General features: G+C 60.0%; 57 protein-coding genes and 1 other RNA gene (2 of these 58 only partly in view). 32 read left to right on the top strand and 26 right to left on the bottom strand.

Going from position 1 to position 54588, the window contains the following annotated elements:
• The 6 genes in view from ACYZTM_RS14155 to lptM are tightly spaced (at most 13 nt apart) and all read right to left on the bottom strand, a layout consistent with a single transcriptional unit that may run on beyond the window.
• On the bottom strand, positions 1-52 hold the 5' portion of the coding sequence (locus tag ACYZTM_RS14155) for an HAD family hydrolase (protein WP_461988991.1). Its footprint begins 650 nt before the window's first position; only the first 52 of its 702 coding nucleotides appear in the window; its start codon is at positions 50-52; the stop codon falls past the left edge of the window.
• The gene (xerC, locus tag ACYZTM_RS14150; RefSeq protein WP_131060731.1) at positions 49-948 is read right to left on the bottom strand and encodes a tyrosine recombinase XerC; all 900 of its coding nucleotides are present in this window, start codon (positions 946-948) and stop codon (positions 49-51) included. The genes ACYZTM_RS14155 and xerC overlap by 4 nt, the downstream gene beginning before the upstream one ends.
• 2 nt (positions 949-950) lie before the next feature.
• Positions 951-1676, bottom strand: coding sequence for a DUF484 family protein (locus tag ACYZTM_RS14145; protein ID WP_461988990.1), 726 nt, complete (start codon positions 1674-1676; stop codon positions 951-953).
• A 13-nt stretch (positions 1677-1689) separates the two neighbouring features.
• Positions 1690-2520: a diaminopimelate epimerase gene (gene dapF, locus ACYZTM_RS14140; RefSeq protein ID WP_461988989.1), complete on the bottom strand. Its 831-nt coding sequence runs from the start codon at positions 2518-2520 to the stop codon at positions 1690-1692.
• 4 nt (positions 2521-2524) lie between these two features.
• Positions 2525-3772, bottom strand: a complete 1248-nt coding sequence (gene lysA / locus ACYZTM_RS14135) for a diaminopimelate decarboxylase (protein WP_461956266.1) — start codon at positions 3770-3772, stop codon at positions 2525-2527.
• 9 nt (positions 3773-3781) lie between these two features.
• Positions 3782-3958 carry an LPS translocon maturation chaperone LptM gene (gene lptM, locus ACYZTM_RS14130; protein WP_461988988.1) on the bottom strand — a complete coding sequence of 59 codons (177 nt, stop codon included), beginning with the start codon at positions 3956-3958 and terminating at the stop codon, positions 3782-3784.
• A gap of 416 nt (positions 3959-4374) precedes the next feature.
• Here lptM and cyaY point away from each other — a divergent pair, with 416 nt between their 5' ends.
• The 3 genes from cyaY (at position 4375) to rnk (ending at position 5596) form a co-directional block, all read left to right on the top strand.
• Positions 4375-4707: an iron donor protein CyaY gene (gene cyaY / locus ACYZTM_RS14125; protein WP_131060737.1), complete on the top strand. Its 333-nt coding sequence runs from the start codon at positions 4375-4377 to the stop codon at positions 4705-4707.
• A gap of 4 nt (positions 4708-4711) precedes the next feature.
• Positions 4712-4930, top strand: coding sequence for a DUF1289 domain-containing protein (locus ACYZTM_RS14120; protein ID WP_461988987.1), 219 nt, complete (start codon positions 4712-4714; stop codon positions 4928-4930).
• Between the two features lie 255 nt (positions 4931-5185).
• Positions 5186-5596, top strand: coding sequence for a nucleoside diphosphate kinase regulator (rnk, locus tag ACYZTM_RS14115; protein ID WP_046045088.1), 411 nt, complete (start codon positions 5186-5188; stop codon positions 5594-5596).
• Positions 5597-5601: 5 nt separating this feature from the next.
• On the opposite strand, the gene ACYZTM_RS14110 is transcribed toward rnk, so the two are convergent.
• The 3 genes from ACYZTM_RS14110 to ACYZTM_RS14100 all read right to left on the bottom strand — a co-directional run bounded on the left by ACYZTM_RS14110 (position 5602) and on the right by ACYZTM_RS14100 (position 9405).
• Complete coding sequence (locus ACYZTM_RS14110; protein ID WP_131060740.1) at positions 5602-8445, bottom strand: class I adenylate cyclase; 2844 nt, start codon at positions 8443-8445, stop codon at positions 5602-5604.
• Positions 8446-8639: 194 nt separating this feature from the next.
• Positions 8640-8885 (bottom strand): TIGR02647 family protein, encoded by a 246-nt coding sequence (locus ACYZTM_RS14105; protein WP_094470036.1) that lies wholly within the window; start codon positions 8883-8885, stop codon positions 8640-8642.
• A gap of 235 nt (positions 8886-9120) precedes the next feature.
• Positions 9121-9405: a hypothetical protein gene (locus ACYZTM_RS14100; protein WP_010465083.1), complete on the bottom strand. Its 285-nt coding sequence runs from the start codon at positions 9403-9405 to the stop codon at positions 9121-9123.
• Between the two features lie 125 nt (positions 9406-9530).
• Here ACYZTM_RS14100 and ACYZTM_RS14095 point away from each other — a divergent pair, with 125 nt between their 5' ends.
• Complete coding sequence (locus ACYZTM_RS14095) at positions 9531-10190, top strand: glutathione S-transferase family protein (RefSeq protein ID WP_461988986.1); 660 nt, start codon at positions 9531-9533, stop codon at positions 10188-10190.
• Positions 10191-10310: 120 nt separating this feature from the next.
• Here the strand turns inward: ACYZTM_RS14095 and argH are convergent, their stop codons facing one another.
• Positions 10311-11705 (bottom strand): argininosuccinate lyase, encoded by a 1395-nt coding sequence (gene argH / locus ACYZTM_RS14090; RefSeq protein WP_461988985.1) that lies wholly within the window; start codon positions 11703-11705, stop codon positions 10311-10313.
• Positions 11706-12163: 458 nt separating this feature from the next.
• Between argH and ACYZTM_RS14085 the strand changes: the two genes are divergently transcribed.
• From ACYZTM_RS14085 to rsd, 7 genes are all read left to right on the top strand, one after another.
• Positions 12164-12910, top strand: a complete 747-nt coding sequence (locus ACYZTM_RS14085; RefSeq protein ID WP_131060742.1) for a LytR/AlgR family response regulator transcription factor — start codon at positions 12164-12166, stop codon at positions 12908-12910.
• A 139-nt stretch (positions 12911-13049) separates the two neighbouring features.
• Positions 13050-13991, top strand: coding sequence for a hydroxymethylbilane synthase (hemC, locus tag ACYZTM_RS14080; protein ID WP_461988984.1), 942 nt, complete (start codon positions 13050-13052; stop codon positions 13989-13991).
• Positions 13988-14755, top strand: a complete 768-nt coding sequence (locus tag ACYZTM_RS14075) for a uroporphyrinogen-III synthase (protein ID WP_131060744.1) — start codon at positions 13988-13990, stop codon at positions 14753-14755. Before hemC ends, ACYZTM_RS14075 begins: the two co-directional genes overlap by 4 nt.
• Before the next feature lie 16 nt (positions 14756-14771).
• Complete coding sequence (locus ACYZTM_RS14070) at positions 14772-15914, top strand: uroporphyrinogen-III C-methyltransferase (protein WP_461988983.1); 1143 nt, start codon at positions 14772-14774, stop codon at positions 15912-15914.
• Complete coding sequence (locus ACYZTM_RS14065) at positions 15911-17149, top strand: heme biosynthesis HemY N-terminal domain-containing protein (protein WP_461988982.1); 1239 nt, start codon at positions 15911-15913, stop codon at positions 17147-17149. Before ACYZTM_RS14070 ends, ACYZTM_RS14065 begins: the two co-directional genes overlap by 4 nt.
• Before the next feature lie 338 nt (positions 17150-17487).
• Positions 17488-18039 carry a disulfide bond formation protein B gene (locus tag ACYZTM_RS14060; RefSeq protein WP_461988981.1) on the top strand — a complete coding sequence of 184 codons (552 nt, stop codon included), beginning with the start codon at positions 17488-17490 and terminating at the stop codon, positions 18037-18039.
• Positions 18040-18216: 177 nt separating this feature from the next.
• Entirely contained in the window at positions 18217-18675 is a 459-nt protein-coding gene (gene rsd / locus ACYZTM_RS14055) for a sigma D regulator (RefSeq protein WP_131060769.1), read from the top strand.
• Positions 18676-18755: 80 nt separating this feature from the next.
• Here the strand turns inward: rsd and ACYZTM_RS14050 are convergent, their stop codons facing one another.
• Positions 18756-19421 (bottom strand): FKBP-type peptidyl-prolyl cis-trans isomerase, encoded by a 666-nt coding sequence (locus tag ACYZTM_RS14050; RefSeq protein WP_131060748.1) that lies wholly within the window; start codon positions 19419-19421, stop codon positions 18756-18758.
• Between the two features lie 192 nt (positions 19422-19613).
• Here ACYZTM_RS14050 and ACYZTM_RS14045 point away from each other — a divergent pair, with 192 nt between their 5' ends.
• Positions 19614-20783 (top strand): AlgP family protein, encoded by a 1170-nt coding sequence (locus tag ACYZTM_RS14045; protein WP_461988980.1) that lies wholly within the window; start codon positions 19614-19616, stop codon positions 20781-20783.
• On the opposite strand, the gene ACYZTM_RS14040 is transcribed toward ACYZTM_RS14045, so the two are convergent.
• Entirely contained in the window at positions 20780-21244 is a 465-nt protein-coding gene (locus tag ACYZTM_RS14040; protein ID WP_131060750.1) for a TIGR02444 family protein, read from the bottom strand. The genes ACYZTM_RS14045 and ACYZTM_RS14040 overlap by 4 nt on opposite strands.
• Before the next feature lie 50 nt (positions 21245-21294).
• Here ACYZTM_RS14040 and ACYZTM_RS14035 point away from each other — a divergent pair, with 50 nt between their 5' ends.
• From ACYZTM_RS14035 to ACYZTM_RS14015, 5 genes are all read left to right on the top strand, one after another.
• Positions 21295-23205, top strand: a complete 1911-nt coding sequence (locus tag ACYZTM_RS14035) for an ATP-binding cassette domain-containing protein (RefSeq protein ID WP_461988979.1) — start codon at positions 21295-21297, stop codon at positions 23203-23205.
• Positions 23205-23786: a mechanosensitive ion channel domain-containing protein gene (locus ACYZTM_RS14030; protein WP_461988978.1), complete on the top strand. Its 582-nt coding sequence runs from the start codon at positions 23205-23207 to the stop codon at positions 23784-23786. The genes ACYZTM_RS14035 and ACYZTM_RS14030 overlap by 1 nt, the downstream gene beginning before the upstream one ends.
• Positions 23787-23989: 203 nt before the next feature.
• Positions 23990-24622, top strand: a complete 633-nt coding sequence (gene rhtB, locus ACYZTM_RS14025; protein ID WP_403099641.1) for a homoserine/homoserine lactone efflux protein — start codon at positions 23990-23992, stop codon at positions 24620-24622.
• Between the two features lie 150 nt (positions 24623-24772).
• Positions 24773-26671: a cytochrome c/FTR1 family iron permease gene (locus ACYZTM_RS14020; RefSeq protein ID WP_131060754.1), complete on the top strand. Its 1899-nt coding sequence runs from the start codon at positions 24773-24775 to the stop codon at positions 26669-26671.
• Positions 26672-26777: 106 nt separating this feature from the next.
• Positions 26778-27233: a YaiI/YqxD family protein gene (locus ACYZTM_RS14015; protein ID WP_131060755.1), complete on the top strand. Its 456-nt coding sequence runs from the start codon at positions 26778-26780 to the stop codon at positions 27231-27233.
• A 116-nt stretch (positions 27234-27349) separates the two neighbouring features.
• Here ACYZTM_RS14015 and elbB read toward each other — a convergent pair whose 3' ends face one another.
• Positions 27350-28018, bottom strand: a complete 669-nt coding sequence (elbB, locus tag ACYZTM_RS14010; RefSeq protein ID WP_131060756.1) for an isoprenoid biosynthesis glyoxalase ElbB — start codon at positions 28016-28018, stop codon at positions 27350-27352.
• Positions 28019-28134: 116 nt separating this feature from the next.
• On the opposite strand from elbB, the gene ACYZTM_RS14005 reads away from it, so the two are divergent.
• Entirely contained in the window at positions 28135-29370 is a 1236-nt protein-coding gene (locus ACYZTM_RS14005; RefSeq protein ID WP_461988977.1) for a sterol desaturase family protein, read from the top strand.
• On the opposite strand, the gene ACYZTM_RS14000 is transcribed toward ACYZTM_RS14005, so the two are convergent.
• Positions 29351-29974, bottom strand: coding sequence for a DedA family protein (locus ACYZTM_RS14000; RefSeq protein ID WP_131060758.1), 624 nt, complete (start codon positions 29972-29974; stop codon positions 29351-29353). The two genes, ACYZTM_RS14005 and ACYZTM_RS14000, sit on opposite strands and share 20 nt — an antisense overlap.
• A 208-nt stretch (positions 29975-30182) precedes the next feature.
• Between ACYZTM_RS14000 and hemB the strand changes: the two genes are divergently transcribed.
• Positions 30183-31196 (top strand): porphobilinogen synthase, encoded by a 1014-nt coding sequence (gene hemB, locus ACYZTM_RS13995; protein ID WP_008150323.1) that lies wholly within the window; start codon positions 30183-30185, stop codon positions 31194-31196.
• A gap of 18 nt (positions 31197-31214) precedes the next feature.
• Positions 31215-33437: a polyphosphate kinase 1 gene (gene ppk1, locus ACYZTM_RS13990; RefSeq protein WP_131060759.1), complete on the top strand. Its 2223-nt coding sequence runs from the start codon at positions 31215-31217 to the stop codon at positions 33435-33437.
• Positions 33438-33645: 208 nt separating this feature from the next.
• Here the strand turns inward: ppk1 and ppx are convergent, their stop codons facing one another.
• The 5 genes from ppx to ACYZTM_RS13965 all read right to left on the bottom strand — a co-directional run bounded on the left by ppx (position 33646) and on the right by ACYZTM_RS13965 (position 38230).
• The gene (gene ppx / locus ACYZTM_RS13985; RefSeq protein WP_461989139.1) at positions 33646-35148 is read right to left on the bottom strand and encodes an exopolyphosphatase; all 1503 of its coding nucleotides are present in this window, start codon (positions 35146-35148) and stop codon (positions 33646-33648) included.
• A gap of 235 nt (positions 35149-35383) precedes the next feature.
• Positions 35384-36121, bottom strand: coding sequence for an amino acid ABC transporter ATP-binding protein (locus ACYZTM_RS13980; protein WP_461988976.1), 738 nt, complete (start codon positions 36119-36121; stop codon positions 35384-35386).
• Positions 36108-36758 carry an amino acid ABC transporter permease gene (locus ACYZTM_RS13975; RefSeq protein ID WP_461988975.1) on the bottom strand — a complete coding sequence of 217 codons (651 nt, stop codon included), beginning with the start codon at positions 36756-36758 and terminating at the stop codon, positions 36108-36110. The genes ACYZTM_RS13980 and ACYZTM_RS13975 overlap by 14 nt, the downstream gene beginning before the upstream one ends.
• Positions 36755-37423, bottom strand: a complete 669-nt coding sequence (locus ACYZTM_RS13970) for an amino acid ABC transporter permease (RefSeq protein ID WP_461988974.1) — start codon at positions 37421-37423, stop codon at positions 36755-36757. Before ACYZTM_RS13970 ends, ACYZTM_RS13975 begins: the two co-directional genes overlap by 4 nt.
• A 21-nt stretch (positions 37424-37444) precedes the next feature.
• The gene (locus ACYZTM_RS13965; RefSeq protein WP_131060763.1) at positions 37445-38230 is read right to left on the bottom strand and encodes a transporter substrate-binding domain-containing protein; all 786 of its coding nucleotides are present in this window, start codon (positions 38228-38230) and stop codon (positions 37445-37447) included.
• 256 nt (positions 38231-38486) lie between these two features.
• Between ACYZTM_RS13965 and ACYZTM_RS13960 the strand changes: the two genes are divergently transcribed.
• From ACYZTM_RS13960 to ACYZTM_RS13930, 7 genes are all read left to right on the top strand, one after another.
• Positions 38487-39194, top strand: a complete 708-nt coding sequence (locus ACYZTM_RS13960) for a FadR/GntR family transcriptional regulator (protein ID WP_461988973.1) — start codon at positions 38487-38489, stop codon at positions 39192-39194.
• Positions 39195-39314: 120 nt separating this feature from the next.
• A complete protein-coding gene (gene trxA / locus ACYZTM_RS13955; protein ID WP_131060765.1) occupies positions 39315-39644 on the top strand; it encodes a thioredoxin TrxA in 330 nt (109 codons plus the stop codon).
• Between the two features lie 248 nt (positions 39645-39892).
• Positions 39893-41152, top strand: a complete 1260-nt coding sequence (rho, locus tag ACYZTM_RS13950; protein ID WP_007942421.1) for a transcription termination factor Rho — start codon at positions 39893-39895, stop codon at positions 41150-41152.
• A gap of 816 nt (positions 41153-41968) precedes the next feature.
• Entirely contained in the window at positions 41969-43969 is a 2001-nt protein-coding gene (locus ACYZTM_RS13945) for an acyltransferase family protein (RefSeq protein WP_461988972.1), read from the top strand.
• A gap of 69 nt (positions 43970-44038) precedes the next feature.
• Positions 44039-45505: a 4-hydroxy-3-polyprenylbenzoate decarboxylase gene (gene ubiD / locus ACYZTM_RS13940; RefSeq protein ID WP_007942423.1), complete on the top strand. Its 1467-nt coding sequence runs from the start codon at positions 44039-44041 to the stop codon at positions 45503-45505.
• Positions 45505-46473: a CDP-6-deoxy-delta-3,4-glucoseen reductase gene (locus tag ACYZTM_RS13935; protein ID WP_131063316.1), complete on the top strand. Its 969-nt coding sequence runs from the start codon at positions 45505-45507 to the stop codon at positions 46471-46473. Before ubiD ends, ACYZTM_RS13935 begins: the two co-directional genes overlap by 1 nt.
• A gap of 260 nt (positions 46474-46733) precedes the next feature.
• Positions 46734-47402, top strand: coding sequence for a gamma-glutamylcyclotransferase (locus ACYZTM_RS13930; protein ID WP_109635766.1), 669 nt, complete (start codon positions 46734-46736; stop codon positions 47400-47402).
• Here ACYZTM_RS13930 and glpT read toward each other — a convergent pair.
• Positions 47378-48727, bottom strand: a complete 1350-nt coding sequence (gene glpT / locus ACYZTM_RS13925; protein ID WP_109635765.1) for a glycerol-3-phosphate transporter — start codon at positions 48725-48727, stop codon at positions 47378-47380. The genes ACYZTM_RS13930 and glpT overlap by 25 nt on opposite strands.
• Positions 48728-49054: 327 nt before the next feature.
• Here glpT and ACYZTM_RS13920 point away from each other — a divergent pair, with 327 nt between their 5' ends.
• On the top strand, positions 49055-49669 hold the full coding sequence (locus ACYZTM_RS13920) for an energy transducer TonB (protein WP_461988971.1): 615 nt from the start codon (positions 49055-49057) through the stop codon (positions 49667-49669).
• A gap of 51 nt (positions 49670-49720) precedes the next feature.
• Here the strand turns inward: ACYZTM_RS13920 and ACYZTM_RS13915 are convergent, their stop codons facing one another.
• Complete coding sequence (locus tag ACYZTM_RS13915) at positions 49721-50698, bottom strand: NADPH:quinone oxidoreductase family protein (RefSeq protein WP_461988970.1); 978 nt, start codon at positions 50696-50698, stop codon at positions 49721-49723.
• A gap of 150 nt (positions 50699-50848) precedes the next feature.
• Here ACYZTM_RS13915 and ACYZTM_RS13910 point away from each other — a divergent pair, with 150 nt between their 5' ends.
• A complete protein-coding gene (locus ACYZTM_RS13910; RefSeq protein ID WP_109635761.1) occupies positions 50849-51256 on the top strand; it encodes a flagellar basal body-associated protein FliL in 408 nt (135 codons plus the stop codon).
• 154 nt (positions 51257-51410) lie between these two features.
• Here ACYZTM_RS13910 and ACYZTM_RS13905 read toward each other — a convergent pair whose 3' ends face one another.
• Positions 51411-51863 carry an EVE domain-containing protein gene (locus ACYZTM_RS13905; protein WP_131063320.1) on the bottom strand — a complete coding sequence of 151 codons (453 nt, stop codon included), beginning with the start codon at positions 51861-51863 and terminating at the stop codon, positions 51411-51413.
• 201 nt (positions 51864-52064) lie between these two features.
• Between ACYZTM_RS13905 and ACYZTM_RS13900 the strand changes: the two genes are divergently transcribed.
• Positions 52065-52235 (top strand): hypothetical protein, encoded by a 171-nt coding sequence (locus ACYZTM_RS13900; RefSeq protein ID WP_461988969.1) that lies wholly within the window; start codon positions 52065-52067, stop codon positions 52233-52235.
• 34 nt (positions 52236-52269) lie between these two features.
• Here ACYZTM_RS13900 and ACYZTM_RS13895 read toward each other — a convergent pair whose 3' ends face one another.
• From ACYZTM_RS13895 to ACYZTM_RS13880, 4 genes are all read right to left on the bottom strand, one after another.
• Complete coding sequence (locus tag ACYZTM_RS13895) at positions 52270-52875, bottom strand: 5-formyltetrahydrofolate cyclo-ligase (protein ID WP_461988968.1); 606 nt, start codon at positions 52873-52875, stop codon at positions 52270-52272.
• Between the two features lie 86 nt (positions 52876-52961).
• Positions 52962-53140, bottom strand: a non-coding RNA gene (gene ssrS / locus ACYZTM_RS13890) — 6S RNA.
• Between the two features lie 30 nt (positions 53141-53170).
• Positions 53171-53488: a cell division protein ZapA gene (locus tag ACYZTM_RS13885; protein ID WP_007942435.1), complete on the bottom strand. Its 318-nt coding sequence runs from the start codon at positions 53486-53488 to the stop codon at positions 53171-53173.
• Positions 53485-53694, bottom strand: a complete 210-nt coding sequence (locus ACYZTM_RS13880) for a TIGR02449 family protein (protein ID WP_461988967.1) — start codon at positions 53692-53694, stop codon at positions 53485-53487. Before ACYZTM_RS13880 ends, ACYZTM_RS13885 begins: the two co-directional genes overlap by 4 nt.
• 120 nt (positions 53695-53814) lie before the next feature.
• Between ACYZTM_RS13880 and ACYZTM_RS13875 the strand changes: the two genes are divergently transcribed.
• Both ACYZTM_RS13875 and pepP read left to right on the top strand, forming a co-directional pair.
• Entirely contained in the window at positions 53815-54375 is a 561-nt protein-coding gene (locus ACYZTM_RS13875) for a YecA/YgfB family protein (protein WP_461988966.1), read from the top strand.
• 27 nt (positions 54376-54402) lie between these two features.
• Positions 54403-54588, top strand: the beginning of a protein-coding gene (gene pepP, locus ACYZTM_RS13870) for a Xaa-Pro aminopeptidase (protein ID WP_131063323.1). The gene runs 1149 nt beyond the window's last position; only the first 186 of its 1335 coding nucleotides appear in the window; it begins with the start codon at positions 54403-54405; its stop codon lies beyond the right edge, outside the window.

Below are 54588 nucleotides of genomic sequence, written 5' to 3'. Positions count from 1 at the left end.
CGGTGTCCCACAGGGTGTCGTCGAGGTCGAAGGTGATCAATTGGATGGTCATGAATCATCGCCCTTAATGCGTTTTGCCCGTGGATGGGCGCTGTCGTAAACCGTGGCCAGGTGCTGGAAGTCCAGGTGGGTGTAGATCTGGGTGGTCTTGATGTCTGAGTGGCCGAGCAATTCCTGTACGGCGCGCAAGTCCTGCGAGGACTCGAGCAAGTGGCTGGCAAAGGAGTGCCGCAGCATGTGCGGGTGCAGGTTCTGCCCCAGTTCGCGCTCGCCGGCCGCCTTGACCCGGACCTGAATCGCCCGAGGGCCAAGGCGCCGGCCTTGCTGGCTGACAAACACCGCGTCGTCCGCCGGGTTGGTCATCGCCCGCAAGGGCAGCCACAGTTCGAGGGCTTCGCGGGCTTTTTTGCCCACCGGAAGCAGTCGAGTCTTGCTGCCCTTGCCAAGCACCTGGACCATGCCGTCTGCGAGATCCAGCTGATCCAGATTGAGTCCGGTCAGCTCTGATAGCCGCAAACCGGAGGAATAGAACAGCTCCAGAATCGCCTGATCCCGACGTGCCAGGAAATCATCCTCCACCGCGCCTTCAAGCAACTGCAATGCGCGGTCGGTATCGAGGGTTTTCGGCAGGCGTCTTTCACCCTTGGGCGGCGACAGACCGTTGGCCGGGTCGTGATCGCAGAGGCCTTCGCGGTTCAGGTAATGATAGAGCCCACGCACTGCCGACAGCAGCCGCGCCAGGCTGCGGGACGATTGACCCTGTGAATGCAGGCGCGCGATCAGGCTGCGCAGACGCTGAATATCCAGGGCGGCCCAGCTGCTGATGTTCTGTTTGACGCACCAGCCCAGCACTTTGTCGAGGTCGCGGCGGTAGGCGTACAGCGTATGGGGCGACACCTGGCGCTCACTGCGCAAGTGTTCGCAGTAAGCGTCCAGTTGCCGTTCCATGGTCAGCGTACCGAGCGCAGGGAGCTGTTGACCCGCGGCAGCACGCGGCCCATCACTTCGGCGATATAGCTTAGGAACAGCGTGCCCACCGAGCTCTTGTAATGCTGCGGGTCGCGGCTGGCGATGGCCAGGACGCCGTGGATGCCTTGATAGCTGATGGCGACGACGGCGGTGGAACCAATCTGCTTGCGCTGTTCTTCGCCAAACAGGAAGTCCAGCTCGTGTTCACGCAGGCTGCCGCTGACGCTTTTGTCTTCCGAGAGCAAGCCGCCGATGGCCGTTTGCGCGTCGGCATGGGTCACCCAGCGGCCCACCGGCATGGGATTGTCACCCAGCAGAATCAGGCTGACAAAGGGCACCTGGAAGTCCTGGCGCAGACTGTCTTCGACGCTGATCACCACATCCTCCAGGCTGGTGGCGTCCATCAGCGCGAGAATCAGGCGGCGGGTCTTGTCGAAGAGGCGGTCGTTGTCGCGGGCCACGTCCATCAAGTGCGAGAGGCGATGACGCAACTCGATATTGCGGTCGCGCAGGATGGTCATCTGGCGTTCGACCAGCGAGATGGTGTCGCCGCGCTGGTGCGGAATGCGCAAGGCCGGGAGCAGTTCTTCGTGCTCGACGAAGAAATCCGGATGAGCCTCCAGGTACGCGGCAATCGCCGCCGCCTCAAGGCTTTCGGAAGAGGATTCGTCGGGCTGTTGGGCGGGAACCTGGGGCTTATCTTTCATGGATTCAACTCTCTCAAAGACGCACTTGTCCTTCATAAACGCGCACTGCCGGGCCGGTCATCATGACCGGTTGGCCAGGGCCTGCCCATTCAATGGACAGACGCCCGCCGGGCAAGTCGATCAATAGCGGCGAATCCATCCACCCCTGGCTGATCGCGGCCACTGCGGCAGCGCACGCGCCGGTTCCGCAGGCCTGGGTTTCCCCGGCGCCACGTTCCCAGACGCGCAACTGCGCACGGTTCCGGTCGATGACCTGGAGAAAACCGACATTGACCCGCGCCGGGAAGCGCGGGTGGTGTTCGATTTTCGGCCCCAGTTCATGCACCGGTGCGTTGTTGATGTCGCTGACCCGGAGCACGGCATGGGGATTGCCCATGGACACAGCGGCCAGTTCGACCGGGGTGCCATCGATGTCGAACTTATAGCTCAGGGCCTGTTCTGGCGCCTCGAATGGAATCTCGGCCGGCACCAGGCGTGGTGCGCCCATGTTGACACCGATCTGGCCGTCGCTGCGAATATCCAGTTCGATGATGCCGCTTTTGGTCTCGACGCGGATCTGCCGTTTGGCGGTCAGGCGCTTGTCGAGCACGAAGCGGGCGAAACAGCGCGCACCGTTGCCGCACTGTTCCACTTCGGAACCGTCGGAGTTGAAGATCCGGTAACGGAAATCCACGTCCGGGTTGCTCGGCGCTTCGACGATCAGCAACTGGTCGAAACCGATGCCAGTGTGCCGATCGCCCCATTGCTTGGCATGCTTGGGCAGAATGTGCGCGTGTTGGCTGACCAGGTCGAGGACCATGAAGTCATTGCCCAGGCCGTGCATCTTGGTAAAACGCAGCAGCATGGTTTTACTCCGGCAGCAGGCTTTCGCCAGCAAACAACTCGGCTACCGTCTCACGGCGACGCACTTCAAATGCCTGATCACCGTCCACCAACACTTCAGCGGCACGGCCGCGGGTGTTGTAGTTGGAACTCATGACAAACCCGTAGGCACCGGCCGAATGCACGGCCAGCAGGTCGCCTTCTTCCAGGGCCAATTCACGATCCTTGGCCAGGAAGTCGCCGGTTTCGCAGATCGGGCCGACGATGTCGTAGGCGCGAGCCGCAGTAGCGCGAGGGCGCACGGCGGTGACGTCCATCCAGGCCTGGTACAGCGCCGGACGGATCAAGTCGTTCATGGCCGCGTCGACGATGGCGAAGTCTTTGTGTTCGGTGTGCTTGAGGTACTCGACCTGAGTCAGCAGCACGCCGGCGTTGGCCACAATGAAGCGGCCCGGCTCAAACACCAGCGCCAGGTCACGACCGTCGAGGCGCTCGCGCACGGCTTTGATGTAGTCGGCAGCCAATGGCGGCTCTTCATCGCGATAACGCACGCCCAAACCACCACCGAGATCGATGTGGCGCAGGTAAATGCCGCAATCGCCGAGGCGGTCGACCAGGCCCAGCAGGCGGTCGAGGGCGTCGATGAAGGGTGGCAGGGTGGTCAGTTGCGAACCGATGTGGCAATCGACACCGACCACTTCCAGGTTTGGCAGTTGGGCTGCGCGGATGTACACATCTTCGGCGTCGGCGATGGCGATGCCGAATTTGTTCTCTTTAAGACCGGTGGAAATGTACGGGTGGGTGCCAGCGTCGACATCCGGGTTCACGCGCAGCGAGATCGGCGCACGAACGCCCAACTCGGCGGCGACGACTTGCAGACGCTCCAGCTCATCGGTGGATTCGACGTTGAAGCAATGGACGCCAACTTCCAGGGCGCGACGCATGTCGTCACGGGTCTTGCCGACACCGGAGAACACAATCTTGTCGGCGCTGCCGCCAGCGGCCAGTACGCGTTCCAGCTCGCCACGGGAAACGATGTCAAAACCGGCGCCCAATCGCGCCAGGACATTCAATACACCCAGGTTGGAGTTGGCCTTGACCGCAAAGCAGACCAGGTGCGGCATGCCGGCCAGCGCATCGGCGTAAGCCAGGTACTGGGCTTCGATGTGGGCGCGGGAGTAGACGTAGGTCGGTGTGCCAAAGCGCTCGGCGATGGCGGACAGGGCAACACCTTCCGCGAACAGCTCACCGTCACGGTAGTTAAAAGCGTCCATGGCGTTCCCTTATTGGTAGACGTCGTGCTTGTGTGCTTTGGAAGCAGGCTGCTTTTGCGACGACTTGGCCTGCTCGGCAGGATCCTGGGAATCGTCAGGCAGGTACAGCGGGCCTTTTTGACCACAGGCCGACACAAGGCAGGCAACCGCGACGAGCGCGGCAAGGGAAGAGATCAGGCGCTTCATGGCGAAATCCTTGAAAATGCGTTAATTGCGCCAGAGTATACCGGCCACCCGGCAGCTTGCCTATGCGACGGGGCTCCCGTCCGGCGGGGCTTGGCCTGAGGCCGGCCAGCCAGGTGCAATCCCTGTGGGAGCGGGCCGGTGGTGAGGGGATTTATCCCCGTTCGGCTGCGAAGCAGTTGCAAAACCGGTGAATGCGGTTTTTCTGATACACACCGTAGTTCCAAAATCAGGGCCGCTTCGCGACCCAACGGGGGGGTGCGACGTTTCGCTAAATCCCCTCGCCACAGGCTCGCTCCCACAGGTACAACGCTTAACATATCGATATCGGCCCTTGGTCGTTATCCTTTGCAATCACCGGGGCTCGCCCGTATCTTGCGGCGCTTGAGCATGAGTAGACACTTTTTGAGGTTGCCGTAATGAGTTTGACCGAAGCCCGTTTCCACGATCTGGTCGATGCCACCCAGCAGACGCTGGAGGATGTTTTCGATGAGAGTGACCTGGATATCGATCTGGAGAGCTCCGCCGGTGTGCTCACCGTCAAGTTCGAAAACGGCAGCCAGTTGATCTTCAGCCGCCAGGAACCGCTGCGTCAGCTGTGGCTCGCGGCCGTGTCCGGTGGTTTCCACTTCGATTACGACGCCGAGAGCGAGCGCTGGATGTGCGACAAGAGCGAAGAGCAGCTGGGCGAGATGCTTGAGCGCATCGTCAAGCAGCAGGCTGGCGTCGAACTCGATTTCGAAGGCCTGTGAGATCGTGACGCAGCCGGCACCCGTTCGTCCGCCCAAGCCGCTCTACAGCAATGTCAGCCCGGCGGTGCCTTCGCCGTGCAGCGGTGTGTGCCGGCTGGACGAGCAGAAGGTCTGCCTGGGGTGTTTTCGCCATGTCGAAGACATCCGTGAATGGCGCTCGGCGGATGATGATCGCCGGCGGGTTATCTGCGCCCAGGCAGTCCGGCGCAATTCCTGCACCTGACCCAAAACCTTGTGGGAGCAACTGTCTTAATGTCTTTTATTTTGAAGATGGATCAGAGGGCAGCCGAACTCCCACAAGGTCTCCTCTGACTCAGCTTGCAATGTCCATATCGGGGCTTGGTCGCCCTGACTTGTATATTTATTGAGCTGTGATAGTGTCCAGAAACGCCTCAACCCATCGAGGCTCGTGAAAACCCCGCCTTTTTCTGGCGGGGTTTTGCTTTTTCTGTGCAGAAGAAAGGAGTCTGCCTCTATCATGACCGCACCTTCCATCACCCTTACCCGTCTGGACGTGCAACGTCTGGAGCGTCTGATCGACAGCCTGGATGACACGCTGCCGGGCGTTATCGCGCTGCAAACCGAACTGGATCGTGCCGATACCCTGGTCGGTCACGATGAAGTGCCCGCCGATGTCGTCACCATGAATTCCCGTGTGCATTGCCGCGAAGAAGGCAGTGGCAAGGACTATCACCTGACGTTGGTTTACCCGAAGGATGCCAACGCCGACGAAGGTAAGATTTCGATTCTGGCGCCAGTTGGCAGCGCGCTGCTCGGCCTCAAGGTTGGCCAGCACATCGACTGGCCGGCACCGGGTGGCAAGACGTTGAAACTGACCCTGCTGGAAGTTGAATCGCAGCCGGCCGAGGGCGGCCACTTTCCAGAATAAATCGCTTAGACCTGCTCGAGCGCCTCATTCAACGCGCGCTCCAGGTCGGCCTTGTAGCGCAAGTACAGATTGCTTGAACTCTGACCATCACCGAGCAGGCCCGACAAATCCAGGTCGGTGATGTAGCAGCGATAGCGCTCGGTTTCCCGGCGCTGCTCGACGATCTCCTGGGCGACCACGCTGAACAATTGGTCGCCATATTCCAGCTCTGAAAACTCCCGTTGATTGCAATACAACGTGACCTGCACCTGTCCCGGCGCGGCTTTGCCGATGATCGCCTGTACGTCGTAGAACGGTTTATCGATCGGGGTTTGCGGCGCCGGCCGGGCTTCGACGCGACGCGCCCGGCCGGGGCCGGACGGCAATAGCTGGTAATACAACGTGTCCAGATTGAGTGGCTGGGCGGCGTTCATCGGCAGCAAGGCGTCGCGTCGGTACTGGATCGATTGCAGGAACCGTTGCAGCGGCACCAGCAGGCTTTGCTCGTCGTGATAGGGCAAACGCTGTTGCCACAGGGCATTGAACTCATCCAATACGTACAGATCAGCCTGCTGTTCGTTGATGCGGTAGAACACCTGAATGCACTCGGGCTGGCCCATGGGCAGGAGCAGCGCCAGGTCGTGATCTTCCAGTGCCATCGGGTCCAGGTGCAGCGGGCTGTAACTCGCCAGCTCTTCACCCAGGTAATCGAACAGCGCTGGCAGCGTGGCGAGGGCGACGTGATTGACGTGGCCGGGCACCAGTTCCAGAACGTGATAATGCTGCTGGACCTGAACCAGGTAACGATGATTGAGCTTGCTCAGCAGCAGGTTCTGCGCGGTATCGAGGACCTCTTCGACCCGCCGGGCGATGAATTGCGCGCGGTTGTGGCAGAAGCAACGAACCCTCAATCTCGGTTGTTGTGGTCCGTCAGGCAGGTTGTTGAGGTAATCACGCAGGCAGTCGAGCAGGGCGTGAGGGCCGTCGTAGCGGTTGACCAACACTTCGTTCCAGCTGTTGAGCGTGACCTGGTCCAGGGTCAGCACCAGGTTTTCACGGACACCGGCATAGCTCAGGGAGTCGGTGCGTTCGGTGGTCATCAGGATATTCAGGTCGCGATGGTGCTTGAGCGGATCGACGCCAACGTTCACCAGAATGAGCACTTCACTCGGCACACTGGCACGCAACAACGGCTCTTCGGCGACCGTTGCCAACGGCAGGGCGATGCTTTGTTGCAGGCTGCCGAGCAGGTTGAACAGTTCAAATTCGCTCAAGTCGCTGGTGCCGGGGTGCAAGGCGAGACGGGTGCTGCTGTCGATCACGCCGTTGCGGTGGCACCAGGTCAGCAGTTCCAGCAGTTGGCGGCTGCGTTTGATCGGCGCGAAATGCTCCCACTCGTGAGCGGTCAGGCTGCCGTTATACAAACCCCACTGGGTTTGCCCGGGTTCTTTTTTGTTAGGCGCTTGCACCAGGGTCAGGGTGTCTTCGGCCAGGTCCGGAGCGATGCCGGGGTTGATGAACTCGACTTTGTCCGCTTTGCGCTCAAAGGCTGCATACAGCCGCCGACCCAGCACGTTGAGGTCGCGTTTGTTGATCAGGCTGACGGTTTGCTCGTTGCGGGCGAACTGGGTCAGGAAGCGGTAGCTGTAGTTGAGCTCGTTGACCAAGGCTCGGCGTTCGGTGCTGACCTGACGGACTTTCCATTGGCTGCGGCTATCGAGCAGCGCCAGTTGCCGCTGATCCCAATTCCATTCGTGAGCCAGCCGCTCAAGCAGTGAACGTTGCCAGCTTTGGGTGCGACTGCTGCCGGTGAGCTTGCGGTTGACCTTCAGGTACAACGCGCGGCGCACCAGTTCCAGGCGCTCCGGCTCAGCACGCGCAGTCAGGTATTCCTCAATGCGTCGGTAAACGACCATGTAGGGGTCGAGTTCGTCCAGGTCCAGTTGATTGGCGAATACCGCCTGCTTGAAACGCAGGCTCAGGCAGTGAACCTTCGGGTGTTCGCTGGCGTAAACCTCGGTCAGCAGAAGTTTGAGCACTGACTTGTAGGGCGACTCGATGCCCTTGAACAACTGCCAGAGCCCGGCGCCGATGAATTCGCCTGGAGGGATATAGGCCAGATGCCCCAGGTCCAGCGCCTCGTCGGCGCGGATGAAACGCTTGGACAGCAGCGTGTGGGTGTAACGGTCGTAGGCGGCTTCTTCGTAGACCGGCACCAGCCACCAGATCGGCGTGCGACCGGCCAGCCAGATCGCGGTGCGGTAGAACTCATCCAGCAGCAGGTAATGCTGGGTCGTGCCGCAGTCTTCCGAGCTCAATTGCGTATCGCGCTCGCCGAGCACGAAGCGGGCCGGGTCGATCAGAAAGAAATGCGCCTCGGCGCCCTGGCTGGCGGCCCAGACCTCGAGCAATTGGCACTTTTTACGCAGCTCGGCGAGTTCGGTCTCGCTCAAGTCCGGTCTATGACAGACCCACACGTCCATGTCGCTCTGATCGGCCTGGGCCAGGGTGCCCAGGCTGCCCATCAGGAACAGCCCGTGAATCGGTCGCGGCGGGTTACTGCCATGGCGAGGCTTATAGGAGAACGATCGGGTCAGGCGCTGGGCTTCAGCAAGGGCGTTGGCGTCAGGCTCGAAATTCGACAGCCCGGCGGGCGTGCTGCCCGATACATAGCCTGGCAACAGCGGGTGATTAACGTGGAAAAACAGCGGCAGTAGCGTCAGCACCGTTTGCTGGCGGGTCGACAGCCCTTCCATGGCACGGGCCATGCGGCCTTCGTTGAGCTTCAGAAAACGTGCGCGCAGCTGGCTGAGAACCTTACGGTCGATTCCCTCGTCCAGATCGGGGCGGATTTCATGGGTGCGGGTCATGTCAGCTCAAACCGGCTCGCGAGGCTCGGACGTGGGTGTCTGCGGATGAGGGGCAGTTTAGCGCCTCGGGCCTGGGACTTTTGCGCTGATTTTGTATTTTTGACGTCAGATTTCTATGGTGCGACGACCGCAGGTTACAAAGTGTGCCCGCGGAAATCCCGTAGCAGGGGTTTCCGTGGGCGATGCGGTAAAACTCAGGCTGTTTCCTGGACGCTCAGAATCGTCAGAACGGTTTGTACATTTTGCGCGGCGTCACGACCCAGACTGGTCAGATAACCACCATCAGGCTGGTCGATCAGCTCTTTTTCGTACAGGCGTTGAGCGGCAGCAATGGCTTTCGGTGCAGCGGTCTGATGAATTTTCAAACCTTCCTGGGAACTGTCCAGGTTGAAGAGGGCGAGGATTTCCAGTTCGGCAACCAACTCAGGGGTAAGCGACATAAGGACTCCAGACTTTCTAGGAATTGGACGACAGCGCCCCTAAGGTGAGCCCACTCGTGCGGCATGTCCAGTGCCTGCATCAGGGTTTTTTCGCCTCGGGAAGCATTCCCCGGTGGGTGGTGCGGCAGCGGGGTGCGTAGGAGCGAGGCTTGCCCGCGAAGAACGATGACACGGTTTGTCTGGAAAAACCTCAGTGCACCCTTCGCGGGCAAGCCTCGCTCCTACGGAATCGGGGTTACTTCTTTTCCGGCGGCAGCTCTGGCAGCGCACGCAACGCTGTTTCGTACCATTCGGTATTGAACGCGCGGTCTTCTTCTAGGATCGCGTCGATTTCCACCGCCAACACGTGGGCCATCAGGTTGAGGATTTCTTCACGCTCGTAACCTACCAGGGTCAGCTTGTTGAAAGTGGCCTTGGCCGCTGGCGGGTTGTCGCTTTCGATCTGGTTTTCGATGGCTTCGATCAGGGTGGTTTCGGTGAATTCTTCTTCGTCGCTATCGATGTCGGTTGGCTCGCTCATGGCAGGCTCCTCAAGTTTAAGGCGGCCAGTTTACCTGCATTCAGCGCTGTGATGCTGCTGGCAGAAATCGCCTCGGCGTTCTATAAACAGGCACTGCCAACCCCGCACGGCCTGGAGGCTATGTGATGCTCAAGCTTTATGGATTCTCAGTCAGTAACTACTACAACATGGTCAAGCTGGCGCTGCTGGAGAAGGGCGTGCCGTTCGAAGAAGTACCGTTTTACGCGGGCACGAGTTCGGAAGCGTTGGCCATCAGCCCGCGCGGAAAGGTGCCGGTCTTGCGCACCGAGCAAGGTTTCATCAACGAAACTGCGGTGATCCTCGAGTACATCGAACAAAGCCAGAAAGGCACTCCACTGTTGCCGAGCGACCCGTTTGAGCGGGCGCAGGTGTTGGCGCTGGCCAAGGAAATCGAGCTGTATATCGAGTTGCCGGGTCGCGCCTGTTACCCCGCGGCGTTTTTCGGCATGCAGGTGCCGGAGGCGATCAAAGACAAGACCAAGGCCGAGCTGTTGGCGGGCTTTGCCGCGTTGGGCAGGCATGGCAAGTTCGCCCCTTATGTGGCGGGCGACAATCTGAGCATTGCAGATCTGTATTTCTTGTACAGCGTGCCGTTGGCCTGTGCGGTAGGGAAGAAGCTGTTCGATATCGATTTGTTGGCTGAGATACCGGCGGCCAAGGCGCTGCTGGAACGTCTGGAGCAGAGCCCGAACGTGCAGCGGATTGCGGCGGACAAGGAGGCGGCGATGCCAGCGTTTATGGCGATGATCGCGTCCAAGAAGTAGGTTTTGTAGCGTTCTGAAGTCAGTCTTCGCGGGCAAGCCTCGCTCCTACGGGATTTGTGTCGTCCTGCAATTTCGCGAACGATACAAAACCTGTAGGAGCGAGGCTTGCCCGCGAAGCTTTTAGCGGCTGGCGAGCAGTGCCTGACCGCGAGCCACAGCCTTCTTGACCTGCGCCGGCGCAGTGCCGCCGATATGGTCACGGGCGTTCACCGAGCCTTCCAGGGTCAGTACGGCAAACACGTCCTGATCGATCTGGTCGCTGAACTTGCGCAGCTCCTCCAGGCTCATTTCCGCCAGGTCTTTACCGCTTTCCACGCCGTACTTCACGGCATGGCCGACGATTTCGTGGCAGTCACGGAACGGCAGGCCACGGCGTACCAGGTAGTCAGCCAGGTCGGTCGCGGTGGAGAAACCACGCAGCGCCGCTTCGCGCATCATCGCGTGCTTGGGCTTGATCGCCGGGATCATGTCGGCGAAGGCCCGCAGCGAGTCGCGCAAGGTGTCGGCGGCGTCGAACAGCGGTTCCTTGTCTTCCTGGTTATCCTTGTTGTAGGCCAATGGCTGGCCTTTCATCAAGGTCAGCAGGCCCATCAGCGCGCCGAAGACGCGGCCGGTCTTGCCACGCACCAGCTCTGGCACGTCCGGGTTTTTCTTTTGCGGCATGATCGAGCTGCCGGTGCAGAAACGGTCCGGCAGATCGATGAACTGGAACTGCGCGCTGGTCCACAGCACCAGCTCTTCGGAGAAGCGCGACAAGTGCATCATCGCGATGCTCGCGGCCGAGCAGAATTCAATGGCGAAGTCGCGATCGGAAACGTTGTCCAGCGAGTTTCCGCCGACCGCATCGAAGCCCAGCAGTTGAGCGGTGTATTCGCGGTCGATCGGGTAAGTGGTGCCAGCCAGCGCGGCGCTGCCCAGGGGCATGCGGTTAGTGCGCTTGCGGCAGTCCACCAAGCGCTCGTAGTCGCGGCTGAGCATTTCGAACCAAGCCAGCATGTGGTGCCCGAAGGTCACCGGCTGTGCGGTTTGCAGGTGGGTGAAACCCGGCATGATGCTGCCGGCTTCGCGCTCGGCCTGCTCCAGCAAGCCTTTTTGCAGGCGGGTTATTTCTGCAAGGATCAGGTCGATCTCGTCACGCAGCCACAGGCGGATGTCGGTAGCGACCTGGTCGTTGCGGCTGCGACCGGTGTGCAGCTTTTTACCGGTCACGCCGATGCGGTCGGTCAGGCGCGCCTCGATGTTCATGTGCACGTCTTCGAGGTCGATGCGCCAGTCGAACTGACCGGCCTCGATTTCACCCTGGATGGTCTTCAGGCCATCAGTGATGTTGTCGCGCTCGGCATCGGTCAGCACGCCGACCTTGGCCAGCATCGTGGCGTGGGCGATCGAGCCCATGATGTCGTGGCGATACAGGCGCTGGTCGAAAGTGACGGAGGCGGTGAAGCGGGCGACGAAGGCGTCGACGGGTTCACTGAAGCGGCCGCCCCAGGACTGATTGGTCTTGTCAGTGCTCATGAATTCGCTCGTATCGGCTGGAGAAAAAATGACGGTGGAAGCTGTCGCGGATAATAACAGGGTTGCCAATCCTGTCGCTGACGCTGGTCGACAGGTTTTTTCCCCGGGGCGCGGTCCATACTCAGGACACGCCTTGTGGGAAATTGCGCAACGATATTTTTCAATTGAGCAATATCATCCCGGCAACCGTCTACAGTTGGACAATAGGATCAGCGCACTTCCCGGCGCTGCGGCTGACTATAAGAGGGGGTGTTCATATTGTGTATCGGCAAACCCTACGGCGATACCTCGCTCACGCGGGCCAGAGCCTCCAATCACTCGACAGATGAAAATTTAGCCGCCGGTCTCGCGGCACTTTTTGGCCCTCGCGCTAGTCTTAGCGTGGATCGCGGTGACGGACGTCACTTCACCTGTCTACGCTATCCTTGTGCGAGACTCACGCAGGAATCCAGCGCAATATGAATGTCCTGATCGTTGATGACGAACCCCTAGCCCGCGAGCGCCTGAGCCGAATGGTTGGCGAACTCGAGGGATACAGTGTCCTGGAGCCCAGCGCCACGAACGGCGAAGAAGCGTTGGCACTGATCGACAGCCACAAGCCGGATATCGTGTTGCTCGATATCGGCATGCCAGGCCTTGATGGCCTGCAAGTGGCTGCCCGGTTGTGCGAACGCGAAACCCCGCCTGCCGTGGTGTTTTGCACAGGGCCCGATGAATTTGCCGTAGAGGCCTTACAGGCCAGCGCCGTAGGCTATCTGGTGAAACCTGTGCGTACAGAACAATTGCATGAATCGTTGAAAAAAGCCGAGCGGCCCAATCGTGTCCAGCTTGCGGCTTTGACCCGTCCCGCCGCCGAAACCGGCAGCGGCCCGCGCAGCCATATCAGCGCACGAACCCGTAAAGGAATCGAGCTGATCCCGTTGGGTCAGGTGGTTTACTTTATCGCCGACCATAAATACGTGACCTTGCGCCACGAAGGCGGCGAAGTGCTGCTGGATGAGCCGCTCAAGGCGCTGGAAGATGAGTTTGGCGATCGTTTCGTGCGCATCCACCGCAACGCTCTGGTCGCCCGGGAACGCATCGAACGCCTGCAACGCACGCCGCTGGGGCATTTTCAGCTTTTCCTCAAAGGCCTCAATGGCGACGCCCTGATCGTCAGCCGTCGCCACGTGGCCGGCGTGCGCAAAATGATGCAACAGCTTTAATTTCGCTGTTCACAGGCGAACTTCACCCCCGTTTGCTGGATGTCCGAGGCCAGGGAGGCCGCGCAGTTTCTGATACAAGTCAAAGTGGATTTGGCTGAGCTGTTATTATCCGCCGTATCTATTCAGTACGGATTGATCCATGTCCTCTCGCGAAATCCGCATCGCCACCCGCAAAAGTGCTCTCGCCCTGTGGCAGGCCGAATACGTCAAGACCCGTCTGGAAGAGGCCCATCCGGGTCTGCTCGTGACGCTGGTGCCGATGGTCAGTCGTGGCGATAAGCTGCTCGACTCGCCGCTGTCGAAAATCGGCGGCAAGGGTCTGTTCGTCAAGGAACTGGAAACTGCGCTGCTGGAAAACGAAGCCGACATCGCCGTGCACTCCATGAAAGACGTGCCGATGGACTTCCCCGAAGGCCTTGGTCTGTTCTGCATCTGCGAGCGCGAAGACCCGCGTGATGCGTTTGTTTCCAATACCTACGCCAGCCTGGATCAGTTGCCGCAAGGCAGCATCGTCGGCACTTCCAGCCTGCGCCGTCAGGCTCAGTTGCTGACCCGCCGCCCGGACCTTGAAATCCGCTTCCTGCGCGGCAATGTCAATACGCGCCTGGCCAAGCTCGATGCTGGCGAATACGACGCCATCATCCTCGCGGCGGCCGGCCTGATTCGCCTGGGCTTTGAAGATCGCATCACCTCGGCGATCAGTGTCGACGAAAGCCTGCCGGCCGGTGGCCAAGGCGCGGTCGGCATCGAATGCCGCAGCGCTGACAGTGAAATTCACGCGTTGCTGACGCCATTGCATCACCAGGACACCGCCACCCGCGTCACCGCGGAACGCTCCCTAAATAAACATCTGAATGGCGGCTGCCAAGTGCCGATCGCCTGCTACGCCGTGCTTGAAGGCGAGCAGATCTGGTTGCGAGGCCTGGTGGGCGCTCCGAGCGGCGGCCTGCTGCTCAGCGCCGAGGCCCGTGCGCCACGTGGCGATGCAGAAGCCTTGGGCGTGCAAGTGGCTGAAGACCTGCTGAGCCAAGGCGCTGACGACATTTTGAAGGCAGTCTATGGCGAGGCAGGTCACGAGTGACCGGTTGGCGCCTGCTGCTGACGCGCCCTGCGGATGAGTCGACGGCGCTGACCAGCGTTTTGTCGCAAGTGGGGATTTTCAGCAGCAGCTTGCCGCTTCTGGAGATCGAGCCGATCCCTGCCTCTGACACAATGCGTGAGGTGATTCAGGGGTTGGATCGTTACTGTGCGGTGATCGTGGTCAGTAAACCGGCCGCCAGAATCGGCGTTGACCTGCTCAATCAGTATTGGCCCCAGCCTCCGTCCCCGCGTTGGTTCAGCGTGGGCGCGGCGACTGCGCAGATTCTCGCGGATAACGGGCTGGACGTGAGTTTCCCCGCCGAGGGCGATGACAGCGAAGCCTTGCTTGAGCTTCCCTCGTTGCGCGAGGCTGTTGCCCGGCCAGATCCGCGGGTGCTGATCCTGCGCGGGGAGGGCGGGCGCGAGTTGCTGGCTGAGCGTTTGCGCGAGCTTGGTGCTAGTGTCGAGTATCTGGAGTTATACCGTCGCGGTCTGCCTCAATACCCGTCGACGGTGCTGCCTGACCGGATCGTAGCGGAACGCTTGAACGGGCTGGTGGTCAGCAGTGGACAGGGTTTTGAGCACCTGCGCCAATTGGCGGGCGATGCCTGGCCTGCTCTTGCGCAGTTGCCGTTGTTTGTTCCAAGCCCCAGGGTCGCCGACCTGGCACGTGCCGCCGGGGCCCAAACAGTTGTGGATTGTCGTGGCGCCAGTGCCGCGGCTTTGCTGACGGCGTTGCGGGAGCATCCCGAACCCGTTCTCTAATGCAAAGGATGGATACGTGAGCGAAACAGCCTTGCCTAAAGATGACGTGCTGCCGGTGCTTGAAGCGCCGGTTGAAACTCCACCCGCTGCTGAAGTGCAGCGTCGAGGCAATGGGCTGGCAATCGTCGCGCTGCTGCTGGGCGCCGCCGGAGTTGCCGTCGGTGGTTGGGGTGTCTGGCAGGTGCGTCACCTGCAAGCCACCCATCAGCAGCAGTTGAGCCAGGTCCAGGCGTTGAACGATCAGGCGCAAAGTCTGAAGCTCAACGAACAGCGTCTGAGCGCGCGCCTTGAGCAAATGCCGGCGGCCGAAGAGCTGGACGCTCGCAGCCGTCTGGTGACGCAGTTGCAAGGCGATCAGCAACGCTTGAATCAGCGTCTGGAAACCGTTCTCGGTGCGAGCCGCAAGGACTGGCGTCTGGCCGAAGCCGAGCACTTGTTGCGTCTGGCCAGCCTGCGTCTTTCTGCGTTGCAGGACATCAGCAGTGCTCAGGCCTTGGTGCAGGGCGCCGATGAAATTCTGCGTGAACAGAACGATCCGGGGTCCTACGCCGCTCGCGAGCAAGTGGCCAAAACCCTGGTGGCACTGCGTAGCACTGCACAGCCGGATCGCACCGGGTTGTTCCTGCGTCTGGGCGCGTTGCGCGATCAGGTCATCGACCTCACCGAACTGGCGCCGGAGTACAAGGACCGTGGCGAATCGTTGCTGGGCCTGACGGCCGACGGTGACGGTGCCAGTCGTTGGGCGCAATGGTGGGATCAGATTTCGCGTTACATCCGCATCGATTTCAACGCGGACAAGAATGTACGTCCATTGCTGGCTGGGCAGAGCCTGAGTCAGGTGCGTCTGGCGCTGAGCCTGGCGCTGGGCCAGGCGCAGTGGGCCGCGCTCAATGGTCAGGCTGCGGTTTACACCCAGGCGCTGGCGGAAGCGCGGGATGTGCTGACGGGTAACTTCAACCAGGATAACCCTCAGAGCAAAGTCATGCTTGAGCAGGTGGGCGAGTTGAGCAAGCAGCCGGTCACCGTGGTCACCCCGGACCTGACCGGCACACTGAGTGCGGTTCAGGGGTATCTGGAGCGGCGTAACGTCAACGCCGAAGACTCGATCAAACCGATGGCAAAACCGGCTGCGAACACTGCGCAGGAGGCCACGCCATGAAACGCCTCTATGTGATCGTGTTCCTGGTCATCGCCGCGGCCGCCGCACTGGGCCTGGCGATTGCCGAGCATTCCGGTTACGTGTTGATCGCCTACAAAACCTTCCGCTATGAAGCGAGTTTATGGGCCACCCTGGCGTTGGTCGCGGTGCTCTGGCTGGTGTTCTGGGGCATCAAGGCGTTGGTCGAGCTGGTGACGACGTCCAGTGGCGTGGTCAACCCGTGGTCGCGGCGCAATCGCAGCCGCCGGGTGCAAGTGGCGATCGAGCACGGTCAGCTGGATCTGGCGGAAGGTCGCTGGGCCAGTGCGCAGCGCCATCTGCATCGCGCCGCCGAAGCCGAGCGCCAGCCGCTGCTCTACTACCTCGGTGCTGCGCGCGCCGCCAATGAACAAGGTCGCTACGAGGAATGCGACAACTTGCTGGAGCGCGCCCTTGAGCGTCAGCCCCAGGCCGAGCTGGCGATTGCCTTGAATCACGCCCAATTGCAGAACGACCGTGGCGACACTGAAGGCGCTCTGGTGACGCTGCAGGCCATGCACGAGCGTCATCCTCATAACGGCCAGACCCTGCGCCAGTTGCAGCGCCTGCATCAGCAGCGCGGTGACTGGTCGGCAGTGATTCGCCTGCTGCCGGAGCTGCGCAAGGATAAAGTCCTGCCTCCCGCCGAGCTGGCCGATCTGGAGCGCCGTGCGTGGGGTGAAAACCTTTCCCTGGCGGCGCATCAGGAAGCGGATGGCACGTTCGGTCTGCAGTCGCTCAATCGCGCCTGGCAGCAACTCACCTCGGCTCAGCGCCAGGAACCTCAACTGGTGCTGGCCTACGCCGAGCAACTGCGGCAGCTGGGCGCACAGGTCGAAGCGGAAGAGGTGCTGCGCACGGCCCTCAAGCGCAAGTACGACAGTCATCTGGCTCGTCTCTACGGACTGGTTCGCGGTAGCGATCCGGCTCGTCAACTGCAAACCGCCGAGGGTTGGCTTAAGGATCATCCGGCCGACCCAAGTCTTCTACTGACACTGGGCCGCTTGTGCCTGCAAAGCAGTTTGTGGGGCAAGGCGCGGGACTATCTGGAAAGCAGCTTGCGGGTGCAGCGCCATCCGGAAGCCTGTGCGGAACTGGCGCGGTTGCTCGCGCAGCTCGGCGACACAGAGCGCAGTAATCAGTTGTTCCAGGAAGGTCTGGGTCTGCTGGACGAACGCCTTCTGGCGGCACCACTGCCAGCTCCCGTTTACGCCTGAAACTGTCCCCCTATAGCAGCTGGCGCAGCCTGCGTCCGGCTGCGAGGCAGCCGTAAAACGAGCGCTATGGTTTCATCAGGCAGATCGTGTTTAAGTTTATGACGACTGCTTCGCAGCCGGACGCCAGCTTCTACAGGGGCGGGAGCCGTTGTTTGTCGGGTGAATGTTTAGCTTTGTAGTCCTTGATCGGCATCGTCCTACAGAGGACTACATCAAGTCCTATCGACGCTGTCGGGAATTCCCTACACTTCTGGTGAAGTGTCCGTGCTGGTCTGCCTTGAAAGGCTGGCGCGCTTTCCTCTACCGTAACCGCCTGTCTCTTCTGTTACGGATAAGCCATGTTTTTGGCCTGCTCACGCTCATTGTTTTTCATGGCTTTTATTGCAGGTGCCCTGGCCCTGGGCGTTTCCTATTACCTGGAATATGCAATCGGCCTCAAGCCTTGCGGGTTATGCCTGCTGCAGCGAGTCTGCCTGGCATTGCTTACCGGTTCCTGTCTGGCTGCTTCGGTGCATGGTCCCGGCCGCTTCGGGACTTTTCTTTATTGGCTGCTCGGTCTGTCATGCAGCCTCGCGGGGATGGTCACGGCGTCGCGGCAGGTGTTGTTGCAAAGCGATCCAGCGCATCAGCTATCGACTTGCTCAGCCCATCCAGAAGCGCTGTATGAGAACTTGCCTTGGCTGTGTCAGGTGACGCGGATGTTCAAAGGGGAGGAAGATTGCGCAGAAATTTCCTGGACGCTGTTCGACCTGAGTATCCCGGAGTGGAGTCTGCTGCTCTTCGTGGCGATGTCGATTCTGGGTGTTTATCAGCTGCTGCGCGTGGTCTGGCTTGCCTGCGAGCGACCGCTCAGCGGCATGTCGTCGCACCGGGGATTGGCGGGTGATTAAACACTTGTATGAACTTTATCTCCTGCGTACCTTGAAGCCATTGTCGCGCGGGCATAATCTGGCCCGCACGTGTCATTGGAATTATGTTGCTCGATGACGCTCTGCCTGGCCGATTCTTGATTTTCAAGTCTGCGACAGGTGTAGGGCAGCATGACCCACAAGGGAAGAGAGATCACCATGCTCGAAAGTTGTCAGAATGCTCAGGAACGTTGGGGTGGAGTGCATCTGCTGATCGATCGCTGGTTGCAGGAGCGTCACGAACTGGTTCGGGCCTACGATGCTCTCGGTGCCAAGCCCGAGTCTCTGGGCGAGAACCGCAAGCCGTTGCAGGAATTCTGCGGCGTGCTGGTCGATTACGTGTCGGCCGGGCACTTCGAGATCTACGAACAGCTGACCGGCGAAGCCAAGGCGTTTGGCGACACTCGCGGGCTGGAGTTGGCCGAGACGATTTACCCGCGCATCGACGTCATCACCGAGAAGCTGCTGGCGTTCAATGACCTGTGTGATGCAGGCAAGTGCGTCGCGGAGAAATTCAAAGAGCTGGGCGGGCTGCTGCACGAACGCTTCGAACTGGAAGATTGCCTGATCGAAGTGCTGCACACGGCTCACAAGGAAGAGGACTCGGTTCAGGCCTGAACCTCTCCCAGCAAGACTCTCGCCTCCAGCGAGAAACTAAAAAACGGTGCGCTATGCGCGCCGTTTTTCGTTTCCGGTTTTTAGCTTGTGGCACCGCGCAATTCAATTTCGAACACCAGCGGCGTGAACGGGGCGATCAGGTCGCCGGCACCGTCCGCGCCATAGGCTTGAGACGATGGAATCACCAGGCGCCATTTCGCACCGACCGGCATATTTTGCAATGCGCTGCGCCAGCCGCTGATCACGCTATCGAGACTGAACCACTGCGGCTTGCTGTTCTGATCGAACACTGTGCCGTCGGGAAGGCGCCCGATATATAAAACTTCGACCTTGCCGTTGGGGCCAGCCTTGGCGCCCGTACCCGGTGCCAACTCGGTCAGCAAAATTCCATCCGCCAACTCACGAACACCCGGTTTGGCTTTTTCTTCGGTGAGAAAGCGTTGCTCTTTTTCCAGCGCGACTTCACTTTGCGGGAGGGCGGGTTGCTCGGCGATCTGGGCCTCGTGCTCGGCCAGAATCTGTTGGATCTGCTCGTCTTTCAATGCCAGTGGCTTGCCTTGATAGGCTTGTTGCAGACCTTCAAGCAATGCCTGAAGTTGCAGATCCGGCACCTCTTGGCGCAAGCGCTCACCCAGGCTCGCACCCAGGCTGTAAGCAAGATCGTGAGCCTCATTTGGGGTGGTTTTTTCGGCGGCCTGAGCCACGGAAAAACACACACACAACGATAAAAAAAAGTAGCGCGACATGGGCACACTCCGATCTGAGATGCGGTGGATTATGCCAGTGTGAATGCGCTCGAAGGTGAACTGGTTTTGCACCAGTGCAGAAGAATTTCAATCTGTTGCAACGCAGCGCTTTCGATACTGTCAACATGCCCTAGCGGCGGTGTCATCAGAGGTCTAGTATGAGCCGCACCCACGTCAGCCAGGAGGTAAACCATGTCGGCCACCAAGAAGCCTGTAAATACCCCGTTGCACTTACTCCAACAACTCTCGGGCAGCCTGCTCGAGCATTTGGAAAACGCTTGTTCCCAAGCCTTGGCTGATGCTGAAAAACTGCTCGCCAAACTGGAAAAGCAGCGCGGAAAAGCGCAGGAAAAATTGCACAAGTCCCGTACCAAATTGCAGGACGCCGCGGCAGCCGGTAAAGCCAAGGCACAAACCAAAGCGAAGGGTGCGGTGAAAGAACTTGAGGACCTGCTTGATGCCCTCAAGGATCGTCAATCCGAAACTCGCAGCTACATTCTGCAACTCAAACGCGATGCTCAAGAAAGCCTGAAACTGGCCCAGGGTGTCGGTCGTGTACAAGAGGCTGTCGGCAAGGCGTTGTCCCTGCGTTCGGCCAAGCCTGCTACGGCACCTGCCAAGAAAGCCGCGGCCAAACCGACTGCTGCAAAAGCACCGGCCAAGCCTGCTGCCAAGGCTCCGGTGAAAGCCGCAGCCAAACCAGTCGCAAAACCTGCGGCGAAAAAACCAGTCGCTGCCAGTGCTGCAAAACCGGCTGCTAAAACCTCGGCTGCCAAACCGGGCGCCAAGCCAGTCGCTGCAAAAACAGCAGCCGCTAAACCAGCTGCAAGAACAGCTGCTGCGAAACCGGCTGTGGCGAAAACCGCAGCTGCAAAACCAGCTGCAAAATCGGTCGCAAAACCAGCTGCAAAAACTGCCGCTGCCAAACCTGCTGCCAAGGCTGCAGCAAAACCTGTCGCGGCTAAAACTGCTGCAGCCAAGCCTGCCGTAAAACCAGCGGCGAAACCTGCGGCAAAAGCTGCGGCAAAACCGGCTGCGAAACCCGCTGTAAAAGCTGCAGCGAAACCGGCAGCCAAACCGGCAGCCAAACCTGCTGCGGCTAAACCTGCCGCTGCTGCCAAACCGGCCACCGCCAAACCCACCGCCAAACCCGCTGCCAAGCCAGCGGCGGCGAAGCCAGCTGCACAACCAGCAGTGAAAAAACCTGTTGCCGCCAAGCCGGCCGCCGCGCCAGTTGCCAAGCCAGCCAACCCGGCTCCGGCAGCGACGTCTGCTTTAGCAGCAGCCACCTCGACAGCTACGCCAGCGCCAACGCCGGCCGCCGCATCGATCGCAGCAACCACCCCAACCAGCGCTTCCTAAGCGCCGGTTACCGCGACGCGCAGATGATGCAGCGCGTCGCGGTCCAGGTGGGCGGCGCCCGCCGTCACACCTTCCAGCCAGGCCGTTAGATCGGTCGCCTCACACTGCGGCCAACTCTGCGCCAAACGTTCCAGTCGCAACAACAAATGCCGCTCTGCTTCCATCTCCAGTGACTTCACTTCTTCGCGCAAATCATTCAGCCCGGCATCCTCGCTAGCGGCGGCTTTCCATTGCAGACGCAATGCGCGCAATGGTTGCACGACCTCCGCGTCCCAAGGCCCGGCTAAATCGCGAAGCAGCTGCAAGCGTTGTTCGTTGCAGGCAACGCCACGCTCTCCCAGCCACAACCCGCTCAGCAGCAAGCACACGTTTACGCCCGTCGACTGCAAGTGCAGGCACGCACGTTCTACTCCGCGACGGGAGTAAGTAGTAACGGAAAAGCTCCACAGGTCAGAGGACATAGTGCTACTCGCGCCAGTTGCGAGCGAAGCTGGTAGACTCCGCCGCCATTATGATTCGACTTCAGAACCTGACTTTACAGCGTGGCCCGCAACGTCTGCTAGAAGACGCCGAGCTGACCCTGCACGCCGGCCACAAAGCCGGCCTCATCGGTGCCAACGGCGCCGGCAAATCGAGCCTGTTCGCCTTGCTTCTGGGTGACCTGCACCCGGACTCGGGTGATTGCTTCTTGCCGGCGGACTGGCGCATCGCCCACATGCGCCAGGAGATCGACACCCTCGATCGCGTGGCGGTCGACTATGTGCTCGATGGCGACCTGCGACTGCGCGAGGTGCAACGCGACCTCGCCGCAGCCGAAGCGGCCCATGACGGTGCCGCTCAGGCCCGCCTGCACTCCGAGCTCGACAGCGCCGACGGTTACACCGCCGACGCCCGAGCGCGCAAGTTGCTGGCGGGGCTTGGGTTCACCAACGAGCAAATGGATCGCCAGGTAGGAGATTTCTCTGGTGGTTGGCGGATGCGTCTGAACTTGGCGCAGGCTTTGATGTGCCCATCGGACCTGCTGCTACTCGACGAACCAACCAACCACTTGGACCTCGACGCCATCATCTGGCTCGAAGAATGGCTCAAAAGCTATCCCGGCACCTTGCTGCTGATTTCCCACGACCGGGACTTCCTCGATGCCGTGGTCGATCACGTGGCCCATGTCGATCAGCGCAAGATCACCCTGTATCGCGGTGGTTACAGCGCGTTTGAACGCGCCCGTGCCGAACGTCTGGCCCAGCAACAGCAGGCCTACGAGAAGCAGCAGGCGCAACGTGCGCACATGGAAAGTTACATCGCCCGCTTCAAGGCCCAGGCCACCAAGGCCCGTCAGGCCCAGAGCCGGATCAAGGCGCTGGAGCGGATGGAAGAGTTGTCCGCCGCCCACGTCGACTCGCCGTTTGACTTCGTCTTCCGCGAATCTCAGAAAATCTCCAGCCCGTTGATTGATCTGTCGGATGCTCGTCTGGGTTATGGCGACAAAGCCGTGCTGGAGAAGGTCAAGCTGCAACTGACCCCCGGCGCGCGGATCGGTTTGCTCGGCCCGAACGGCGCCGGTAAATCGACCCTGATCAAAAACCTTGCCGGTGAACTCTCGCCGTTGGCCGGTCGCCTGACCCGTGGCGAGAACACCGTCGTGGGCTACTTCGCCCAGCATCAGCTGGATTCGCTGGATGCCAAGGCCAGCCCGTTGCTGCACTTGCAGCGTCTGGCGCCGACCGAACGCGAACAGACTCTGCGCGACTTCCTCGGTGGTTTCGACTTCCGTGGCGCGCGCATCGATGAGCCGGTGCTGAACTTCTCCGGCGGGGAAAAGGCTCGGCTGGCCCTGGCATTGATCGCCTGGGATCGGCCGAACCTGTTGCTGCTCGACGAACCGACCAACCACCTGGACCTGGAAATGCGCCTGGCGCTGACCATGGCCCTGCAGGAATTCAGTGGCGCAGTGCTGGTGGTCTCCCACGATCGTCATCTGCTCAAAAGCACCACCGACAATTTCTATCTGGTGGCCGACGGCAAGGTCGAGGAGTTCGACGGTGACCTGGAAGACTATGCCCGTTGGCTGGTCGACTACCGTCAGCGCAATGCCCCGGTCAGCAACACCCCGGTCAATCCGGACAAGACCGACAAGAAAGCCCAGCGCCAGGCCGCTGCTGCGTTGCGTCAGCAACTGGCACCGCATAAGCGTGAGGCTGACAAGCTCGAAGCCGAGTTGGGCAAGCTGCACGAGAAACTGGCGAAGATCGATACCAGCCTCGGCGACAGCGATATTTACGAACCGGCGCGCAAGAACGATTTGCGTGATCTGCTGGTTGAACAGGCCAAGCTGAAGGTGCGTGAAGCCGAACTCGAAGAAGCGTGGATGGAAGCCCTGGAACTGCTCGAAAGCATGCAGGCGGAGCTGGAGGCGCTGTCCTGATGGAAGCCTTCAAGCTACCGCTGCCGGCTGGGTGGGGCGAGCCAATCTGGTTCGCCACGCAAATCCTGCTGATCCTGTTGGCGGGTTACTTCGCCCAACGCTTCGTCGCCAAATGCCTGACTGGCCTGGGCGAGCGCTACCCGTTCCCGCCGCAGTTGCTGATGCCGCTGCGCGGCGGTTTGCGCTGGCTGATCATGGGCAGTGCGCTGATTTTCGTGCTGGAACGCCTCGGGGTCTCGGCCACCGTGCTCTGGACTGCGTTGTCCGGTTTCGTCGCAGTGGCGGCGGTGGCGTTCTTCGCGATGTGGAGCGTGCTCTCCAACTTGCTCTGCGCGATCCTGATCTTCACCGTCGGCCCGTTCCGCATCGGTGACGTCGTCGAACTGGTGGACACCACCGACAAGCCCGGCGTCAAAGGTCGGGTGGTGGCGATCAATCTGCTCTACACCACGTTGATCGAAGCGGAAGAACTCGGGACCGGCAGTGCGATGGTGCAGGTGCCCAACAGCCTGTTCTTCCAGCGTTCGGTTCGACGCTGGCGTGGTACGGATGTGTTCTCGTCCGGCGGTTTCGAAAAGTAAGCCTTCGTTGCCTGACCTACCGCTTTCGCGAGCAAGCCCGCTCCCACAGGTGACCGCGTTGACGGAAAGGCTCAGGGCGTGAAGGGGGCCTAAAGCCGTAAACACTGGTCGGCGACCGCAACATCCTGCAAAAAAAACGGTAGTCATCAGCCCAAAGCCGCATTAGCTTAGACGTCTGTCACGAGTCTGAGTCGAGGTGTGCGATGGAGCTTCAAACATGGCTGGCGTTTTTTGCCGCCTGCTGGGTGATCAGCCTATCTCCCGGTGCCGGCGCCATTGCGTCGATGTCCAGCGGCCTGCAATACGGTTTCTGGCGCGGTTACTGGAACGCCCTTGGCCTGCAATTGGGCCTGGCGGTACAGATCGCGATTGTCGGCGCCGGGGTTGGCGCGATTCTCACGGCATCGGCCACGGCTTTCTATGCAATCAAATGGTTCGGCGTTGCGTACCTGGTTTACCTCGCGATCAAGCAATGGCGCGCCCTGCCCAGCGACATGAGCGACGACGCCGCAGTGCGTCAGATCGGCAAGCCGCTGGCTTTGGTGTTCCGTGGATTCCTGGTCAACATCAGCAACCCCAAGGCGCTGGTGTTCATGCTGGCGGTGTTGCCGCAGTTCATTGATCCACACGCGCCGCTGCTGGCTCAGTACCTGATCATCGGCGTGACCATGGTCTGCGTCGACCTGATCGTCATGGCCGGTTACACCGGGTTGGCATCGAAGGTGCTGCGCCTGTTGCGTACGCCCAAGCAGCAAAAACGCATGAACCGGACCTTTGCGGGGCTGTTCATCGGTGCTGCGGCGTTTATGGCGACGCTGCGCAAAGCCGCGGTGTAAAACGCTTAGGTACAAAAAAGGCGACCCTCGAGGTCGCCTTTTTCATGTCCAGAACTCACGCACAAACGCCGGTATTCGTTAACAAAGCTTGAGTGAAAGTCATTGGAAGTGAACAATGTGTTACTTCGTATTTCCAATTGAGATTCATTCATGACTGCCCCGTCCCGTTTCCTGGCCTGGCTGGTGTTGCCGCTGTTTGCCTTGTGCAGTTTCAATCTGTTGGCCGACACCGTGGAAGGCGCGCCGCAAGCCCTGCATTTGCTCGATTACATTGGCGCGGACTACCCGCAGACGGTGCAAGGGGGCAAGGTCACCGACGAGTCCGAATACCGCGAGCAGCTGGAATTCATCAAGGTGCTGCAAGGCTTGATCGCCGCGTTGCCGGCCAAACCCGAAAAAGCCGGGCTGGAGCAGGGCGTCAGCGCGCTGCGCAATGCCATTGCTGCCCGTCAGGACGGCGCGGACGTGGCCCGTCAGGCTCGGCAACTCGGCGCGAAACTGGCCGTGACCTATGAAGTCAGTCAGGCGCCGATCATTACCCCGGACCCGACCCGTGGTGCGCCGCTGTACGCCCAGCATTGCTCGGTCTGCCATGGCGATACGGGTGCCGGCGACGGTCCGGCGGGTGTCGGTCTGACGCCGCCGCCAGCCAATCTGCGTGACACGGCGCGCCTGGATCACCTGAGCCTCTACGCGATCTACAGCACCTTGGGCCTGGGTGTCGAAGGCACGGACATGCCGGCCTTCGCCGATCAGTTGGACGATCGTCAACGCTGGGACTTGGCGACTTACATCGCCAGTTTCAGCGCCGATCCGGCCGCAGCAAAATCCGAAAAGGCCTACAACATTGCCGACCTGGCACGTCAGACGCCGGCCGAAGTGCAGGCCGCCGATGGCCCGCAAGCCGCCGCGACGTTCCGTGCCCAGCGGGCGCAACCGCCGCAGGTCAAGCGGGGACCGGCGCAGTTGCTCGACTACACCGCTGCAACCCTGGACAAGAGCCTCTTGGCCTACCGTGCCGGTGACCACGATCAAGCCTATGACTTGTCGGTAGCGGCCTACCTGGAAGGCTTCGAACTGGTCGAGAGCTCGCTGGACAACGTCGACGCCAACGTGCGCAAGGACACCGAAAAATCCCTGATGGCTTACCGTCAGTCGTTGCAGGACGGGTTGCCGGTGGTCCAGGCCCAGGAGCGTCTGGACGCGGCGAAGGCCAAGTTAAAGGAGTCCGCCGGGTTGCTGGGCAGCGACGGTTTGAGCTGGTCGCTGAGCTACATCTCCGGTTTGCTGATTTTGCTGCGCGAAGGTCTGGAAGCGATTCTGGTGCTGGCGGCGATTCTGGCGTTCCTGCGCAATACCGGCCAGCAGTCGGCGGTGCGTAGCGTCAACGTCGGTTGGGGCCTGGCGTTGCTGGCGGGTCTGGCAACTTGGGCGCTGGCGGCGTACGTGATCGATGTCAGCGGTTCGCAGCGCGAGTTGCTGGAAGGTGCGACGGCGTTGTTCGCCGCCGTCATGGTGCTCTGGCTCGGTGTGTGGATGCACGACCGTCGCCACGCAGCGGCGTGGCAGGATTACATCAAGAGCAGCCTGGTCGGCGGCGGCGGTCGCTTCGGCTTTGCGACGCTGGCGTTTTTCTCGGTGTACCGCGAGCTGTTTGAAGTGATTCTGTTCTACGAGACCTTGTGGCTGCAGGCAGGTCCCGCCGGGCATAACGCGGTGCTGGCCGGTGGTGCCACAGCGCTGGTGTTGCTGGTCGGGCTGGCGTGGGTGATCCTGCGCGGTTCGCAGAAACTGCCGCTGTCGTTGTTCTTCAGCATCAACGCCGGACTGCTGTGCACGCTGTCGGTGGTGTTTGCCGGGCATGGCGTGAAGGCGTTGCAGGAAGCCGGGATCTTCGGCACGCGTCCGGTGCCGTTCTTTGACTTCGATTGGCTGGGCATCCACGCGGATGCGTATTCGCTGAGTGCTCAGCTTGTGGCGATCGTTGCGATCATTGTGCTGTATGGCCGTAGCTGGGTGGCGGAGAAGCGGCGGGTGCCGGTTTCTTAAAAGGCATTCGCTTCGCTCATATTCGCGGGCAAGCCTCGCTCCTACGGATTGTGATATCTGTAGGAGCGAGGCTTGCCCGCGAAGCTTTTAGAAGAGGAAAAAGTCTATGCGTGTCTGGATCGATGCCGACGCCTGCCCACGGGCGGCCAAGGATCTGGTGGTGAAGTTCGCCCTCAAGCGCCAGTTCGAAGTGGTGCTGGTGGCCGGGCAGCCGCAGATCAAACCGGGGCTGGCCCTGGTGAAGCTGATCGTGGTGCCGAGCGGTCCGGACGCCGCCGATGACTATCTGGTGGAACACGCGGTGCCGGGTGAATTGGTGATTTGCAGCGATGTGCCGCTGGCCGATCGGCTGGTGAAAAAAGGCGTTGCCGCCCTAGACCCACGGGGCAAGGAATTCGATGCGCAGAACATGGGTGATCGGCTGGCGGTGCGTAACCTGTTCACCGATTTGCGTGAACAGGGCCAGATGAGCGGCGGGCCGGCGCCGTTTGGTGAGCGCGAGAAGCAGGCATTTGCCAATGCGCTGGACCGGATCCTAACGCGGCTTTCCCGTTCACAATGATCGTTCCCACGCTCTGCGTGGGAATGCCTCACTGGACGCTCTGCGTCCGCTTTGGGACGCGGAGCGTCCCCGACTGCATTCCCACGCGGAGCGTGGGAACGATTATCGAACCGGGGTCAGGCGTCGTTTTCGTGGGTCAGTTCGAGGACGCGGTCGACCAGTTTGTTGATCCCCGATGCCGCTTCACTGATGCTCTGCGCCAGCATGTACGCCGGGGTGCACACCAGTTTGCGGGCCTTGTCTTCGACGATGTCGCTCACCGCGCATTCCTGGTGGGTGGCGCCCATCTTGTTCATGGCGGCTGCCGTTTCGGCGTCGTTGCCGATGGTGCAGGTCACGCCCGGTCCATAGATTTTCGCCGCCAGCGCAGGCGAAATGCAGATCAACCCCACCGGTTTGCCCGCTTCTGCAAACGCTTCGGTCAACGCCAGGACGTCCGGTTGAACCGTGCAGCCGGCGCCTTCGATGGCGAAGTTCGACAGGTTCTTGGCCGCGCCGAAACCCCCGGGCACGATCAGCGCGTCGAAGTCTTCGACGTCTGCTTCGCGAATATCCTTGATGTTGCCCCGGGCGATCCGCGCCGATTCCACCAGCACATTGCGCGACTCGGGCATTTCGTCGCCGGTCAGGTGATTGATCACCTGCAATTGCGAGATATTGGGGGCAAAGCACTGCACCTGAGCGCCACGCTGGTCCAGGCGCAGCAAGGTAATCACACTTTCGTGGATCTCGGCGCCGTCGTACACGCCACAGCCGGAAAGGATCACTGCAATTTTTTTGCTCATGGGTTTTTCTCCAGATTCATGGCGTTAAATGTCCACTAATTTGTCACTCGTTGCCATAGGGTTAATTCGCGGCTACACCTAGCATCTGTCCTCAAGATTCCGATCAGGGCGCGTCAATGGACTTCATTCTGTATGCGGTGCCGTTTTTCTTTGTGCTGATTGCCGTCGAGCTGCTGGCGGACCGTTGGCGCGGGGTGAGCAATTATCGGCTGGCGGATGCGATCAACAGCATCAGCACCGGGGTGTTGTCGACCACCACGGGCCTGTTGACCAAAGGCGTCGGCCTGGTGACTTATGCGTTTGCCCTCAAACATCTGGCGCTGTTCGAACTCGCGGCCGACAGCGTCCGGGTCTGGGTGTTTGCCTTCGTCCTCTATGACTTCTGCTACTACTGGCTGCATCGCATGGGCCACGAGCGCAACATCCTCTGGGCCGCGCATTCGGTGCATCACCAGAGCGAGGACTACAACCTCTCCACGGCCCTGCGCCAGACCAGTACCGGCTTCCTGCTGAGCTGGATTTTCTACCTGCCGATGGCGGTGCTCGGCGTGCCGCTGCTGGTGTTCATCAGCGTCGCCGCGCTGAACCTGCTGTATCAATTCTGGGTGCATACCAAACACATTCCCAAGCTTGGCTGGTTCGAGTGGTTCTTTGTCACGCCGTCCAATCATCGGGCTCACCATGCGCAGAACGCTCTCTACATGGATCGCAACTACGGCGGGGTGTTCATTATTTGGGACCGTCTATTTGGCTCGTTCCAGGAAGAGGACGACAACGAACCGGTGATTTTCGGCGTGACCACGCCGCTGGCGAGCTGGAATCCGCTGTGGGCGAACGTGCAGTTTTACGCGCAGCTTTGGGATGACGCGCGGCGGGCTGAAAGCACATGGGACAAGCTGCGGATCTGGTTCATGCGCACCGGTTGGCGACCGGCGGATGTGGCGGCCAGGTACCCGATGAACAAACCGGACCTGAGCCAGTTCCGCAAATTCGAAGTGCCGCTGGACGGGCGTCAGCAGCTGTATGTGGCGTTGCAGTTCTGTGTCTACATTGCGCTGGGCAGCTACTTGATGAACCTGGAGCCGCGTTTGCCGACCGCAGCGCTGGTGTTGGGCTGGAGCGCGGTGGCATTGGGCTTGTTTACGTTGGGCATGGCCCTGGAGAATCGCCCGCAGGCATTGAAGCTTGAGCTGCTGCGGCTGGCATCGAATGTGCCGCTGGTGTGGCTGGCGCCGGTGGTCGGGCTGTGGCCGGCCAGCGCGCTGGGCTGGATCGGCCTGCTCAGCTACAGCCTGCTCAGCGGCATCGGTCTCTACTGTTGGAGGGACCGTTTCACTCGATTGGCGTCTTAGTCTCGGCGGCCTTGGCCAGCTCGGCTTGCTCGTCGGCGTAGATCTTCTTCGCCAGACGGGCATTCTTGAAGCGCCGCCGTAGCCACAGGCCCAGGCCCAGTAACAGCAGGGCGCCGAGCACCCACAGCTCGTACTTCTTGACGCTGCCCAGCATGCCCTCGAGCACCGCGCCGAAGTGATACGCCGCTGCGGCCAGTGCGGCCGCCCAGATCGCGGCACCAATCCCGTTAAGCAGCAAATAACGTCCCGGCGGATAACCCGACAGGCCGATCGCCACCGGCATGACTGTGCGCAATCCATAGACAAAGCGGAAGCTCAGCACCCAGATGTCCGGGTGTTTGCGGATGTGTTCCAGCGCCCGATCACCCATCATTTGCCAGCGCGGTTTGCGCGCGAGCAATTTGCGGCCGTGTTTGCGCCCGAGGAAATACCACAGCTGATCGCCGGCATAACTGCCACAGAACGCCACGATCGTGACGATCTTGATGTCCATGTATCCGCGGAACGCGAGGAAGCCTGCGAGCACCAGGATGGTTTCGCCTTCGAAGAACGTGCCGAGAAAAAGGGCGAAGTAGCCGAATTCCTGAAGAAATTGTTGGAGCATTGTCTGGATGCTGGCGAAATGAACGCGCAGCCTAACCCTTCGTGCACATTCATGAAAGTGTCCAAATGTGTCTCGACGTGAACATTTCCTACAAGGACAATGGAATGCGGCTACGTGTCACAGGGCTAAGCACAACTGTCATCTGTTCGTCATAATGGCCGCTTATAACTGTCACGCTCGCCTGCCAGCGCGGGCTCAGGAGTCTGCCGTGAGCTTTACCCCCGCCAACCGTTTGTTTCCAGCAACCCGCCTGCGTCGCAACCGTCGTGATGATTTCTCGCGTCGACTGGTCCGTGAAAACGTTTTGACCGTCGATGACCTGATCCTGCCGGTGTTCGTGCTGGACGGTGAAAACCGTCGCGAAGCAGTGGCGTCGATGCCGGGCGTCGAGCGCCTGACCATCGATCTGTTGCTCGAAGAAGCGGCCAAGTGGGTCGAGCTGGGGATTCCCGCGTTGGCGCTGTTCCCGGTCACGCCGCCGGAGCTCAAGTCGCTGGACGCCGCCGAAGCCTGGAACCCGAACGGCATCGCCCAGCGCGCCACCCGCGCCTTGCGTGCGCAGTTCCCGGAGCTGGGGGTTATCACCGACGTTGCGCTCGACCCGTTTACCACCCACGGTCAGGATGGCATCCTCGACGAAGAAGGCTATGTGCAGAACGACATTACCGTCGACGCACTGGTCAAGCAGGCCCTGTCTCACGCCGAGGCCGGCGCTCAAGTGGTGGCGCCGTCGGACATGATGGACGGTCGCATCCAGGCGATTCGCGAAGCACTGGAGCTGGCCGATCACGTTAACGTGCGGATCATGGCCTACTCGGCCAAATACGCCAGCGCCTATTACGGCCCGTTCCGCGACGCGGTGGGTTCGGCGCTGAACCTGGGCAAGGCCAACAAGGCCTCTTATCAGATGGACCCGGCCAACAGCAACGAAGCCCTGCACGAAGTGGCGGCCGACTTGTCAGAAGGCGCGGACATGGTCATGGTCAAGCCAGGCATGCCGTATCTGGACATCCTTTACCGGGTCAAAGAAGAATTTAAAGTGCCGACCTTTGTGTATCAGGTCAGCGGTGAATACGCCATGCACATGGCGGCAATCCAGAATGGCTGGTTGAGCGAAGGGGTTATCCTCGAATCCCTGACCGCTTTCAAACGTGCAGGGGCTGATGGCATCCTGACTTACTTTGCCGTGCGTGCCGCTCAATTGTTACGAGAGCAGAAATAGCCCTCCCAGGAACATTCCATGAATACCGAAGGACTCACTGAAGTTGCCGTAAAAGAAGCTCAACCCGTGGTCGAGCAAATCGCCGAGACACCGCCGGAACTGGAGCCCGCTCCCCCTGCGGCGGTGACCGAAACCGCGACGGCGGCACCGGCGATTGCCATTCCCGGTCTGGATGACAGCAGCCTGTATATCCATCGCGAGCTCTCGCAACTGCAGTTCAACATCCGCGTGCTGGAACAGGCGCTGGATGAGTCCTACCCGTTGCTGGAGCGGCTGAAGTTTCTGCTGATCTTCTCCAGCAACCTGGACGAGTTCTTCGAGATTCGCGTCGCCGGCCTGAAGAAGCAGATCACCTTCGCCCGTGAACAGGCCGGTGCCGATGGCCTGCAACCGCATCAGGCCCTGGCCCGCATCAGCGAGCTGGTACACGGTCACGTCGACCGCCAGTACGCGATCCTCAATGACATTCTATTGCCGGAACTGGAAAAACATCAGGTCCGCTTCATCCGTCGGCGTCACTGGACCACCAAGATCAAAACCTGGGTGCGCCGCTATTTCCGCGACGAGATCGCGCCGATCATTACCCCGATCGGCCTCGACCCGACGCACCCGTTCCCGTTGCTGGTGAACAAGAGCCTGAACTTCATCGTCGAACTCGAAGGTATCGACGCCTTCGGTCGCGATTCCGGTCTGGCGATCATCCCGGCGCCACGCCTGTTGCCGCGCGTCATCAAGTTGCCGGAAGAAGTCGGCGGCGCGGGCGACAACTATGTGTTCCTGTCGTCGATGATCCACGCGCACGCCGATGACCTGTTCCAGGGCATGAAGGTCAAGGGCTGCTACCAGTTCCGCCTGACCCGTAACGCCGACCTTTCCGTCGACACCGAAGATGTAGAAGACCTGGCCCGCGCGCTGCGCGGCGAGTTGTTCTCCCGTCGCTACGGTGACGCGGTGCGTCTTGAAGTTGCCGACACCTGCCCGAAACAGTTGTCCGACTACTTGCTCAAACAGTTCAACCTGCACGAGACCGAGCTGTATCAGGTCAACGGTCCGGTCAACCTGACCCGCCTGTTCAGCATCACCGGTCTGGACAGTCAGCGTGAGCTGCAATACATGCCGTTCACCCCGCAGATCCCGAAACTGCTGCAGAACAGCGAGAACATTTTCAGTGTGATCAGCAAGCAGGACATCCTGTTGCTGCACCCGTTCGAGTCGTTCACGCCGGTGGTCGACCTGCTGCGTCAGGCGGCCAAGGACCCGCATGTCTTGGCGGTCCGTCAGACCCTGTACCGCTCTGGCGCCAACTCGGAAATCGTGGATGCGCTGGTGGATGCTGCGCGTAACGGCAAAGAGGTCACCGCGGTGATCGAATTGCGCGCGCGGTTCGATGAAGAGTCCAACCTGCAACTGGCCAGCCGCCTGCAAGCGGCCGGTGCGGTTGTGATTTACGGCGTGGTCGGCTTCAAGACCCACGCCAAGATGATGCTGATTCTGCGTCGCGAGGCCGGCGAAATCGTGCGTTATGCGCATTTGGGCACGGGTAACTACCACGCGGCCAACGCCCGTCTGTACACCGACTACAGCTTGCTGACCTCCGACGATGCCTTGTGCGAAGACGTTGGCAAACTGTTCAGCCAGCTGATCGGCATGGGTAAAACCCTGCGCATGAAGAAGCTGCTGCACGCGCCGTTCACGTTGAAGAAGGGCATGCTCGACATGATTGCCCGCGAAACCCAGTTCGCCCTCGACGGCAAACCGGCGCACATCATCGCCAAGTTCAACTCGCTGACCGATCCGAAGATCATTCGCGCGTTGTACAAGGCCAGTCAGTCCGGAGTGCGAATCGATCTGGTGGTGCGCGGCATGTGCTGCCTGCGGCCGGGCATCGCCGGGGTATCGCACAACATCCACGTGCGCTCGATCATCGGTCGTTTCCTGGAACACACCCGGGTCTTCTACTTCCTCAATGGCGGTGAAGAGCAGATGTTCCTGTCCAGCGCCGACTGGATGGAGCGCAACCTCGACAAGCGCGTCGAGACTTGCTTCCCGGTCGAGGGCAAGAAGCTGATCATGCGGGTCAAGAAAGAGCTGGAGCTTTATCTGACCGACAACACCCACAGCTGGAGCCTGCAGGCGGATGGTCGCTACATCCGCAACACGCCGACCGGCAACCAGAACCCGCGCAGTGCGCAGGCAACGCTGCTGGAGCGCTTGGGTAGTCCAATCCTGACCGTTCGATAACACGCAAAACCTGTGGGAGCGAGCTCTTGTGGCGAGGGGATTTATCCCCGTTGGACTGCGCAGCAGTCCCTTTTTTGGGGCCGCTTCGCGACCCAGCGGGGATAAATCCCCTCGCCACAAAGGCTCGCTCCCACATGTGAATGGTGTCGCCTGTTGAATTGCGGGCACAAAAAAGGCCTTCCGAAGAAGGCCTTTTTCAATTTCAGGTTTAGCGGACGTTCAGCGTAAAGCTGACCCGGGTCAGCCATTCCGCTTCGAGGGCGAAGTCGGCCTGGGTCAGCTGGTTTTCGTCCAGCCAGTTTTCCGGGAACAACACATCGAGGCTGTCGCGCTTGGCGTGCAATACGACCTGTGGCATTTCCTGGGTGCCGCGAATGTGATGGAACAGGATCGCAAAGCGCAGCAGCACGCACAGGCGAATCAGCTTGATGCCGTCATCGCCAAAATCGGCAAACCGGTCCCGGGGAATGTTGCGGCGGTGACCACGCACCAATAGCGCGAGCATCAGTTGGTCCTCTCGGGAGAACCCGGCCAGGTCCGAGTGCTCGATCAGGTAGGCGCCGTGCTTGTGGTACTGATAGTGAGCGATGTCCAGGCCCACTTCATGGACCTTGGCGGCCCAGCCGAGCAGTTCGCGCCAGACGCCGTCATCCAGATCCCAATCCTTGGCCACTTGATCGAAGGCATGCAGGGCTTTGCGTTCGACCCGCGCCGCTTGTTCGAGATCGACGTGATAACGCTCCATCAACGAACTGAGCGTGCGCTCACGGACGTCTTCGTGGTGATGACGGCCTAGCAGGTCATAGAGCACGCCTTCACGCAGGGCGCCTTCACAGTGGTCCATGCGTTGCAGTTCGAGGGCGTCGAAGATTGCTTCGAGAATCGCCAGGCCCGCAGGAAAAATCGCGCGGCGGTCCGGCTTGATGCCTTCGAAATCGATTTTCTCGACATCGCCCAGCTTGATCAGTTTGCGCTTGAGCCAGGCCAAACCTTCGGCATTGACCTCGCCCGTGCCATGACCGCCGGCCTTCAGCGCCAAACCGATAGCGCGGATGGTGCCTGAGGAGCCGATGGCTTCATCCCAGGTCAGGCGGTGCAGGGCGTGTTCGATGCTCATGATCTCCAGCCGCGCTGCGGTGTACGCCTGGGCGTAGCGGGCCGGGGTGATCTTGCCGTCCTTGAAGTAGCGCTGGGTATAACTGACGCAGCCCATTTGCAGGCTTTCGCGCAGCAGCGGTTCGAAGCGCTGGCCGATAATGAACTCGGTACTGCCGCCGCCGATGTCGGCAACCAGGCGTTTACCCGGGGTGTCGGCGAGGGTGTGGGACACGCCAAGGTAGATCAGGCGTGCTTCTTCACGACCGGAGATGACCTCCACCGAATGCCCGAGGATTTCTTCGGCGCGGCGGATGAATTCGCCGCGGTTGCGCGCTTCACGCAGGGCGTTGGTGCCGACGATCCGCACGGCGCCAGGGGGCATACCGTTGATCAGTTGGGCAAAACGCTTCAGGCAATCGAGCCCGCGCTGCATGGATTCTTCGTTGAGGTGGCGCTCTTCGTCGATGCCGGCGGCCAGCTGAACCTTCTCCCCGAGACGCTCGAGAATACGGATTTCGCCGTTCTGGGCCTTGGCCACGACCATGTGAAAGCTGTTGGAGCCCAGGTCGATTGCGGCGATCAGGGACAGATTCTTGGCTTGGGATTGCGGCATGGTCATGGGGTCTCGGTCGATAACCCAGACATCGTGCCACGATCAAAGGCTGACGCCAACGCGCAGGAGTTGTGGAAGGCTGCGTTCTTTTGGCGCGGGGACATTTGCAGTGCTGCTGATGGCCTCTTCGCGAGCAAGCCCGCTCCCACCTTTAACCGGGTTGCTCAGCCACAACGCGGTCAACTGTGGGAGCGGGCTTGCTCGCGAAGGCGGCATCGCTGACTCCAGAGATCTTTCAGCCCGCCGCTTCAACCGTCCCGATAAAGTTCGCCAACTCCGCGGTCTGCGGGTTCGCAAACAAAATCTTCGGATCCCCCACCTCATGCACCTTGCCCTGATGCATGAACACCAACTTATCCCCCACCTCCCGGGCAAAGCGCATTTCATGGGTGACCATGATCAGCGTCATTCCTTCTTTGGCCAGTCGCCGAACCACGCTCAGCACCTCATTAACCAATTCCGGATCCAGCGCCGAGGTGATCTCGTCGCACAGCAACACCTTCGGCGACATCGCCAGCGCCCGGGCAATCGCCACGCGCTGTTGCTGCCCACCCGACAGGCGATCCGGGAAGGCATCAAACTTCTCGCCCAACCCGACCCGTTCCAGCATCTCCCGCGCCAGCTCGACAGCCTTGGCCTTGGGTACTTTTTGCACCACTTGCGGCGCGAGCATCACGTTTTCGCCCACGGTCAGGTGCGGGAACAGGTTGAACTGCTGAAACACCATCCCGACTTTCTGCCGCAAGCTGCGCAGATCGGCGCGGGCGGCGTCTAGGTATTCGCCATCGACTTCGATCACGCCGTCGTTGATCGATTCCAGGCCATTGAGCGTGCGCAGCAAGGTCGATTTGCCCGAGCCGCTACGGCCGATGATCGCCACCACCTGGCCTTCCTCGACGCTCAGGTCGATGCCTTTGAGCACATGGTGGTCGCCGTAGTATTTATGCAGGGCGGAAATTCTAAGCAGAGGCATGCAGTCTCCTTTCCAGGTAGCGCGCACTGAGGGACAAGGGGTAGCAAAGCAGGAAGTAACCGAGGGCCACGAGGCCGTAGACCATGAAGGGTTCGAAGGTCGCGTTGGCGAGCATGCCGCCGGTCTTGGTCAGTTCGGTGAAGCCGATGATCGAGGTCACGGCGGTGCCTTTGACCACTTGCACCGAGAAGCCCACGGTCGGCGCCACAGCAATCCGCAGCGCTTGCGGCAGAATCACGTAGCGCAGTTGCTCAAGCGGATTGAGCGCCAGGCTCGACGAGGCTTCCCACTGGCCATTGGGGATCGATTCGACGCAGCCACGCCAGATTTCCGCCAAGTAGGCGCTGGTGAACAGCGTCAGGGCCAGCGCCGCCGCCATCCACGGCGAAATCTCCACGCCGGCCAGCGCCACGCCGAAAAACACCAAAAACAACTGCATTAACAGCGGCGTGCCCTGGAACAGCTCGATGTAGGTGCGGGCAACGTTGTGCGGCAGGGGGGGTTTCGAGATGCGCATGACCATGATCAGCAAGCCGATCAGTCCGCCGCCGATAAACGCCACCAGCGACAGCGCCAGAGTCCATTGCAGGCCAGTGAGCAGGTTGCGCACGACGTCCCAGAACGTGAAATCGCTCATTGGCTGCTCCTCGATAGGTAGCGACGGCCGATCCAGTTCAGCAACTGGCGGATCAACAGCGCCATGCACAGGTACAGCAGCGTGGTCAGGGCATAGGTTTCAAAGGCGCGGAAGTTGCGTGATTGAATGAAGTTGGCGGCGAAGCTCAACTCCTCGGTTGCGATCTGCGAGCAGACCGCCGAGCCGAGCATGACGATGATGATCTGGCTGCTCAGGGCCGGCCAGACTTTGCCTAACGCCGGCAGCAGGATCACGTGGCGGAACGCTTCGAATCGGCTCATCGCCAAGGCAGCAGCGGCTTCCAGCTGTCCCCGGGGGATCGCCTGAATGCCGGCGCGGATGATCTCGGTCGAGTAAGCCCCGAGGTTGATTACCATCGCCAGCACCGCTGCCTGCCATTCTGAGATCTGCACGCCCAGCGACGGCAAGCCGAAGAAGATGAAAAACAGCTGCACCAGAAACGGCGTGTTGCGGATCAACTCGACGTAGACCCCGAAGATCGTCGAGAACGGGCGGATATTCCACGCCCGCACCAACGCTCCGACAATGCCCAGACCCACGCCGAGCACTGCGCCGATGGCCGTCAACTCAAGGGTGAACAGCGCGCCGCGCAGCAGCAGGTCGGTGTTTTGCACCACCGGCAGAAAGTCGAACTGATAGGCCATATCAAGTCTCCCGAGCGACGATCAGAGATCGGCCGGCAACGGCTCTTTCAGCCAGGTCCGGGAGTTTTTCTCCAGCGCGCCGTCGGTCTTGGCGGTGGCGAGGATCTGATTGACCTTGCCCAGCAACGCCGGCTCGTTCTTGTTCACGCCGACATAGACCGGCGAGTCCTTGAGCTTCACTTTCAGCGCAGGCACGCGTTTCGGGTTTTTCTCGCTGATCGCCACCATCACCACATTGCCGCTGGCGATCAGGTCGACTTGCCCGGCGAGGTAAGCGGCGATGGTCGAGTTGTTGTCTTCAAAGCGCTTGATGGTCACGCCTTCGGGAGCGACTTTGGTCAGTTCGATGTCTTCGATGGCGCCTCGGGTAACGCTGACGGTTTTGCCCTTGAGGTCGTCCAGGCCTTTGATGTCGGCGTCTGGTGGACCGAATACGGCGAGGTAGAACGGCGCATAGGCGCTGGAGAAATCGATGACTTTCTCGCGCTCGGGGTTCTTGCCGAGGCTGGAGATCACCAGATCGACCTTGCCGGTGGTCAGGAACGGGATGCGGTTGGTGCTGTTGACCGGGGTCAGTTCGAGTTTGACCTTGAGTTGATCGGCCAGCAGTTTGGCGGTGTCGATATCGAGGCCGCGAGGTTTCATGTCGGGGCCGACCGAGCCGAACGGCGGAAAGTCCTGAGGCACGGCCACCTTGAGGACGCCGCGTTTGACCACATCCTCCAGACCGTCGGCGTGAGCGGGTGCCTGGCCCAGCATCAGGCTGGCAAACAGGGCGGTGAGCAGGGCGCTGTAACGCAGGGTCATGGCAAATCTCCGGATCGGCGAGAAGTGATTTCTGCGGATCGACAGAGCATGGGCCATGCCAAGAAGCGGTTTTGGGTGCCCCAGGCCACGGTTTTGCTGGATTCGTTCGGTCTTACTGGTCTGAACAGTGGTGGGTTTTTTCGCACCCTCATAGCGCATCCATGAAACCTGCCGAACTCCCATGGGGCACGACTTGCCGGGCGCTGCGAATAGCTTTACAACTAGCCGCTCATTGTCCTGGTTCGCCTGAAAAACCATGAATTCGATTTCCCGAGCCGTACCTGAAGTGGCGCTGCAAGCCATCCGGAAACTGATCACCGAACAGGGTTTCGCGCCGGGCGATGCTTTGCCCTCGCAGCGGGATCTGGCGGTGCAATTGGGGGTCAGTCGGGCGTCGCTACGTGAGGCGTTATCGTCGTTGAGTGCGCTGGGCGTGATCAGCATCCAGCCGGGCAAGGGCGTGTTCGTGCAGTCACCGGTCGATTTGCCGCGAGGCGATGCGGCGCTGAGTTGGCCATTCGCGGCCCTGGCGTCGCCGTTGGATATTTTCCAGTTGCGCTATGCCCTGGAAGGCTTTGCCGCCGGTTTGGCCGCGGTGACCCTGAGCACTCAGGAACTCGATACGCTGGAAGACAACGTTGCCGCCATGCGTAACGAATTGAAGGCCGGCGACTTCGAAGCGGCGGCGCGACTTGATTTCGATTTTCACCGACGCATTCTGCTGGCCAGCGGCAATCAGGCGATGCTGAGCATCCTCACGGCCAGCGCCGACATTTTTCTGGAGAGTCAGAAGCTACCGTTCATCCGAGCCGAACGGGCCATGGAAACCTGGCAGGAGCACCGCAAAATCCTCCGCGCACTGGCCAGGCGCTCGTCCGGCGCGGCGCAGAAGGCCATGCAGGAACATGTGCGCAATGCAGCCCTGCGTACTGGAATTGCCTTCGTCGCTCCCGCCACCTCATGACTTGAGCTATACCCAAACTCATGCGGCACCATAGCGAGACTCAATCAACTGCACCTTCCTGAACGGGGGAAGGGCGGCTATGATGGGCCACGTTTTTTTGCTTACAACCTGGAGACTTCCATGAGCAGCGATCTTATCAAACACGTCACCGACGCTAGCTTCGACGTCGACGTCCTCAAGGCCGAAGGCGCTGTACTGGTCGACTACTGGGCTGAATGGTGCGGCCCTTGCAAAATGATCGCTCCTGTTCTGGACGAAATTGCTGAAACCTACAAAGGCAAGCTGACCATTGCCAAGCTGAACATCGACGAGAACCAGGAAACCCCGGCCAAGCATGGCGTGCGTGGTATCCCGACTCTGATGCTGTTCAAGAACGGCACCGTTGAAGCGACCAAGGTCGGCGCACTGTCGAAGTCGCAACTGGCTGCCTTCCTCGACGCCAACATCTAAGCGTTGTTATAAAGCGTCATGAAAAGGCCCCGCATATTGCGGGGCCTTTTCGTTATTGAGGGCTAGACGCTCCGAAACTCAGGTGGTACATTCGGCCCCGCACTGGTTTCTCCATTGCCCCCTGCTAGCCGTCGCCGACGCACTCCTTTTCGAATAAGTACGCGATCCTGTCGCCTTCTCTGCGGCGCGGCCTCATTAAGCCAAAAGCTTAATTTCCCCCCCTCCATAAATGATTACGTCATTCCTATATGAATCTGACTGAACTCAAGCAAAAGCCGATTACCGAACTGCTCGAATTGGCCGAACAGATGGGCATAGAAAATATGGCCCGTTCGCGCAAGCAGGACGTGATTTTCTCCCTGCTCAAAAAGCACGCTAAAAGCGGCGAGGAAATCTCCGGTGATGGCGTGCTGGAGATTCTCCAGGACGGCTTCGGCTTCCTGCGCTCCGCTGACGCGTCCTATCTTGCCGGCCCAGACGATATCTACGTCTCGCCGAGCCAGATCCGTCGTTTCAACTTGCGCACCGGTGACACCATCGTTGGCAAGATCCGCCCTCCGAAGGAAGGCGAGCGTTATTTCGCGCTGCTCAAGGTCGACACGATCAACTATGATCGTCCTGAGAACGCGAAAAACAAGATTCTCTTCGAGAACCTGACCCCGCTGTTCCCGACCGTGCGCATGAAGATGGAAGCCGGCAACGGTTCCACCGAAGACTTGACCGGTCGTGTCATCGACCTGTGCGCCCCGATCGGCAAAGGCCAGCGCGGTCTGATCGTTGCACCGCCGAAAGCCGGTAAAACGATCATGCTGCAGAACATCGCGGCGAACATCGCTCGTAACAACCCTGAAGTTCATCTGATCGTATTGCTGATCGATGAGCGTCCGGAAGAAGTAACCGAAATGCAGCGCACCGTGCGCGGCGAAGTGGTTGCCTCGACGTTCGACGAGCCGCCAACCCGCCACGTGCAGGTTGCCGAAATGGTGATCGAGAAGGCCAAGCGCCTGGTCGAACACAAGAAAGACGTGGTGATCCTGCTCGACTCCATCACCCGTCTGGCTCGCGCCTACAACACCGTGATCCCGAGCTCCGGCAAAGTGCTCACTGGTGGTGTCGATGCCCACGCCCTGGAGAAACCGAAACGTTTCTTCGGCGCCGCACGGAACATCGAAGAAGGCGGTTCGCTGACCATCATCGCCACCGCGCTGGTTGAAACCGGCTCGAAGATGGACGAAGTGATCTACGAAGAATTCAAAGGCACCGGCAACATGGAACTGCCTCTGGACCGTCGTATCGCTGAAAAACGCGTCTTCCCGGCCATCAACATCAACCGATCCGGTACCCGCCGCGAAGAGTTGCTGACCGCCGACGACGAGTTGCAGCGCATGTGGATCCTGCGCAAGCTGCTGCACCCGATGGACGAAATCGCTGCCATCGAGTTCCTGGTCGACAAGCTGAAAACGACCAAGACCAACGACGAGTTCTTCTTGTCGATGAAGCGCAAGTAAGACGGTTTTTTAACCGCTAAAAATGGCGTCCTTCGGGGCGCCATTTTTTTTGGTGCGCCAGGCATGGCGCGTTGCGCGAAGCGCAACCAGCTTGGCTGTGGTGGCCACGCTGGTGACTTGGAGGTGAAAGTCCTCTACACACCCGGCAAGGGGAAGTGTTAGCCAGAGGCAAGGGTGTCGCGGGTGACTGCGAATCTGAAGGAAGCCCGAGGCAAAATGCTGGCCTGACGAACAGGAAGCGGATTAGGCGGTGCAGCGGGGTAAGGTAGCCAAAATTGCCAAAGCCCAATACTTGCACGCAACGCTGTGACGTAGATCCGACAGGCATAAGCAGGAAGGTCGCGCGAATTACCCTGGGAGATCTGTTTAGCCTGCCATGTGCTACCGGCGTCGCGAGATGACGGGATGGGCGACAGAAGTCAGCAGAGGCCGTAGTAGTCGCTCGAAACCGGAACGATGAAGGGCTGAACCTGCCATGAGTGGATAGTCGGGTGTGATCTCTGTTGGAGCGTAAAGCAGAAACTCCGCGTAGCGGGGGTCGAGACCATCGGGAGGTAGGAGCCGGAAGCTCCGAGGGCCGGTCTGGGCGCTTAGATACCGCAGGCGACACATCAACGGAACCAAGCTCGCTGACGTTGTTTGGCAGTAGGCAGGAACCGCCGTATACGGAACCGTACGTACGGTGGTGTGAGAGGACGGCGGATGTAAATCCGCCTCCTACTCGATCTCGAAAAAAGGGAGGCTTGTGATTAACTCCGGTCAGTTAGAAAACAAAAAATGATCGTAAAAACAATCAACTGACTGGCCTTACTGTTTATGAGCACGCTTGCTTATCGAAGGGATATCGACGGCTTACGCGCAATCGCCGTGATTGCCGTGGTGTTGTTCCATTTTGGTGCCCCAGGGTTTACCGGCGGATTCGTCGGTGTCGACGTCTTCTTCGTGATTTCCGGCTATCTGATCACCTCTATCATCTGGAACCAGCGTCAGGCCGGGCGCTTCAGCTTTGTCGACTTCTGGGCCCGTCGTGCCCGACGAATCCTCCCTGCGCTGTTTGCGATGATCATTGCCGTGCTGGCGGTGGGCTGGTTTCTGCTGGCCCCCAAGGATTATGAAGAGCTGGGGCGTTCGGTGCGCTACCAGGTGATGTTCGTTTCCAACATCCTGTTCATGCGTCAGGACGGCTACTTCGACGTCGCTTCCGATCTCAAGCCGTTGCTGCATACGTGGTCTCTGGCGGTTGAAGAGCAGTTCTATATTGTCTTCCCGCTGTTGCTGACGCTGTTGTCGAGTCGCCTTAAGCATTGGCGCCTGGCGCTGTTCGCCGTGTTGATGGTGTCCTTCGGGCTCAGTGTCTGGGCTGTGGCGCATCACCCCGAAAAAGCGTTTTTCCTGTTGCCGATGCGTGCCTGGGAGTTATTGGCCGGCGCCATGCTGGCCGTTGCGCCCAGAAGCCAATGGCGCCTGACAACCGTCGGGGCTCAAGTGGTCAGCCTGACCGGGTTCGGGCTGATTCTGCTGGCGGTAGTGGGCTACGACAGAAGCACGCCATTCCCTGGTATAGCGGCGTTGCTGCCGACCCTTGGCGTGGTTGCGTTGATCTGGGCCAACGGCCATCGGCAGACCCTGGTCGGTGGGCTGCTGGCCAGTCGGGTGCTGGTCGGCCTCGGGCTGATTTCCTATTCCTGGTACCTGTGGCATTGGCCGGTGTTCGTGTTCTCCAGCTACGCCAGTGTCGACGAGCCCGGTCCGTTTGATGTTGCCGGATTGATATTGCTTAGCCTGGTGCTGGGTTACTCGTCGTGGCGTTTCGTCGAGACGCCGTTCCGTGAGCGACGGCTGTTGGCGGGGCGTCGGCAGATTCTGCTGGCGGCGGGCGTCGGTGTGCTGGTGTTGGGCCTGGCCGGTCAAGCGTTGCGCTGGACCGACGGCTTGCCTTCGCGCCTGTCCGATGAAGCGTTGCAGTACGCCAAAGCGAAGGAATGGCGACCGGAACTGATGCGGTGCCTGGCCGACGACAACACCCCTGACGACAAGCTTTTCTGTCATTACGGGACGTCAGCGCTGTCCTCGCGGGTGCTGGTCTGGGGCGACAGTCACGCCACCGCGCTGATTCCGGTGTTCGATGACGGGGCGCAAAAGCATGGCGCCAGCGTGATTCTCGCCAGTTCCACGGGTTGTATCCCGGTTGAAGGGCTTGAGCACGATCAACGGTGTGCCCGTTTCAATCGCCGGGTCGAGCAGGCCTTAAAGCCGCAATCAGTGAGCGACGTGGTGCTGGTCGCGCGCTGGAGCCTGTATCTCTACGGCGACGCGAAAGGCGATCTCGGGCATGTTCTGAGAGATTCCCGTGGTCGTTACGACCGGGCCAGTGCCGAGCAGCAACTGGCCGAAGGATTACAGGCGACAGTCCGGCAACTGCGCAGTGGAGGGCATCGTGTCTGGCTGATCAAGGAAGCGCCGCTGCAGCCGTTCAGCCCGCCTTACCGCCTCAGCCGCCTGGCCATGTTGCATCGTCCGACCGAGGGCGTCGGGCAGGCAGTGGCGGAGCACTTCAAGCGTCAAGCATTCATCAGCCAACTGTTCGCGCAAATAGCGGCTGCCAACCCGGGCGTTACCGTGGTCGATCCGGCGCCGTTGTTGTGTGATCAAGCGGGTCTTTGCCGCGCCGAGCTCGACGGTCATTCGCTGTACACCGACGACAATCACCTGTCGGAGGTCGGTGCGCGCTTCATCGCGCCGGTGCTGGAGCCGCTGTTCAAGCGGTTGCAAGCTCGGACACCACTGGGCAACGGCAACGCAAATGCGGCCAAGTAAGCAGCGATAAGCTGCCAGCGGACGGCAGAGCAGGTAGGATGTACGCCTATTTTAGGGGTGCCATCGTCAATGAAATTCAAGGATCTTCGGGATTTCGTGCAGCAGCTTGAGCAGCGCGGAGAGTTGAAACGCATCCAGATCCCCGTCTCTCCAGTGCTGGAGATGACCGAAGTCTGTGATCGCACGCTGCGGGCAAAAGGCCCGGCGCTGTTGTTCGAAAACCCGACCGGCTACGACATTCCGGTGCTCGGCAACCTGTTCGGCACCCCCGAGCGGGTCGCCATGGGCATGGGCGCCGAAGCGGTCAGCGAACTGCGCGAGATCGGCAAGCTGCTGGCCTTCCTCAAAGAGCCTGAGCCACCGAAGGGCCTGAAGGACGCGTGGTCCAAGCTGCCGATCTTCCGCAAGATCATTGCGATGGCGCCCAAAGTCGTCAAGGACGCGGTGTGCCAGGAAGTGGTCATCGAAGGCGACGACGTCGACCTGGCGATGCTGCCGGTGCAGACCTGCTGGCCCGGTGACGTCGGCCCGCTGATCACTTGGGGCCTGACGGTCACCAAAGGTCCGAACAAGGACCGCCAGAACCTCGGTATCTACCGCCAGCAAGTCATTGGCCGCAACAAAGTCATCATGCGCTGGCTGAGCCACCGTGGCGGCGCGCTGGATTACCGTGAGTGGTGCGAGAAGCATCCCGGCCAGCCATTCCCGGTCTCCGTGGCATTGGGCGCTGACCCGGCGACCATCCTCGGCGCCGTGACGCCGGTACCGGACAGCCTCTCCGAATACGCCTTCGCCGGTCTGCTGCGGGGCAACCGTACCGAACTGGTGAAATGCCGCGGCAACGACCTGCAAGTGCCGGCCACCGCCGAGATCATCCTCGAAGGCGTAATCCATCCGGGCGAGATGGCCGACGAAGGCCCGTACGGCGACCACACCGGTTACTACAACGAAGTCGACAGCTTCCCGGTGTTCACCGTCGAGCGCATCACCCACCGGATCAAACCGATCTACCACAGCACCTACACCGGCCGTCCACCGGATGAGCCGGCGATTCTCGGCGTGGCGTTGAACGAAGTGTTCGTGCCGATCCTGCAGAAGCAGTTCCCGGAAATCACCGACTTCTACCTGCCGCCGGAAGGTTGCTCGTACCGCATGGCCATCGTGACCATGAAGAAGTCGTATCCGGGCCACGCCAAGCGGGTAATGCTCGGTGTCTGGTCGTTTTTGCGACAGTTTATGTACACCAAGTTCGTTATCGTCACTGACGACGACATCAATGCGCGGGACTGGAACGACGTGATCTGGGCCATCACCACGCGCATGGACCCCAAGCGCGACACGGTGATGATCGACAACACGCCGATCGACTACCTCGACTTCGCCTCGCCGGTCTCCGGTCTGGGCTCGAAGATGGGGCTCGATGCCACGCATAAGTGGCCGGGCGAAACCACTCGCGAGTGGGGCCGGGTGATCGTCAAGGACGACGCCGTAACCCAGCGGATCGATGCCATCTGGAATCAGTTAGGAATAGATTGATGCGTGTAACTTTGCAGCCCTCCGGAGCAGTGCTACAGATTCTGCCCGGCGAGCGGATTCTCGATGGCGCGCGGCGCCTGGGCTATGAATGCCCGCAAAGCTGCCGCAACGGTAATTGCCACGTGTGCGCCGCACTGCTGGTGGAAGGGCGGGTCGAACAGGAAGGCGGTGTGCGCGACCATGGCGAGTTCTACACTTGCATAGCAGAGCCGCTGGAAGACTGCATCGTGCTGTGGGATGGCGTGCTCGCGCTGGGAGAATTACCGGTGCGCAGCTTGTCGTGTCAGGTCATTGAGTGCAGGGATGTCGGCGGCGATACCTTTCGCGTACATCTGCGAGCGCCGGCCGGCAAGCCGCCGCGCTATCACGCTGGCCAGTATTTGATGGTCGAGCGTGAGAACGGCGAGAAATCCGCCTTCTCCCTGGCCTCGGCACCCCATGCCGGGCGAGACCTGGAAATCCATGTGCTGGCGCGCGAAAGCAGTGCGCAGAACCTGATCGAACAACTGCAACGCAACCCGCTGGTGCGGGTCGAGATGCCGTTCGGCGATACCCATCTGGCGGAATTGCCTGACGGTCCGCTGGTGCTGATCGCCGCTGGCACCGGCATGGGTCAGATCCACAGCCTGATCGAACATTGCCGGGCCGCGGGCTTCAAGCACCCGGTGCATCTGTATTGGGGCGTGCGCCGGCCAGAAGACTTTTATGAAATCGAACATTGGGATGAATGGCTGAAGTTGCCCAATCTGTTCCTGCATAAAGTCGTCAGCGACCAGTGCGGCTGGCAGGGGCGCTGCGGGATGCTGCATGAGGCGGTGTGTGAAGATTTCCCTGATCTGAAATCCTTGCATGTGTATGCCAGTGGCTCTCCGGCCATGGTCTACGGCACGCTGGATGCTTTGGTTGAAGCCGGGATGGATGCTCATCAGATGCGCGCGGATGTGTTTGCGTACGCGCCTCGATCTTGATCCACGCTCTTGAGCCGCGATCTTGATCCGCGATCTTGATCCGCGATCTTGATCCTCGGACTTGATCGTTATAACTCTCCATATAGCCGATCGGTATTTATACATTGATATAAATGCCGGTAGGTTATATCTCAACGAGGCGATTATTTAAGAACTGTGCCATGGCACTTAAATTGCCTTAAAACATATGTGCCTTATTGTTACAGCGGTGCGTTCTATTAAGTAATTCTTCACTCGCGGGGAGCTGAACGCTATTCGCCATGAGCGCCATTGAATCTTCATTTTTGAATCTGGCTTACCCTCCGCGGCTCGATCTGGGGCCGCAGCTTACGCACGAACAATTGCTCAGCTCGATGCAGTCGACCATGGCGCGCCACAAGGGCGGGCCGGTCTGGCTGTTCGCCTACGGCTCGCTGATCTGGCGCCCTGAATGCGCGGCGGTGGAGCGAGTGCGCGGTCGAGTGCATGGCTACCATCGCGGCTTGTACCTGTGGTCCCACGAACATCGCGGTACACCGGAAGTTCCTGGTTTGGTCTTTGGTCTGGATCGCGGCGGCTCGTGCAGCGGCTTCGCTTATCGTTTGCCCGAAGAACAATTGGAAGCATCCCTTTATGCGCTTTGGCAGCGCGAAATGCCGTTCCCGTCCTATCGCCCACACTGGCTCAACTGCCGTCTCGAAGACGGCAGCCAGGTTCAGGCATTGGGATTTGTTTTGGAGCGACACCTGCCCAGCTATGCCGGCAACTTGCCGGATCATGTGCTGAGCCACGTGTTCGAAAACGCTTGCGGGCGTTACGGCACCACTCGCGATTATGTCGAGCAGACCGCTAACGCCCTGCGCAGTCACGCCATGCCAGACCGGAATCTGGAGGCGCGACTCAAGCGCTGCAAATCAAAAGCCGATCAGGCGATCGCTTCGCGGCTTTGACTGGCGACTTGCTTGTGCCACAGCGTCGGTGCCAGGAAGGCCATCGCCAGCAGGCACGCGCCGATCAGTAGTACAAAACCGCCGTCCCAGCCAAAGTGGTCCACGGTGTAGCCCATCGCTGCACTGGCCGCGACCGAACCACCCAGATACCCGAACAGACCCGTGAAACCCGCTGCCGTACCGGCGGCTTTTTTCGGTGCCAGTTCCAGCGCTTGCAGGCCAATCAGCATCACCGGACCGTAGATCAGGAAACCAATCGAGATCAGCGCGATCATGTCGACAGTCGGGTTGCCGGCCGGGTTGAGCCAATAGACCAGCGTCGCCACGGTCACCAACGCCATGAACACCATGCCGGTCAGGCCGCGGTTGCCACGGAAGATCTTGTCCGACATCCAGCCGCACAACAGTGTCCCGGGAATACCTGCCCACTCGTAGAGGAAATACGCCCACGACGTTTTGTCCACGCTGAAGCCTTTGGCTTCCTTGAGGTAGGTCGGTGCCCAGTCCAGCACGCCGTAGCGCAGCAGGTAGACAAAGACGTTGGCCATTGCGATGTACCAGAGCATTTTGTTGCGCAGCACGTATTTGACGAAGATTTCCTTGGCGCTGAATTCTTCTTCGTGACTGGCGTCGTAGCCTTCCGGGTAGTCGTTCTTGTATTTCTCGATCGGCGGCAGGCCAACCGATTGCGGTGTGTCGCGCATGGTGACGAAGGCAAACACCGCCACCGCCATGGCAACGGCCGCCGGCACATAGAACGCCGCGTGCCAGTCATTGAACAAGCCCATGCCCAGGAGGAACAGCGGGCCGATCAGGCCACCGCCGACGTTATGCGCGACGTTCCACAGGGACACTACGCCGCCGCGTTCCTTTTGCGACCACCAGTGGACCATGGTCCGTCCACTTGGCGGCCAACCCATGCCCTGAGCCCAGCCATTGATAAACAGCAGGATGAACATGATGGTCACGCTGGACGTCGCCCAAGGCGCAAATCCGAAAATGAACATCACGCCGGCCGATACCAGCAGGCCGAATGGCAGAAAGAAGCGCGGGTTGGAGCGGTCGGACACAATGCCCATCAGGAACTTGGACAAACCGTAGGCGATGGCAATCGCCGACAACGCCAGGCCCAGCTCGCCGCGGGTATAGCCCTCTTCGATCAGGTAGGGCATGGCCAGGGAGAAGTTTTTGCGCAGCAGGTAGTAACCCGCGTAGCCAATGAAAATACCGGCGAAGATCTGCCAACGAAGGCGCTTGTACGTGTCATCGATTTTTTCTTCAGGCAATGGAGCCTGATGTGCGGCAGGACGAAAGAAAGCAAACATTCAAGAGCTCCAGATTTCTTGTTTTGACTGCGGATGCGAATGTTACAGTTTCGTTACCGAAAATAGCACTGGTTCGCATCGACCAAACAGAGGAAATGTGGGGGATCGTGTGTTCCTTTATGAACATGTCGCACAGGTATAAGTGAAGGACGTTGTGGGAAACGTCCCGAGCGGCCGTTGATGACGCATTTCGGTCTTGGGTAGGACGGGGCTTTGGGAAATGTCCTGCGACCGAACAGGAAGTCGCGGCGTTCTGTTTCGGGTCAGCGAGCCCTAACCTTTGTGCTGGTGCCGGGATTGGCATTTCAGTGGTGAAGGGGAGGGGTTATGCGGTGGCTGGGGTTTTTGCTGTTGTTAGTTGGGGCTGCGGGTGTTTGGGCTGGGGAGGTGTTTTTGATCCCTGAAAACAATCCGAAGCCGATTTACCCGAGAGAGCTGTTCAGAGCCGGGATCACGGGTGAAGTCAGGATCAGATTCACGGTGTATGCCGATGGCTCGGTCAACAAATTGAGCATTTTGCAAAGCAACCATCCCGATCTGGCTGAAGCGGCCAGGAAGGCGATCACGCAGTGGCGCTTCAAGCCGTGGGCGGTCGAAGGCGATACACCTGCCGAGCAGGAAGTAACCGCCCCAATGGTGTTCAGGCTGGATTTGGACACGCCCATTCACACTAACCAGTGGCTCAAGCAGTTGAGGTGCCGTGACATCAATGAGGCATTGGTCAATTTTCCGGAGTACGCGTGGGTTGATTCAGCAGTGCTTGATTACACGCGTGCCTATTTGTCGAACGTGATTTATACGACTCAGCTACAGAATGAGGAGCGCCTGGCATTGATTGCCAAGCTGAACAAATGCGTGCCGAAAATCGTTCGGGAGTGCCGGAACAGCCCGGTTCGCAAATACATGAGCTTGCTGCCGGAAGATATCCGGAAGTTGCTTTAGCCTCCGACAATAAAAAAGCGGCCTGGATAATCCAGACCGCTTTTTTCAGGCTCAGCGAACCTGAACCACCACTTTTCCGACCGCCTTGCGCTGGCCAAGATCATTGATCGCCTGCGCCGCATAGCTCAGCGAATACACCTGCGATACCAACGGCTTCAACTTGCCCTCGGCAAACCAGCCAAACAATTGCTGGAAGTTCGCGGCGTTGTCCTGCGGCTGCCGTTGGGCAAACGAACCCCAGAACACGCCAACCACTGCCGCACCCTTGAGCAGCGCCAGGTTTACCGGCAGCTCAGGAATGCGTCCACTGGCGAAACCCACCACCAGAAGCCGACCATTCCAGGCAATGGCGCGGATGGCCTGGTCGAACAGGTCACCGCCGACCGGGTCGTAGATCACATCAGCGCCTTGGCCGTCGGTCAGGCGTTTGATTTCGTCCTTGAGGCTGGTTTCGCTGTAGTTGATCAGCTCATCGGCGCCGGCAGCCTTGGCCACCGCAAGTTTCTCGGCGCTGCTGGCGGCGGCGATCACGCGGGCGCCCATGGCTTTACCGATTTCCACGGCGGCCAGGCCGACACCGCCAGAGGCGCCCAGCACCAGCAAGGTTTCACCCGGTTGCAGGTTGCCCCGTTGCTTGAGGGCGTGCATCGATGTGCCGTAGGTCATGCTGAAAGCGGCGGCGGTGTTGAAATCCATCGAAGGCGGGATCGGCAGCACGTTGTAGCCCGGCACGGCGACCTGTTCGGCGAAACTGCCCCAGCCGGTCAGGGCCATGACCCGGTCACCGACCTTGAGGTGGCTGACGTTTTCGCCCACCGCGCTGACCACACCGGCCGCTTCACCGCCCGGGGAAAACGGGAAGGGCGGTTTGAACTGGTATTTGCCCTCGATGATCAGCGTGTCCGGGAAATTCACCCCGGCGGCATGCACGTCCAGCAGGATTTCATTCTTCTTCGCGACAGGACTGGCGACGTCTTCCAGCACCAGCGATTCGGCAGGGCCGAAGGCTTTGCACAGCACGGCTTTCATCAGGGCTATTCCTTTGGGAGTGATGGCCGATAAGTGTAGGTGTGTGAGTCGATGGGTCAACGAGCATGCCCGACCCTGATAGCCAGCCATAAGCTTGTGCTTGAGCGGCGGGTCGTTATGCTAGGCCGCAAACCGGATAAGGAGCGAATTGTGAAAGCGTGGATCATGTTGTTGCTGGCCCTGTCTCTGCCCGTGGCAGCGATGGCCGAAGAAGCCAAAGAAGGTGAAGCTCCGAAGGTCAATTACATCACCCTGAGCCCGCCATTCGTCGGCAACTACGGGCTGGACGGTACGCCGAAGCTCAAGGTCTACAAGGCCGATGTGGCACTGCGGGTGACCGGTGACGAGGCGACCAAAGCGGTAAAGGCCAACGAGCCATTGATCCGTAATCAGCTGGTGGCGTTGTTTGCTCAGCAGACAACCGAAGCGATGAGTAACGTTGAAGCCAAGGAAAAGCTTCGTCAGGAAGCGCTGAAACAGACCCAGCAAGTGATGAATGACGAGACCGGTAAGCCGGTGGTTGAGGATTTGTTGTTCAACAACCTCATCATTCAGTAAGTCTCTCGCTGCCCGGGCTGGCCCCATCGTCGGAACGCCGCCCGGAGCAAGCTCGCTCCCACAGGATTTGTGGTGAGGCACAATCATGTGTTCACTGCAGATCACTGCGGGAGCGAGCCTGCTCGCGATAGCATTCTTTCAGTCTCTGCAGTGCTCAAGCCCGTAATGCAATCACCGCAGCCCACTGCTCTGCAGTAACAGGCATCACCGACAGTCGCGAGCCTTTCTGCACCAGCGGCATCTCGGCCAACGCTGTCTGCTGTTTCAGATAATCCAGCTTCAGCACCTTGGGAAACGTCTTGACGTGAGCGACATCGATCGCGCTCCAGGCGTTTTTCTCGGATGAAGATTTCGGGTCGAAGTAAACGCTCTCCGGTTCCAGCGCCGTCGGGTCCGGATACGCGGCTTCGACAATCTTTCCGATCCCGGCAATTCCCGGTTCGGGGCAGCTGGAGTGATAGAAGAAAAACTCGTCGCCAACGGCCATGGCCCGCAGAAAATTACGCGCCTGGTAGTTGCGAACTCCGTCCCAGCGCGCTTTGCCAAGCGTCTCCAGGCCCTTGATCGAGAGCTCGTCGGGCTCGGATTTCATCAGCCAATAGGCCATGGTTTTTGCTCCTTGCGAGGTGAGTGGGCAAGTTGTCGGGCAATTTTATGACAAACCGACGGTCGGTTGACGCCAGCGTTTGCGTGTCGGTTCACGTTGTCGCAGAATGCCGGCCTTCTAAGCTTGACGCTGCTGCACGGCCTACACCTACAACGGAAACCGCTGCTGTCATCGTGTTGATGTGCCTTTGGGGGGCAATCGATGAAACGCAAACCGGATTTACTATGGATTTTGGTTATTTTGTTCGGCCTCGGCGTCGTGACCACTGGCTATGCCCAAAGCCTGTGGAACAACAAGACCGACGCTCCGATCGAAATCGCGCAGCAACAGCAACAGCAACAGCAACAGCAGCCGTCGGCGTTCAAACGCTGAACCTGTCTTGGGACGCCGCTGATTCCTGCGGCGTCTAGCCTGCGAAATACCACGCCTTGTCTGTCACCGTTCCCTGTAACGGCACATCCCAGCTCGCTTGAGCCAATCGTTCGACCTTCTGACATTCATGGGCCAGCCCCAATAGCGTCGGCTTGCGCCAGTTTTTACGTCGTGCCAGGTACGCCAGGCTTCGATCATAGAAACCACCGCCCATGCCCAGGCGTCCGCCGACATCGTCAAATCCCACCAAAGGCAACAGCACCAGATCGAGCGCCCAGACTTTGCGTTGCCGGGCAAGATTGTGCCGGGGTTCGAGAATACGAAAGCGGTTGGGTTTCAGCTTGTCACCGGGACGAATCCGCTGGAACACCATTTTGGTTCGCGGCCAGGCACTGAGCACCGGTAGATAAGTCGCCTTGCCCCGACGTTGAGCGGCACGCAGCACAACACGCGGATCGATTTCACCGTCGGTGGGCAGATAAAGAGAGATGTGTTTTGCGCGGCGGAACAGCGGTTGCTGGGCCAATTGCTTGTACAGCCCGCGAGCAGCCTGGCGCTGCTGACTGGATGTCAGTGCGCGGCGGGCCTTGCGCAGCATGCGTCGAAGTTGCGGGCGGGGCAGCAGCGCAGGTTCGGTCATGGATTCAGGCTTCGACAGGACGGATACATAAAGCGTACCCGTAAAAAAGCCGATGCCGGTATTTAAACCGGCATCGGACTGGAATCAGGCTCCCCGGATGAACCGCTGCTGACTTAGCCCTTGAACCCGAAAGTTCAAGGTGGAAGATGCAGTAGGCTTTAAGGCTTTCCGTCTAGCGGACATGCACACCAGCCCAACGTGCAGCCTCCAGGGTAGTGCGAATCGGCTCAGGGACGTGGTCAACTGGCAAGCACCCCAGGGAGTGTTGCGAGTATACCCCAAGCGGTTTCGTGTTTCAGCCCTTGGTGACGTCCGGATCGGTGGCGAGCACCAGATCGACGCGATCCAGCAGGTCGCGAACCTGCTCACGGGTCGAGCCGCTGGCCTGTACATCCGGGCGTTCTTCCTTGTGCAGAAGATCGTGCGTAATGTTCAGCGCGGCCATCACGGCAATGCGGTCGGCACCGATGACTTTGCCGCTGCTGCGGATTTCACGCATCTTCCCGTCCAGGTAACGGGCGGCGCTCACCAGGTTGCTGCGCTCTTCCTGGGGGCAAATGATCGAATACTCTTTATCGAGGATCTGCACGGTAACGCTATTGCTTGAACTCATGAGTCTTGCTCCAGGGCCTTGAGGCGCGAAATCATTGATTCGACCTTACGCCGGGCGATTTCGTTCTTTTCAATGAGGTGAGCGCGTTCCTCGCGCCAGGTTTTTTCCTGAGCTAATAGGAGTCCGTTTTGAATCTTAAGTTGCTCGACCCGATCAATTAGCAGTTCGAGTCTGGCCATCAGCGCTTGCAGGTCGGTGTCTTCCATATTGTCCACTGTGTCTGACGGGGTAGCTGGCGGACAGCCTTTAATAGTCTTGGCGAGTCTGTCGATGTAGGATACAAGGCCTTCATTCTAGACATAGCGCCGTCTGGCGCCTAGCTGCCCATGCCCATTCAGAATTCCCCGTACCAAGCCTTCGCCACACTGCTGACTTCCAGCGGTCATAACGTCTCGCCTGCCGAACTGCATGGCCTGCTGCTCGGCCGCAGTTGCGCCGGTGCCGGCTTCGATGCCGAAGGTTGGCTGATTGATGCCGCCGAGCTGCTCGAAACCGAGCCACAGGATAATGTCCGCAACGCCCTGATCGGCTTGCAGGAAATGGTCAAGGGCGAGCTCACTGGCGACGACGTGACTGTTGTTCTGCTGCTGCCGACCGATGACGCACCATTGGCCGACCGCGCCGCTGCATTGGGCGAATGGTGCCAGGGCTTCCTCAGTGGTTTCGGCCTGAACTGCCGTGACAGCAGCATGCTGAGCACCGAAGCCACCGAAGTGTTGCAAGATCTGGCCGCCATTTCTCAGGTGCAAGACGCCCTGGAAGAGTCCGAAGATGGCGAAAGCGACTACATGGAAGTCATGGAATACCTGCGGGTCGCACCGCTGCTGCTGTTCTCCGAAACCAAAAAAGCAGATGCGCCGGCTGCGGCCAAGCCGTCGTTGCATTAATCGCGAGCCAGGGAAAGCCATCTGCCCATGATTCATATCCCGAAATCGGAATACAGCCGTCGCCGCAAGGCCCTGATGGCGCAGATGGAACCCAACAGCATCGCCATCCTGCCCGCCGCCGCGGTGGCCATTCGCAACCGTGACGTCGAGCACGTTTACCGTCAGGACAGCGACTTCCAGTACCTCAGCGGCTTCCCCGAGCCTCAGGCCGTC

This window comes from Pseudomonas sp. MDT2-39-1 (assembly GCF_054898085.1).
Note: the sequence above shows the minus strand (reverse complement) of the source record. Positions and strands in the feature narration are given on the sequence as shown.

Coding starts and splice junctions, on each gene's coding strand:
- ACYZTM_RS14015 (WP_131060755.1), top strand. CDS start 26,778: ATGCGTGTCTGGATCGATGCCGACGCCTGCCCACGGGCGGCCAAGGAT.
- ACYZTM_RS14085 (WP_131060742.1), top strand. CDS start 12,164: ATGAATGTCCTGATCGTTGATGACGAACCCCTAGCCCGCGAGCGCCTG.
- ACYZTM_RS13900 (WP_461988969.1), top strand. CDS start 52,065: ATGAAACGCAAACCGGATTTACTATGGATTTTGGTTATTTTGTTCGGC.
- ACYZTM_RS13960 (WP_461988973.1), top strand. CDS start 38,487: ATGAATTCGATTTCCCGAGCCGTACCTGAAGTGGCGCTGCAAGCCATC.
- ACYZTM_RS13975 (WP_461988975.1), bottom strand. CDS start 36,758: ATGAGCGATTTCACGTTCTGGGACGTCGTGCGCAACCTGCTCACTGGC.
- trxA (WP_131060765.1), top strand. CDS start 39,315: ATGAGCAGCGATCTTATCAAACACGTCACCGACGCTAGCTTCGACGTC.
- lysA (WP_461956266.1), bottom strand. CDS start 3,772: ATGGACGCTTTTAACTACCGTGACGGTGAGCTGTTCGCGGAAGGTGTT.
- rnk (WP_046045088.1), top strand. CDS start 5,186: ATGACCGCACCTTCCATCACCCTTACCCGTCTGGACGTGCAACGTCTG.
- ACYZTM_RS13945 (WP_461988972.1), top strand. CDS start 41,969: ATGAGCACGCTTGCTTATCGAAGGGATATCGACGGCTTACGCGCAATC.
- lptM (WP_461988988.1), bottom strand. CDS start 3,958: ATGAAGCGCCTGATCTCTTCCCTTGCCGCGCTCGTCGCGGTTGCCTGC.
- ACYZTM_RS14030 (WP_461988978.1), top strand. CDS start 23,205: ATGGAAGCCTTCAAGCTACCGCTGCCGGCTGGGTGGGGCGAGCCAATC.
- ACYZTM_RS13880 (WP_461988967.1), bottom strand. CDS start 53,694: ATGGAAGACACCGACCTGCAAGCGCTGATGGCCAGACTCGAACTGCTA.
- ACYZTM_RS14020 (WP_131060754.1), top strand. CDS start 24,773: ATGACTGCCCCGTCCCGTTTCCTGGCCTGGCTGGTGTTGCCGCTGTTT.
- ACYZTM_RS13935 (WP_131063316.1), top strand. CDS start 45,505: ATGCGTGTAACTTTGCAGCCCTCCGGAGCAGTGCTACAGATTCTGCCC.
- ppx (WP_461989139.1), bottom strand. CDS start 35,148: ATGCCGCAATCCCAAGCCAAGAATCTGTCCCTGATCGCCGCAATCGAC.
- ACYZTM_RS13905 (WP_131063320.1), bottom strand. CDS start 51,863: ATGGCCTATTGGCTGATGAAATCCGAGCCCGACGAGCTCTCGATCAAG.
- ACYZTM_RS14040 (WP_131060750.1), bottom strand. CDS start 21,244: ATGTCCTCTGACCTGTGGAGCTTTTCCGTTACTACTTACTCCCGTCGC.
- ACYZTM_RS13895 (WP_461988968.1), bottom strand. CDS start 52,875: ATGACCGAACCTGCGCTGCTGCCCCGCCCGCAACTTCGACGCATGCTG.
- argH (WP_461988985.1), bottom strand. CDS start 11,705: ATGAGCACTGACAAGACCAATCAGTCCTGGGGCGGCCGCTTCAGTGAA.
- ACYZTM_RS14000 (WP_131060758.1), bottom strand. CDS start 29,974: ATGCTCCAACAATTTCTTCAGGAATTCGGCTACTTCGCCCTTTTTCTC.
- ACYZTM_RS14005 (WP_461988977.1), top strand. CDS start 28,135: ATGGACTTCATTCTGTATGCGGTGCCGTTTTTCTTTGTGCTGATTGCC.
- ACYZTM_RS13885 (WP_007942435.1), bottom strand. CDS start 53,488: ATGAGTTCAAGCAATAGCGTTACCGTGCAGATCCTCGATAAAGAGTAT.
- elbB (WP_131060756.1), bottom strand. CDS start 28,018: ATGAGCAAAAAAATTGCAGTGATCCTTTCCGGCTGTGGCGTGTACGAC.
- rsd (WP_131060769.1), top strand. CDS start 18,217: ATGCTCGAAAGTTGTCAGAATGCTCAGGAACGTTGGGGTGGAGTGCAT.
- xerC (WP_131060731.1), bottom strand. CDS start 948: ATGGAACGGCAACTGGACGCTTACTGCGAACACTTGCGCAGTGAGCGC.
- ppk1 (WP_131060759.1), top strand. CDS start 31,215: ATGAATACCGAAGGACTCACTGAAGTTGCCGTAAAAGAAGCTCAACCC.
- ACYZTM_RS14045 (WP_461988980.1), top strand. CDS start 19,614: ATGTCGGCCACCAAGAAGCCTGTAAATACCCCGTTGCACTTACTCCAA.
- ACYZTM_RS13970 (WP_461988974.1), bottom strand. CDS start 37,423: ATGGCCTATCAGTTCGACTTTCTGCCGGTGGTGCAAAACACCGACCTG.
- ACYZTM_RS13980 (WP_461988976.1), bottom strand. CDS start 36,121: ATGCCTCTGCTTAGAATTTCCGCCCTGCATAAATACTACGGCGACCAC.
- ACYZTM_RS14095 (WP_461988986.1), top strand. CDS start 9,531: ATGCTCAAGCTTTATGGATTCTCAGTCAGTAACTACTACAACATGGTC.
- ACYZTM_RS13875 (WP_461988966.1), top strand. CDS start 53,815: ATGCCCATTCAGAATTCCCCGTACCAAGCCTTCGCCACACTGCTGACT.
- dapF (WP_461988989.1), bottom strand. CDS start 2,520: ATGCTGCTGCGTTTTACCAAGATGCACGGCCTGGGCAATGACTTCATG.
- ACYZTM_RS14065 (WP_461988982.1), top strand. CDS start 15,911: ATGAAACGCCTCTATGTGATCGTGTTCCTGGTCATCGCCGCGGCCGCC.
- ACYZTM_RS14145 (WP_461988990.1), bottom strand. CDS start 1,676: ATGAAAGATAAGCCCCAGGTTCCCGCCCAACAGCCCGACGAATCCTCT.
- ACYZTM_RS14110 (WP_131060740.1), bottom strand. CDS start 8,445: ATGACCCGCACCCATGAAATCCGCCCCGATCTGGACGAGGGAATCGAC.
- glpT (WP_109635765.1), bottom strand. CDS start 48,727: ATGTTTGCTTTCTTTCGTCCTGCCGCACATCAGGCTCCATTGCCTGAA.
- rhtB (WP_403099641.1), top strand. CDS start 23,990: ATGGAGCTTCAAACATGGCTGGCGTTTTTTGCCGCCTGCTGGGTGATC.
- ubiD (WP_007942423.1), top strand. CDS start 44,039: ATGAAATTCAAGGATCTTCGGGATTTCGTGCAGCAGCTTGAGCAGCGC.
- ACYZTM_RS13920 (WP_461988971.1), top strand. CDS start 49,055: ATGCGGTGGCTGGGGTTTTTGCTGTTGTTAGTTGGGGCTGCGGGTGTT.
- ACYZTM_RS13915 (WP_461988970.1), bottom strand. CDS start 50,698: ATGAAAGCCGTGCTGTGCAAAGCCTTCGGCCCTGCCGAATCGCTGGTG.
- hemC (WP_461988984.1), top strand. CDS start 13,050: ATGTCCTCTCGCGAAATCCGCATCGCCACCCGCAAAAGTGCTCTCGCC.
- rho (WP_007942421.1), top strand. CDS start 39,893: ATGAATCTGACTGAACTCAAGCAAAAGCCGATTACCGAACTGCTCGAA.
- ACYZTM_RS13930 (WP_109635766.1), top strand. CDS start 46,734: ATGAGCGCCATTGAATCTTCATTTTTGAATCTGGCTTACCCTCCGCGG.
- cyaY (WP_131060737.1), top strand. CDS start 4,375: ATGAGTTTGACCGAAGCCCGTTTCCACGATCTGGTCGATGCCACCCAG.
- ACYZTM_RS14105 (WP_094470036.1), bottom strand. CDS start 8,885: ATGTCGCTTACCCCTGAGTTGGTTGCCGAACTGGAAATCCTCGCCCTC.
- ACYZTM_RS14060 (WP_461988981.1), top strand. CDS start 17,488: ATGTTTTTGGCCTGCTCACGCTCATTGTTTTTCATGGCTTTTATTGCA.
- ACYZTM_RS13965 (WP_131060763.1), bottom strand. CDS start 38,230: ATGACCCTGCGTTACAGCGCCCTGCTCACCGCCCTGTTTGCCAGCCTG.
- ACYZTM_RS14050 (WP_131060748.1), bottom strand. CDS start 19,421: ATGTCGCGCTACTTTTTTTTATCGTTGTGTGTGTGTTTTTCCGTGGCT.
- ACYZTM_RS14100 (WP_010465083.1), bottom strand. CDS start 9,405: ATGAGCGAGCCAACCGACATCGATAGCGACGAAGAAGAATTCACCGAA.
- ACYZTM_RS14035 (WP_461988979.1), top strand. CDS start 21,295: ATGATTCGACTTCAGAACCTGACTTTACAGCGTGGCCCGCAACGTCTG.